This window comes from Bacillus sp. FSL K6-2865 (genome assembly GCF_040311405.1).
GTDB lineage: Bacteria > Bacillota > Bacilli > Bacillales > Bacillaceae > Bacillus > Bacillus velezensis.
In genome coordinates, this window is record NZ_CP152036.1 from 2,952,013 (window position 1) to 3,009,683 (window position 57,671).

The following is a 57,671-nucleotide window of genomic DNA, read 5'->3' on the forward strand; positions in this document are numbered from 1 at the left end:
CCGAGCGCGTTGCATTTTTTGATCATTTCTTTTTGCACGAGCGGCACTTCTTCGGCCGGAATCTCTACGCCGAGGTCTCCGCGCGCTACCATTAAGCCGTCAGATACTTCCAGGATCGCGTCCAGGTTGTCCACGCCTTCCTGGTTCTCGATCTTAGGAATGATTTGAATGTCAGACGCGTTATGCTCTTCAAGCAGTTCGCGGATTTCAAGGACATCCGTAGAACGGCGTACAAATGACGCAGCGATGAAATCAACGCCTTGCTCGATACCGAATACGATGTCTTTGGCGTCTTTTTCAGTAATTCCGGGAAGGTTGACGCTGACGCCGGGAACGTTTACGCCTTTTTTATTTTTCAGCGTGCCGCTGTTTAAGATTTTTGTTTTGATTTCGTGTTTTTCCGGATTTGATTCTAGCACTTCCAATCCGATTAAACCGTCATCCAACAGGATGATAGACCCTGCTGACACGTCGTCTGCCAGGCCTTCATAAGAAACTGAGAATTTTTCAAGCGTTCCCAGCACCTGTTTCGTAGAAACGATAATTTCATTTCCCGCCTGAAGCTCAAGCGCGCCGTTTTCCATATCGTGCGTGCGGATTTCCGGACCTTTCGTATCGAGGAGAATCCCCACGTTTTTGCCGAGCTTTTTGCTTGCTTCTCTGATGTTTTTGATTCTTGCGCCGTGCTCTTCGAAATCACCGTGTGAAAAATTCAGACGAGCAACGTTCATACCCGCTTCCATCAATTTTGTCAGCATTTCTACACTTTCACTGGCCGGACCGATTGTACAAACGATTTTTGTTTTTTTCAACTCGTTCACTTCCTTCTGAAATCTTCAGCTTCTTCCGCCTTAAATAGACAGTTCTTTTGAAAGCTGATACATGTTTGGTTCAACAGTATGTTTTGATTCTAAAATTTCTATAATATCATGGTCTACAAGCTTGTTGTTTTGTATACCTACGCAGCGTCCGCCTTTTCCTTTAAGCAGAAGCTCAACCGCGTAAGCGCCGAGGCGGCTTGCAAGAACCCGGTCAGAAGCGCTTGGAGATCCGCCGCGCTGGATGTGCCCTAAAACGGATACCCGTGTTTCAAGGTTCGTTTCTTCTTCGATGCGTTTTCCGAATTCAACTCCGCTGCCTACCCCTTCTGCAACGATGATGATACTGTGTTTTTTGCCGCGGTCGTGCCCTCTCTTCAAACGGCCGATAATTTCCTGCATATCGTAGTCCGCTTCAGGAATTAAAATTGATTCCGCTCCGCCTGCAAGACCTGCCCATAAAGCAATGTCGCCCGCATGGCGCCCCATCACTTCAATAACGTATGTACGCTCATGAGACGTAGCGGTGTCACGGATTTTATCAATCGCATCAATTACGGTGTTTAACGCCGTATCAAATCCGATCGTAAAATCAGTTCCCGGGATGTCATTATCTATCGTACCCGGTACACCTACACACGGAAACCCGTGTTCCGTTAATTTTTTCGCACCCATGTATGAACCGTCTCCGCCGATGACGACAAGACCTTCAATGCCGAGTTTCTTTAAATTTTCGATTCCTTTTTCACGGCCTTCAACTGTTTTGAATTCAGGACATCTGGCCGTATACAGCTTTGTTCCGCCGCGGTGGATGATGTCACCGACCGAACCAAGCTCCAGTTTCTCTATTTTTCCGCTGATTAATCCTGAATAACCGTTATAAATTCCGTACACTTCGACGTCGTGGTAGATAGCTTTCCGCACAACCGCGCGCACCGCAGCGTTCATACCCGGGGAATCCCCGCCGCTCGTTAAAACTCCTATACGCTTCATTTCCTATTCACCTCAGCAACATATATATGTTAAACATATCATGATCATTGCCCTAAAACAATGAAAAGGGACGCCTGAGCTCCCATGAAACCTTACCTATTATACAATTAAATAAATTGTTTTTAAATAAAATTTAAGGAATATCACAAAAATCACAAAAAATAAACGTGAGCCATAGGCTTCACGTCTATTCAGTTTACCCCGATATATTGATCCTCAACCGAAACTTTCCCGATTGCTTTATATTTTTCATAGCGCTGTGAGATCAATTCTTCGGCGTTCAATTGAAGAAGAGATTTTAACGTTTCTTTAAGAATACCGTCAATGTAGCCCGCCTGCTGCTTAATATCATGGTGAGCTCCGCCCTTCACTTCTTTAATCATATCATCAATAATTCCTAATTCTAATAAATCGGGCGCAGTAATCTTCATGGTTTCGGCCGCTTTTTTCGCAAGGCTGGAGTCTTTCCACAAAATGGATGCGGCTCCTTCAGGAGAAATAACGGAATACGTCGAGTTCTCAAGCATCAGCATGCGGTTGCCTACACCTAACGCAAGCGCGCCTCCGCTGCCGCCTTCCCCGATGACGATACAAACGACAGGCACTGTCAGGCCGGCCATCTCGAACAGGTTCTTGGCGATGGCTTCACTTTGTCCCCGCTCCTCCGCCGCTTTACCCGGGTACGCTCCCTTCGTGTCGATGAAGCAGATAATCGGGCGGTTGAACTTATCCGCCTGCTTCATGAGACGAAGCGCTTTGCGGTAGCCCTCAGGGTGAGGCATCCCGAAATTGCGGACAAGGTTTTCTTTCGTGTCTTTTCCGCGCTGATGTCCGATGACGGTGACTGGCATGCCGTGATATTTGGCGACTCCGCCGACAATCGCCGCATCATCTCCGTATGTTCTGTCTCCGTGGCACTCAAAAAAGTCGGTAAACAGGTATTGAATGTAATCAAGCGTCGTCGGCCGGTCGGGAAGGCGTGCGATCTGCACTCTGTCCCACGGCTTCAGGTTTTTATAAATCTCATCCTGAAGCTTGCTGAGCCGGTCTTCAAGCCTTGCGATTTCAGCGCTTAAATCCATCTCCGAATCTTGGGTGAATTTTTTCAGTTCGGCGATTTTCGTCTGCAGTTCAATCACTGGTTTTTCAAATTCTAATCTTGCAGCCACTCATGCTCACCTCCTGTTTGGTGCATGTCCAGCAGAAATGCGAGTTTGTCTTTCATGTCGTTTCGGTGAATCACCGCATCAAGCTGGCCGTGCTTTAATAAAAATTCCGCCGTCTGGAAATCTTCCGGCAGTTTTTCCCCAATCGTCTGTTCAATAATACGTCTTCCGGCAAATCCGATCAAGGCGCCCGGTTCAGCGAAATTATAATCACCGAGAGACGCGAAACTGGCTGATACACCGCCTGTCGTCGGATGGGTCATGACAGAAATAATCAATCCCTGCTCCTCACTGAACAGTTTTAATGCAGAGCTTGTCTTTGCCATTTGCATAAGACTTAAGACCCCCTCCTGCATACGTGCGCCGCCGGAAGCGGTAAAGATGATAAACGGGACTTTTTCCTCTTTTGCTTTTTCAATTGCAAGCGTGATTTTTTCGCCGACAACCGAACCCATGCTGCCCATTCGGAATGTTGAATCCATGATCGCGATCACGGCAGGGAATCCGCTGATGGTTCCTTTTCCGGTAACCACCGCTTCATTCAGCGATGTTTTCTCACGGTCTTTTTCGATTTTTTCTAAGTATTCCGGGAAACCGAGCGGGTTTTCAGATATCATTCCCTGGTTGAATTCTTCGAATGAATCTTCATCCAGGAGGCTTTCAATGCGCTGCTTTGCATTCATCGGGAAATGGTGCCCGCAGTTCATGCAGACGCGCAGGTTTTTATCTAACTCTTTTGTGAGCATGATTTTTTTACATTTGGAGCACTTTGTCATAATGCCTTCCGGAACATCATGTTTTGCCTGCTCAGACGGCACGGAAGCATATTTTTTCTTTTTTGTGAATATATCCTTTAACAAATGATTACCTCCCTTTTGTGAAGGGTTCTCTTCACTGCATGTCTTCCGATTAGATAGACTTAATAATAACTTTACCGAAACTATTGTACTTTTTTTGTCAAACGGTGTCATCCTCCATTCGACATTTTTTGCTGCAAAACAGACGGAAACGGACGGATTTCATACCGTGAAAAGCGTTGTTCAGCCTTATCTGTCAGCGTTTTCAAAAGAAATAAGGATTCTGCTGAAATTTTTTTAAGACCTGCCCTTAAAAAAATGCCAGCAGTCCGTATATTGAACAGCAGCGCGTTGTTTTTTTCCAACGCGCTGCCATTTCATTTTTGTGTTATTATTCGCCGATAACCGTGAGCTGTCTTGTTTTTTCAGCCACTTCCTCAGGATCGACCGTAATTCTGGCGACGCCCGTTTCCATCGCTGCTTTCGCAACAGCTTTCGCAACGGCAGGAGCCACACGTTTGTCAAATGGAGCCGGGATGACATAATCAGCGCTTAATTCTTCCTCTGAAACAAGGGAAGCAATCGCTTCAACCGCAGCAATTTTCATTTCTTCGTTGATGTGAGTCGCGCGAACGTCAAGCGCCCCGCGGAAAATTCCAGGGAATGCCAGAACATTGTTGACCTGGTTCGGGAAATCAGAACGGCCTGTTCCGATTACGCTTGCGCCGGCTGCGCGCGCGTCTTCAGGCATGATTTCCGGATTCGGGTTGGCCATTGCGAAGATAATCGGATCTTTCGCCATGCTTTCCACCATTTCTTTCGTCAGCGCGCCTTCGACTGATACGCCGATAAAGACGTCTGCATCTTTAATGACATCCTGCAGCGAACCATCGTTGCGGTCTTGGTTTGTAAACTTCGCCACTTCGTTTTTCACTGCGTTCATGCCGGCCGGACGCCCTTCGTAAATCGCCCCTTTAGAGTCGCACATTACGATGTTGCGTACGCCGAAATGGTAAAGAAGCTTGATGATCGCGATGCCTGCCGCTCCCGCTCCGTTTGCCACAACTTTAATGGATGACATGGATTTTCCTGATAATTTCAGCGCGTTTACAAGTCCGGCAACGGTTACGATGGCAGTGCCGTGCTGATCATCGTGGAAAACCGGAATGTTTGTTTCTTTTTTCAGGCGCTCTTCGATAATGAAGCAGTTCGGCGCCGCAATATCTTCAAGGTTGACACCGCCGAATGTCGGTGCAAGCAGCTTCACAGTGTCAATGATTTTGTCCACATCGTTTGTGTCAAGCGCGATCGGGAATGCATCCACGCCCGCGAAACTTTTGAACAGCACCGCTTTCCCTTCCATGACCGGAAGTGAAGCCTCAGGCCCGATATTACCGAGACCGAGAACGGCTGATCCGTCTGTTACGACTGCTACCATGTTCCCCTTCATTGTATAATCATATACTTTGTTTTTATCGTCATAAATCTCTTTACAAGGCTCAGCTACTCCGGGAGAGTAGGCAAGGCTTAAGTCGTCCGCGTTTCTGACTTCTACCTTTGCTTTTGATTCCAGCTTTCCTTGATTTACTTTGTGTAAATGTAACGCTTCTTCTCTTAATGACATTCTAAACACTCCTTTTAAGTACTTTGTTACATATTCTGCCGCATAGACTGGTACAATCGCTGGAGGTGAAAAATTTCAGAATCTTTAAATAAGATAGCACAATTGTTTCAATTGTATAACAAAACGATTATTGTTACCACTATTTTAACACGACGTTTTCGCGGCCCAGCAGCTCTTTTAAACGGTATAACGCCTGATGGTCCGCCTGAATATGAAAAGTATCCGGCAGCCTGATCGTCTGCTTGTCTTTTTCATAATAAAGATAAACGCCGGTTTCCCCTTTATGCTCCAGTAAAATACGCTTCATCTTTTCCAAAAACTCCTGATTGTGCCGGCTGCCTTCGATTTTGATGTAAACAGACGGCGCTCTGTCTGCCTCCGTCTGCTCAAGAAGAGAGGCGGATGACATGATGAATTGTGTCTTCTCCTGACGCTCTTCCATTTTTCCGGCGGCGAATAAAAGCGCGCCTTCTTCTAACAGCGGAGACAGCCTTCTATATTGGTCAGGAAACACGACGGCTTCCATTTCTCCCGTTTCATCGCTTAATGTGAGAAACGCCATATGCTGACCTGTCTTTGTCCGAATCGTTTTGATGCCCGCGAGCAAAGCGCCGATTGACAGCTGCCCCTTCGGCATCTGCCGCGCTGCTGTGATCGCTTGCGCCCCCCGTTTTTTCAGGAGATCCCTGAAAGCAGATAAAGGATGGCTTGAGAAATAAACACCGAGAGCTTCTTTTTCGAACCGAAGCTTGTCCACGAGCGGAAATTCCTCAGCCTCTACATATTTTGGCTTAATGGAGAACGATTCTTCCAAAAACAATCCCATTTGGTCATCGTCTGCACGAAAAAGTTCAGCGTGCTCTAAAGCCACATCAACGGAGGCCAGCAAGGCGGCGCGATTTTGATTGAATTCGTCCATGGCGCCAGAAAATATAAGGGCTTCGATGGTTTTCCGATTCACGCTTTTTGCAGGTACGCGAAAGCAGAAATCGAAAAGATCCTCGAACGGTTTATGTGTTCTTGCTTTATAAATATCTTTCACTGCCGAGACGCCTACGTTTTTAACGGCCCGCAAACTGTATCTGACGGCTCCGTTTTCCGGCGCAAACGGAAAACCGCTTTTGTTTATTGACGGCGGAAGGACTTGAATCCCGCTCCCCTTCGCTTCATGCAGATATTGCGATATTTTGTCCTCATTGCCGATGACGCTCGTCAACAGCCCGCACATAAAATATAACGGATAATGCGCTTTTAAATAGGCGAGCTGATAGCCGATCATGCTGTATGCGACAGCATGGCTTCTGTTGAATCCGTAGTTAGCGAATTTTACAATCAGATCGTAGACCTCGTTTGCAGTGACTACAGAATACTCCTTTTTTAAGCACCCTTCAACAAAATGGCTTCGCTCTCTGTCCAGAATGTCCTTTTGCTTTTTGCTGACAGCCCGTCTGAGCAGATCCGCTTCACCTAATGAAAACCCTGCCATGCGCGAGGCGATCATCATTATCTGCTCTTGATAGACGATGACGCCGTAAGTGTCACTGAGAATATTTCGTACGTCCTCGTGCGGCACTTCCACACGCGCCCGCCCGTGCTTCCGGTCGATAAATAACGGAATATTTTCCATCGGTCCCGGCCTGTAAAGCGCGTTAACCGCGACAATGTCTTCCAGTCTTGACGGCTTCAGGCGCTTCAGCACGTTTCTCATTCCTGATGATTCCAGCTGGAAAATACCCGTCGTATCACCGTTTGACAATAGCGAGAACGTTTTTTCATCCTGATAAGAAATCTCGGAAAAATCAATTTTCGTATTCGTCTCTTTTTCAATCATCGTTTTAATGGATTCAATAAGCGTAAGGTTGCGCAAACCTAAAAAGTCCATTTTTAAAAGACCGAGATCTTCCAAGTGATCCATCGCATACTGCGTTAAATACACGCCGTCATGCCCTTCTTGAAGAGGGACAACTTCCGAAAGCGGCTCTTTACTGAGAACGACCCCCGCCGCGTGTGTTGACGTGTGCCGCGGAAGACCTTCAATTTTCCTTGCGATCTGAAACACTTTATGAAGAACGGCGGATTCGGACAGCCTCCTGTTCAGCTGAGCGGACTGCCGCCTCGCTTCCTCAAGCGTCATTCCCGGTTTCGACGGAATCAGGCGGGCAAGCTGGTCGGCTTCTTTCGGGCTGATTCCGAACACTCTCCCGGTATCCCTTAACGCCGCCTTTGCGGCCAATGTCCCGAAGGTGATAATCTGGGCGACGTGCATGGCCCCGTACTTATTTTGTACATACTGAATGACCTCATCCCTTCTCGTGTCAGGGAAATCGATATCAATATCCGGCATGCTGATCCGCTCGGGATTAAGAAATCTCTCAAACAGCAGAGAATGTTTAAGCGGATCCACGTCGGTAATGAAAAGGGAGTAAGCGACAAGCGAGCCTGCCGCGGACCCCCTTCCCGGGCCTGTCACAATGCCCTTTTCATGCGCGTACTTCATAAAGTCCCATACGATGAGAAAATAATCACTGAATTTCATGCGCCTGATGACGTCCAGCTCATATTCAAGCCGGCGGACAGCGCGCTCATCAGGAGTGCCGAAACGGAGGCGCAGCCCCTCATGACAGATCTCCGCCAAATAGTCATCGGCTGATTTGCCGTCCGGCGCCGGAAAAGACGGAAGCTGTGTCTGTCCGAGGCTGACATCGACCCGGCATTGCCGGGCGATACGCGCGGCTGCTTCAATCGCTTCCGGATGCCGCGTGTAAAGCTCTGCCATTTCTTCAGGCGTCCTCAAGTATAAGTCCGGCAGATTCCCGCTCTGATCCTCCCACTTCTCTCCGGCTTTAATAGCGCACAGACAGCGGTACGCATCTTGATCTTCTTTCTTGATATAACGGACATCCCCCGCAGCGCAGACAGCGATTTCCGTCTCGGCTGACAGGCGGAGGATCTCTTCGGATAACGTCTCATGTCCTTTAAACGGCTGGTACCCTAAATAAAAACGGCCGTCTCCGAACAGCTCCCGGAATCCTTCGGCAGCCTGGACCGCTTCTTCAAACTTCCCGGCTTGAAGCAGGCTTTCAATGTACCCGTTTTCACCGGGCGTAATGGCGATCAGCCCCTCATGATAGCTCTTCATCCATTTTCGCTTCATGCCGCCCTTTGCCATGGATTGCAGCGCACTTGAGATTTTCACCAGGTTCTGATATCCGGTGTTTGTCTCTGCTAAAAGAATGAGCGGGTGTGCTTCAAGCTCCGTATCGTCCGTGTATATAGAAGCCGTCAGACCGATAATCGGCTTCATTCCGTTTGATTTGCATGCTTTATAAAACTCAATGGCGCCGTACATCACATTTTCGTCCGTCAGCGCCAATGATGAATATCCGAGTTCCTTCGCTTGTGTAACAAGCTCTTTTACAGAAGCGGCGCTGTTTAACAGACTGTAGCCGCTATGTACTTGCAGGTGAACAAAAGACAATGCCGCCACTCCTTTCCCATACGTTCATTTTGCCTTTCTACATTATAAGACGGGTTTTCTTAAGAAACAAATGTTCTTTTTTGACTCATCATCATACTTGTCCGTTTCGCTCAATATGATAGAAAAGTGAGGTGGTGTATATATGGATCAGGAAGCCGGATTTATGGCGAATTTCATCAGCAGTTATTTTATCGCCCTCGGTGTGTTGCTCGGCGGCGCGCTGATCGGCGGCCTCGGAGCTTATTTATCAGGCGAGCCTCCGCTGACGGCGATCACAAAATTGGCGAACAGGCTGAAGATCTGGGCGCTTGTCGCGGCCATCGGGGGAACATTTGACGCGGTATACAGTTTCGAGCGGGGGCTGTTCGAAGGCAACACGCGCGACATCTTCAAACAGCTTCTTTTAATTATTTCAGCAATGGGCGGCGCGCAGACCGGCTGGCTGATCATTTCATGGCTGACCCAGGAGAATATGTCATCATGAGAATTCCCGAGTATTATAAAAAACCGGGATGGCAGCGTTTTTTTGCGGGAATGATGTGCGGAGCCATCGTCAGCTGGGTGTTCTTTCTGTTTACATACGGAACGTTTCAGGAAGAACAAGTGACGTTAATTGAAAAGCAGCGTGAGCACGCGCGGGATTTAAAAAACCAAATCTCCATCTATCAGAAGGATCTTCATAAATTAAATGAGGATAATAAGCAAAGACTTCTCATCCAAAGTGTTGATGTGAAGCTGATCAATGGGGAAAAATACAGAATCGCCCAGCCTGACAAGATGAAATTTGAGGAACAAGTGAAAGATAATATTTCTGAAGTCATCACAAAGGATATTGAAAGCGTGTATAAAACAAAGGAGCTTTTAAAACGGACGATCGAAAACAAAATATACACCATAAATGAGAAGGAATTTAAAGCTGAAGTAAAGGAACTGACGATTTATACGAGATTGTCTGTCGAAATTCATATTTCTTTTGCGACGTAATTATGTCATTTTTAAAAATTTTCCATAGATCTGTCGCTTTTTTCTCCGCTTTTTTATAAACTGTAGATGAGACATTTTCAATGATTCTGAAGGGAGGAAGGGAAAATGGAGGTTTTTAGTGAACGACGCTTGGCAAAAGATCATGCAGCCCGAATCAGACAAGGCTATTCCGCATATGCAGAAACAGACACACTCGCTTCCCTCATAAAAAAAGAACTCCAAATCTGTAATCTCCGCGTCTACGAAGACCTGACTGATTTCGGCTGCTGGTTCATCCCCGTGACAGATGAACACTAAGAAAGAGGGTCTCCCCTCTACTTGTGTTCGTTACATACCTCTTCCAGATCAGCAAGAATCTGATCGGTTTCATCCCAGCTGAAGATGGATGCGCCGGCCGCAAGCGGATGTCCGCCGCCATTGTATTTCCGGGCAATTCCGTTGATGACCGGACCTTTTGAACGGAACCGGACTCTGATTTGATCGTCTTCTTCTACGAAAAACACCCAAGCGCGGATACCCGAAATATTTCCGAGTGTTCCGACAAGCTGCGACGCTTCAGAAGCGGTGGTTCCATATGTCTCCAAAATGTCTTTTTTAATGAACACGGAAGCGACGCCGTTTTCAGACAGTGACACATTTTGATAAATAAAGCCGTTAAGCTTCACCACATTTAATTTTGTTTCATACAATTGATTGAACAGCTCTGACGATGAAAATGGGAACTCAATGAGCTCTCCCGCGTATTTTAATGTCTTTTTTGTGGTGTTCGGGAATAAGAAGCGCCCCGTATCACCGACGATACCCGCGTAGATCAGCTCAGCTGCTTTCGTATTCAGTTTCCAGCCGTGCTGCTTTCCTTCCAGGTACAGCTCATAGATCATTTCGCTTACGGAGCTTGCATTCGTATCGACCCATAACAGATCGCCATACGGATCTTCATTTGGATGGTGGTCTATTTTCATGAGCTTTGCGCCGGAATGGTAGCGCTGATCGTCGACCCTGCCTTGGTTTGCGGTGTCGCACACGATGACAAGAGCATCTTTATAGGTTTCGTCATCCACCTCATCGAGGGAATATAAAAAAGACAAGGACGGCTCAGGCTGTCCGACGGCAAAAATATTTTTTTCGGGATACGTTTCCCGCAGGATTTCCGTAAGGCCGCACTGTGAACCGTAGGCGTCCGGGTCAGGCCTCACATGTCTATGTAAGATAATGGTGTCATATAATGATATGGTTCTGATCAGTTCGGATTTCATCGTTTTCTCCTTTTCGTTTTTATTCATTTAATCATACTCTTTATCCATGGAAAAGGAAAATCTTTCAGCAACGGTATAAACGGTTTTGCAAACTCATATAATGGAGGATTTCATTTATGCTGGTTTTTGTTTTTCTCATCGGGCTTTCTGCCTGCTTTTACGTGTATTACAAAGTAAAAGGAATCCAGACGAAACGGGCGCTGGAGAAGGAATGTTTTTCGGCTAAATCAAGTATGGCATTAGGCGCGCTGGTGCTTTTGTACGGAGTAAACCAAATGATTCTGTTTCACTCCGTCCTGACCCTGGTCATCGGCGGCGTCTTCATTTTAATCGGAGCAGGCAGCGCATGGGCCGGGTATAAAGCCTATAAGCATTATGAACCCATCCACGCAAAGGAAGCGGAGAGGGACCACGCATAATGAATGCCAAGGGACCCGGGTGCGTCCCTTAACTTCTCTCCATCAGCTGCACCATGAGCATCGCTTTTGAAACGATGCCGCTTTGGCTTGACACTTCCACTTCCATTTTCCCGAATTTCCGGCCCGCCTCTAAAATGCGCGGTTTCACTTCAATGACCGACTCCATCTGTACGGGCTTCAGGAAGAAAATCGTAATGCTTTCAATGACCAGCTCGCCGCGTTTACGGGAACGTAAAAATCGGCTGGCGGCCTGGGTTAAAATCGTCGTAAACACCCCGTAAGAAATCGTGCCGAGCTGATTGGTCATTTGCGGCGTGACTTCATATTGATAAACGGCCGGCGTTTTGTCATCTTCGTCTTCTTTAAATCCCCTTGAAACAATATCATCCAGCTTTTCCCCGACCTGAGGCTGCTTTTGAACCATTTGAAGCGCTTTTAAGACATCCTGGCGGCTGATCATTCCGATCAGTTTGTGATGCCCGTCTGTCACCGGAAGCACTTCAATTCCTTCCCAAACCATCATTTGAGCCGCTGAGGCGACAGATGTTTTCCCGATCACCGTGACAGGGTTTTTGGTCATTACTTTTTCAATCGGAACTGACCGGTCATGCCCCGCGATATCTTTCGATGTAAGGATTCCGTGGATTTTCATCTGCTGATCGATCACCGGGAAGCGGCCGTGTCCGGTTTCATAGTTTTTTTCGTACCATTTCTCCAGCTTATCCTTAGGGGACAGCGTCACTGTCCGATCTGCGGGCGTCAAAATGTCTTCCACGAGCACAATCTCTTTTTTTATGAGCTGATCATAGATCGCCCGGTTGATCATCGCGGCTACCGTAAAGGTATCGTAGCTCGTGGAGAGAATCGGAAGCTCAAGCATATCGGCCAGCTCGATAATGCTGTCGTCGGTATTAAACCCTCCCGTTACCAAAACAGCCGCGCCCGCTTCAAGCGCCTGGCGGTGGGCGTTGATTCGGTTCCCGACGATTAACAGGTTCCCCGCCGCCGTATAACGCATCATCGCGTCAAGCTCCATCGCGCCGATCACAAACTTATTCAACGTTTTATGCAGACCGGCTTTTCCGCCGAGCACCTGGCCGTCTATCACATTGACGACCTCGGCGTATGTCAGCTTTTCAATATTTTCTTTTTTCTTCTGTTCAATCCGGATGGTCCCCACACGTTCAATAGTGGAAACGAATCCTTTGTTTTCGGCTTCCTTAATGGCTCTGTAAGCCGTTCCTTCACTGACTTTCATTTCTTTCGCAATTCTTCTGACCGAAATTTTTTCACCGACAGGAAGCGAATCTATGTATGATAGGATTTGTTCATGCTTTGTTGCCAAGCGTTTCACCTCTAAGGACAGTCTTCTGCTTTTATTATAAGGGTACGGGGGATTCATTCGCAATGAGACGCCCGAAAAAAGGCGGCATCACAAAAAGACCTTCTGAATGCTTGATTCAGAAGGTCTTTGACACATATGTCAGGCAAGCTCAATGGTCTCGCCGACCGCCATGACTTTGCCGACGCCTCCGGGCAGACTTTCGGCGAAAGCGTCAGGGTCCTGTTCAATGACAGGAAATGTATTGTAATGAACGGGAACGACCTGTTTCGCTCTCAGCCATTCAGCCGCGAGTTTCGCATCTTCAGGGCCCATGGTAAAGTTATCACCGATCGGCAGAAACGCCAGGTCAATGTGATTCAGTTCCCCGATCAGTTTCATATCTGAGAACAGCGCCGTGTCCCCGGCGTGGAAAATCGTTTTGCCGTCAATCGTCAATAAAATCCCGGCCGGCATCCCCGTGTACGTAATGGTTTTGTTTTCTTCATCAGTGACCGCCGATCCGTGGAATGCCTGTGTCAGTTTCACTTTACCGAAATCAAATTGGCGCGCCCCGCCGATATGCATCGGGTGGACCTTTAAACCTTTAAAGCCGAGATAAACAGCCAGCTCATTCGGCGCAATGACGAGCGCATCGTTTTGTTTAGCGATCTGCTCTGTATCTCCGACATGGTCATTGTGTCCGTGAGTAAGCAGGATGACATCCGCTTTCACTTCTTCCGGTTTCAAATTTGTCAGACTGTTTCCGGTCAGAAACGGATCAAAAATAATGTTATGGGTTTTCGTTTCCACTTGAATGACAGAATGTCCGTGATAAGTCACTTTCATCGTTTTCACCTCATAAAAAATTAATATTTATCAAGTTCCCTTTTTGACAAACGAAAAAACTTATAGGGATTGATGCCTGTTAATCACATTCAGCCCGCCTGTTGCTTCAATGACCGTTCCGGTTACAAGATCGGAATCTTCTTCACATAAAAAGGCGATGATTCTCGCAATATCCTCTCCGGTTCCGGACCTGCCGATCGGCGTCTTTTCTTTGCCGATTTTCCGTCTTGCTTCCTCAATAGACGCTTCTTTCATATCTCCTACAATATCACCCGGGCAGACCATATTGGCCGTAATGCCTGATTCGGCTTCTTCAATCGCAATGGTTTTCGTTAACGAAGCCAATCCGACTTTAGCCGCTCCGAAAGCGGAACGGTGAAGCCAGCCGGGGGCATGGTCCGCTCCTTGAAAACCGTATGTAATAATCCGGCCGAACCGCTGCTGTCTCATGACCGGGATAACCGCTTTAAACAGATGGAAAACGGCGCTTAAATTCCCTTCAAGCATGCCATACCATTCGTCATCGGAGTAATCGGCAAGCTTTTTGCGCTCAAATATGTACGGCCCGGCATTGTTAATCAGTATGTCAATCCTTCCAAACCGCCGAAGGGCTGCATCGGCGATCCGCATGAGATCTTCTTTCCGGGTTACATCGCCCTTAACGAATTGCAATCTGTCATGGCACCCGGAATAATCCGCCTTCAGACAGGCGACCGCTTCTTCGTCTTGTCTGTAATTCACCGTGACAGAAAAGCCTTTTTCCAGAAGCATTTCAGTCACTTTTCGGCCCAATCCCTTTGTACCGGCAGTGATTAGAGCATGTCGCACATTGAATACCCTCCCCAGGCAACGTTGCCGCTTCAATAAAATCAAGACGTTTCTCCCTCTACTTTACTATAAACAAACGGCAATATCACTTTTTTGCACTTCGTCCGCACGAAAAAAAAGCCGTCTTTACAGACAGCTTAATTTTCTGAAGGAGCAGAGGCTTCCTCCATGCCGACATAACCGCTTTCGTATGCCTCTGAGATGAGCCTGGCCGTTTCTTCACTTTCTTTTTCATCATAGATGTAACGGTCTTGTTCTTTGCGCATTCCTTCTACCTCCCATCTTTATAGATGTAGGGTGTCTGATATGACGGGAAAATATGAAGGAAATTTCAGCAAATTAAATGCCGGCGCAGGCTTTTGCTTTTACGAGCGCCTGTTCTACCTGCTGAAAACCCGTTCCGCCGGCGCTCATTCTTTTTTCAACCGCATGATGCGGATCGAGCACGGTATAGATGTCTTCTTCAAAGAGACTGCTGGCTTGAAGGAATTCTTCAAATGCCATATCACTTAAATAGATTCCTTTTTCAATGCATCTGTACACAAGCTTGCCGACCACTTCATGCGCTTCTCTGAACGGCATGCCTTTTTTAGCTAAATAATCGGCAAGTTCCGTCGCGTTTGAAAAATCTTGTTTTGTCGCTTGTTTCATGATGTCTTTGTTTACTTTCATCGTTTCAATCATGCCCGTGAAAATCTGAAGGCTTCCTTCAACGGTTTTCACCGTGTCAAACATGCCTTCTTTATCTTCCTGCAGGTCTTTGTTGTAAGCGAGCGGGAGCCCTTTCATAATCGTGAAAAGCCCCATCATATCACCGTATACGCGTCCGGTTTTACCGCGGATCAGCTCCGCCATGTCGGGGTTTTTCTTCTGCGGCATCATGCTGCTTCCCGTCGCATACGTATCATCCAGTTCAATGAATCTGAATTCCTGCGAGCACCATAGAATGATTTCTTCTGATAAACGCGAAAGGTGCATCATCAGCATGCTGCTGCCGCTTAAAAACTCGAGAATAAAATCTCTGTCACTGACTCCGTCAAGACTGTTCTCATAAATGGAGTCAAAACCGAGCAGCTCCGCCGAATAGTTACGGTCTATCGGAAACGTGGTTCCGGCAAGCGCCCCGCATCCGAGCGGCGATATGTTAATCCGCTTCATAGCATCGCGAAAACGCTCTTTATCCCGTTCAAGCATCCAAAAATAAGCAAGCAGATGGTGGGCGAAAGAAATCGGCTGAGCCCGCTGTAAATGGGTGTACCCCGGCAGAATGGTCTCGACATTGGCCTCCGCTTTTTCGATCAGCGCTTTTTGGAACTGTTCAATCAGCACGATGATATGTGAGACATGATCTTTCAAATACAAATGCATGTCGGTCGCCACCTGGTCATTCCGGCTTCTGCCGGTATGGAGCTTGCCGCCTAGCGGTCCGATTTCTTCGATCAGCATTTTTTCAATATTCAAATGGATATCTTCATAATCAACAGAGAATTCAAGCGTTCCTTCATCTGCTTTTTGCAGGAGGGTCTGCAGCCCCTGTCGGATGGCGCCTTCTTCTTCTTCCGTCAGAATGCCGCATTTTTTCAGCATTGCCGCATGAGCGAGAGACCCTGTAATATCCTCTTTGACTAAGTTTTGGTCGAATGTGATGGATGCGCCGAACTCATCGACCCACTTTTCCGGTGTTTTTTGAAAACGGCCTCCCCAAAGCTTCTTCATGCTTCAATCTGCTCCTTCTTTTTCACAATGCTGTTTACTTTTGTCGGCAGCCCCCAAAGCTCAATGAAACCGATTGCCGCGTGATGGTCAAAAGCATCGTCTTTTGTATATGTCGCAAGTTTTTCGTCGTAGAGTGAATATTCCGACTTACGTCCTTCTACAATGGCATGGCCTTTAAACAGCTTGACGCGCACGACGCCGGTGACGTGTTTTTGGGTTTCTTTCAAGAATGCAAGCAGCGCGTCTTTTAACGGCGAGAACCATAAACCGTTATAGATGATTTCAGACAGTTTTTGTTCAATTGCCGGTTTGAAATGGGCCACTTCTTTCACTAAAGTCAGATCCTCAAGTTCTTTGTGAGCCGTAATCAAAGTCATGGCGCCCGGGCACTCATAAACTTCACGGGACTTAATGCCGACCAGGCGGTTTTCCACATGGTCAATCCGGCCGATGCCGTGTTTTCCGGCAGTCTCGTTCAGCTTGAGAATTAAATCAGCGAGCGGGTAGGTTACGCCGTCGATTGAAACCGGAACACCGGCTTCAAATGCGATTTCGATGATTTCCGGAACGTCCGGCGTGTTTTCAAGAGATGCTGTCAGGTCATATGCCCCTTCAGGCGGCGCCGCCCACGGATCTTCTAATATACCGCATTCGTTGGCACGTCCCCACAGGTTCTGGTCGATGGAATACGGGCTGTCAAGATTGATCGGAATCGGTATGCCGCGGCTTGCGGCATATTCAATTTCTTCTTCACGCGACCATTGCCACTCACGGACCGGAGCAATGACCTCCAGATCAGGATTTAATGATTTAATGGATACTTCGAAACGCACCTGATCGTTGCCTTTTCCCGTGCAGCCGTGCGCTACGGCCACCGCGTTTTCCTTTTCCGCGACTTCAACGAGTTTTTTCGCGATTAACGGACGAGATAATGCAGATACGAGCGGATACTTGCCTTCATACATTGTATGGGCCTGCATAGAAATGAGCGCGTACTCCCGGGCGAATTCTTCTTTCGCATCAATCACATAGGAATTTACGGCGCCTACTTCCAGCGCTTTTTGCTGAACGAATGCCAAATCCTTTCCTTCACCTACGTCTAAGCAGCAGGCAACAACATCGTATCCCTGTTCTTGCAGCCATTTTATCGCTACAGAAGTATCAAGACCTCCTGAGTATGCCAATACAACCTTTTTTTGTTCTGCCATGTTAAAAGCTCCCTTTTGTATAAAAATTAGTTTTAATTAATAAAAATGCATTTTGTATGTATACACTGTAACAAGTAAATTCTGTTTTTTCAAGCCTTTTATAAAAAAAAACCCCACCCAATTTTTTGAGCGGAGCAGAGCCTTTTTATACATTTATAAATCTTTTCGGATTTCCCGAAGCACATGGGGCAGTTCAGGAATAATCAGTTTACTCATTGCAAGCTTTACGGCGCCTGAGGAGCCGGGCGTGCAGAAGACTGCGGTATTTTGGATCACACCCGCTGCCGCTCTGGACAAAATGGCCGCGGAACCGATGTCCTCCGTATAGCTCAGCATGCGGAACAGCTCGCCGAATCCCGGGAGTTCTTTTGAAAACAGCGGCGTGACCGCTTCAATTGTGACATCCCTTTCGGCAATGCCCGTCCCTCCGTTTAACAGCACCGCATCTGTATATTCATCCATACAGCCGGATAAAACGGCTTTCTGCAATTCATCTTTTTCATCTTTAACAATGTCATAAGCGACCGTTTCAAATCCCGCTTCCCTGAGGAAGTCCATCATGACGCGCCCGCTTTTGTCGGTTTCTTTCGTTCTCGTGTCGCTGACTGTGATCACCTTGCAGCGCACGGCTGACGGGGCTTCTTGTTTATGTTCATGCACACTCATTGCTTCACCTCATCGTTTATGTATTAAACATATCGTAACGTTTGATCCTGGGGCATTCAATAAAAAAGCACACCCTAAAAGGATGTGCTTTTTTTGATCATTACTGTGCAAGGCGGACAACGTCGCGTGCGATCATGACCTCTTCGTCAGTCGGAATGATCATGACTTTGACAGGAGAGTGAGGGTAGCTGATAAACGCTTCCTCGCCGCGCACGTTGTTCAGCGCAGGATCCCAATATACACCCATGAATTCTAAGCCGCGAAGCACGCGTTCTCTGACTTCAACGCTGTTTTCACCGATACCCGCAGTGAAAATAATTGCGTCAACGCCGCTCATTCTCGCAGCGTAAGAACCGATGTATTTATGGATTCTGCTTGCAAACACTTCAAGAGCCGTTTCCGCTCTTTCGTTTCCTTCTTTTGAAGCTTCTACGATATCGCGAAGGTCGCTGGAGAAACCGGATACGCCAAGCAGTCCGCTCTTTTTATTTAACGTATTTAATACTTCATCTGCCGTCTGATCCGTTTTTTCCATAATGTACGGAATCAATGCAGGGTCGATGTTTCCTGAACGTGTTCCCATCGCAACACCCGCAAGCGGTGTGAAGCCCATTGACGTATCAATGGATTTTCCGCCTTCTACCGCCGCGATACTTGCGCCGTTACCGAGGTGGCAGGAAATCAGACGCAAATCTTCAAGCGGGCGGCCGAGAAGCTCAGCTGCGCGCTGTGTCACGTATTTATGAGATGTGCCGTGGAAACCGTATTTGCGAATGCCGTATTTCTCGTAGTATTCGTACGGTAGGCTGTACAGGTAAGATTGTTCAGGCATCGTTTGGTGGAACGCCGTATCAAACACTGCAACCGCAGGCACATTCGGAAGCACTTCTTTAAAGGCTTTAATGCCGACGATGTTAGCCGGGTTGTGAAGCGGCGCTAGTTCTGAAATCTCTTCAATCTCACGGATTGTTTCATCCGTAAGCAAAACAGAATCGCTGAATTTTTCTCCGCCGTGAACCACACGGTGGCCGATTCCGTCAATTTCATTTAAATCCTTTATAATACCGAATTCAGTCAGCTTGTGAAGCAGCATCTTCACCGCAACCGCATGATCCGGAATATCTGTCACTTCTGTATTTTTTTCGCCGTTAACAGAGATTGTGAAAACGCTGTCGGCGATACCGATCCGTTCTACTAAACCTTTTGTTAGCACCTTTTCTGAAGGCATTTCGAATAACTGAAATTTTAAAGATGAGCTTCCTGCGTTAATTGCAATAATTTTAGACATAAATGACGCTCCTATCAAAATTCTTCTTCGTTTGTTCGTTCTTTTTTCCCAGACCATAATTGCAGTCCAAAAAATATCTGACTTTTCCATTTAAACATTGTCAACTCAGCATTTCAAGTCAACATCCACATTGGTACCGCTTACAATATGAAGTCGATATTTTCTGATAAATTTCATTTGTGCCAAATGGACGGCACGGTCTTACGGAATGTTATTTTCTTTCCTTAATTTGTGTTATCGTCCTGATTTCCATTCATTTTAAAAAGCAAAAAGCAGCGCGGGATTTTGCATCTCACACTGCTTTTTCGCCATTATTTTTCTTTTTGAATCCATTGATCCAATTTTGCCATCATCTCCCGCATCGCCTGCTGGTTCGCAAAAGAAGGAAGATTCGCCAAAAGCGCTTGTTTCGGCGGCTTTGCGTCTTCGCCTTTTTTCTGCAAGATTAAAATGCTCTTTGCCTGCGCTTCGTCTTTAAACATAGTAGCCGGCAGCTGAAGAAGGGCGTTGATATACACTTTTTCCGCAAAAAACCGCTTCAGTTTATCGCTTTGCGCGCTGTCAAACAGATGGTTCGGAATCATAAAAAATAAGTATCCGCCCGGTTTTGTATGTTTGACGCTCTGCTCAATAAATAAGTGGTGAGCAAAAGAGTGGCCTTCATCCGCTTTCAGCTCAAACGCTTCAGCGCCTTCGTCATTCGGATAGTAGCCGACCGGCAAATCGCAGATGACCGCATCGGCCGGTTCGATAAATAACGGCTGAAGACTGTCCTGGCAGAACAGCTCCATTTCTTTTTCCTGCAGATTCGCCTGAGCATAAGCGATCTTCAGAAGGACATCGTCGATTTCAATGCCGAAGCTTTTTGCCGCTTTGTCCGAAAGCTGGTTTGCCGCGGTCAGCAGAAGATTTCCGGTGCCGCAGGCGGGGTCCAGCAATGTCAGGCCTTTTCGGCCGCCCGTAAATTTATTCACGAGGTAACTGATGAAAATGCCGATCGTATCAGGCGTCATCTGTCTGTTCGGATGGGACTTATCTTTCAGCCCTTTTAAAATGGCGAGCTGGAACGCCTTGCGGATCCATTCATGCTCCCATTTTCTGAAGTCTGCTTTCGCAAGCAGGCTGTTAAGCTCGCCGGTTTGCTTTTCCTGAAGCGGAAGCTGGTCGGCCTTTTCAAGAAAATACATTTCTCCCGCTTCCGCAAGCCCCTCAATATATGAAATCTGAAGGCCTTCTGCTATCACTTGGGCGGCTTCATCTAAAAGTTCATAAATCTGACCGACATGGTCGTGTTGCATGCTGTTTCCTCCTTGCCATGAAAAGAGCTCCGCGGCAGCACCCGGAGCTCTTTTTCTCTCTTTACTTGATTAACGCTTTTGCAGCTTCGATAGGCTTTTCATAATTCGGGTGGTTTGTCGCTTCGCTTACGTATTCCGCGTAAACGACTTTTCCGTCCTGATCAAGGACAAATACGGAACGTGCCAAAAGACGAAGTTCTTTGATGTGAACACCGAATGCTTCACCAAATGACATCTCTTTATGATCCGATAATGTTTCAACTTTATCAATTCCGTTCGCTCCGCACCAGCGCGCTTGTGCAAACGGAAGGTCGGCGCTGATTGTATAAACGTTCACATCACCGAGTTTTGCGGCTTCTTCGTTGAAGCGGCGTGTCTGCGCGTCACATACGCCTGTGTCAATGGAAGGAATAACGGATATGATCGTTACTTTCCCTTTCATATCTGCTAATGTCTTCTCTTCTAATCCGTTTGTCAGAACCGTGAAGTCAGGAGCTTGGTCACCCGGTTTCACTTCTTGTCCGATCAGCGTCACGGCTCCGCCTTTAAATGTAATTTCAGCCATTTTGATTCCTCCCTTTATCTATGTATAGCTCTATCATAGTCGAGTTTTATGCAAACTGCAAAGGTTATGCCGCATCGTAAAAAAAGCTAACTGCGGGCGGCAGTTAACTTTTCTGTTATAAATCGATATCCGTTCTTTTTTGGTTCCGGCCTTTTTCATTCTTTTTAAACATATGCTGGATGCGTTCAATCGTTTGAGGCGCGGAGTCTAACAGTTTATCAATCAGATGGGTGTTTTCGTCTAAATGAAGCATGCGCACGCCGTTTGTTCCGACAATCAGAAACGCAATCGGCGTAATGGATACTCCGCCGCCGCTTCCGCCGCCGAACGGGAGCTTCTGCTCTTTTCTTTCATCGTCCTCGGTTCTTTTTTCAGCCGGCTTTCCTCCAAACTCGCTTCCGCCCGCTGCAAATCCGAATCCGACCTTTGAAACCGTTAAGATTACGCTGCCGTCAGGCGTTTCAACAGGATCGCCGATGATTGTATTCACGTCAATCATTTCTTTTAAATTTTCCATAGCGGTTTTCATTAAACCTTGAATGGGATGGTCTGCCATATGCGCTCCTCCTTAAACTGATGAATCATTCTTTGAAGCAACCGGAACCGGCTGTTTCTTTCGTATGATAGAAAGTCCGTTCCGCCCGTATTTGAGCAATTTGAAAGCTGCACCTATAAGATGTCCAAAACGAAAAAAGAATATACACTGCAAATGCGTCTTGGATGCAGGCACTTGAAAAGACGGAATGACTTCGCACACCGGTTTATGTATGAAACGCAGATGATCATACAGCATCGCCGTAAGTCCTCCCTTTACGGCCCACAATCCGCCGGCGGCGATTCCAGTAACGGCGGCGTCCTTTATTCCGATAACCGTCACCCATTCGAACTTCGTAACACGGACTCCCGCAAGAAATGAAGCGACGATTTGGCGCATCTGAAAGACTTGGTGCAGAATCATTTCTATTCTGTGAATGCTCTGTTTGACATCTTCATATGTGATTTTTTTCTTCTCTTTTTTCTGACCTTTCATTTCTGATTTTGTGTCCTGTTTGACATCAATTGACGCGTCTTCGCTGTTTACTTTAATGACGGGCAGCGTTTTTTTAATACGGATCAGCCCGTATAAGGCCGAGATTTCAAACGTCAGTTTGTCGTTATCTTTATCGTGAAGATATTCGAAAGTCAGGTGGATTTTCATCCTCATGAGCAGCCAGGCTAAAATGAGAATGAGAATAACAGCTGCTGCGGCATATCCCATAAGCTTCACTTCCTTAGCAGCATTATCGCCAAAACCAAAAAAAATAAACCCGGACGTTTATTCCGGGTTTACTGCTTTTATTTGCGGTACAGCGCTTCGTGAATCACCGTTGTGTCGGCGATCAGATCATGAATGCCCTGCTTTTTGGGCGTAAACGCAATGACGATATAGAGAATCCAGATTTTATCGATATAACGCCCCACCGCTTCTCTGAAAATGACGGTGCTCCAAGTCAGCGGCTTTCCGGGCGTCAAAGAAGTGACCTTTAACCCGAAGACCATCTTGCCGAGTGTCTGATGAAACCATTTCGTCATGAACACAAAATAGGCGAGGTAGACGATCAGGGTTGTGACGGAATAAGCTGAGATTGTAAACATTCCGCTTGTTGCCGGGAGCTTCATCAGCGTGAAAATCGGTGAAACGATGAGATGGTTAAGTCCCCAGACCACCAGCCAATCAAGAAGAAACGCCCAAAACCTGATCCAAAAGCCCGCATATGCCTGCTCGGGCGCCCTCTGTTGTTCGGCTTCCTCTTCTTTGCCGTGAAAGCCTTCGTAAGTCGCGTCCATTCTTTCTTCCCCCCTACTTTGCATAGAGATACATCATCCGCGGCGAACCGGATTGCGAAATGAGTTCTTTCATATTCAGAAAATCAATTTCGCTTTTAAACATTTTCGCTGCGCTCATGGAAAAGAGCGAGCCTAATCCGAATCCTTCCTCGTATGTGATGACTGAAGCGTTTTTCATATTTTTATGGTCCTTTTTCATCGCGCTGATCGTATCATCGTAAAAACCGAGCTCATCAACGAGGCCGATTTTTTTCGCTTGTCTGCCGTCGTAAACACGGCCGTCGGCAATTTTTTTCACATCCGCTTTTGACATGTGCCGGCCTTTTGAAATGACATTGACAAATCCTTCATAAGAATCGTTGACCATTGTCTGCATGATCTTTCTTTCTTCCTTCGTCATGTCGCGGGTCGGGGACATGATGTCTTTATGCGCGCCGCTTTTAATGGTTTCAAACTTGATGCCGAGTTCATCGGCGAGCTTGGAATAATTGACGCTTTCCATGATGACGCCCAGTGAACCCGTGAGCGTTTCCGGTGAAGCATAGATTTTATCGGCGGCCGTTGAAATATAGTAGCCTCCCGATGCCGCCATGGAGCCCATGGATACATAAATCGGTTTCTTGGTTTCTTTCTTTAGTTCTTCCAGTTTTTTATGTATTTCCGCGCTTTCGTACACGCCTCCGCCAGGGGAATTGATTTTCAGCACAATTCCTTTGACGCTTTTGTCTTCTTTCGCACGCTCAACCTGTTTTAAAAATGATCTGTGATCATACCCGCCTGAGCTGAGCAGGCCAGCGGACCCGCCGTTATCCTCAATCGTGCCGTCCACTTCAAGCACGGCGATTTTACTGCCGGGGCTGCCCTTATCCAGCGTCACTTCCTCTGTGTCATCTGTCAGTGATGCAAAGTCAGACCCTGTATCTCCGATATTCTTCAGCACCCCGACGGTCACACTTGCAATGACTGATACGCCGAAAATGCCGAGCGCGATGACGAGCGCAATCCATCTTTTTGCATTCATTTGTTCTCCTCCTTTTCTGTCAATATTCGTACGTTCCCCCGTAAAAAAAGATTCATTTTTTTCATGAAGCGCTTTCCCTTAACGGATAAACAGGAAACATGTTACACTATTGCCACAGGTATTTTAACACAATACCTGCTGGGAGAAAAACGTAAATATGACAGCAAAGGGGAATGGGGATATGACCGATCTTCGCCGCAATGTTTATTTTTTTCACAAACAAAACAACGAAACAAAAGAACAAGTCAGCTCTTTGAAGCAGCTTGCTGAATCGCACGGTTTTACAGTTGCGGCTCAACCGGAGGATGCCGGAATTATCGCCAGCATCGGCAGCGACGGCTCATTTCTGCAAGCCGTCAGAAAAACCGGATTCCGTGATGACTGCCTGTATGTCGGCATCGCTAAAAAAGGGAAAGCCCATTTGTACTGTGATTTTCACAGCGATGAACCTGAAAAAATGGCGGCCAGCATGACCGCGGAACAGCTTGAGGTCAGAAAATACCCGCTCATTCACGTAACGGTGGACGGCAGCAATCATTTTCACTGTTTAAACGAGGTTTCCATCCGTTCCAGCATTATTAAAACGTTTGTGATGGATGTGTTAATTGATGATCTTCATTTTGAGACGTTCAGAGGAGACGGGATGATCATTTCCACCCCGACGGGCAGCACTGCCTACAATAAATCTGTTTCAGGCGCCGTTGTTGATCCTTTGATTTCCTGCATGCAGGTATCCGAACTGGCGTCGTTGAACAACAACACATACCGTACACTCGGATCTCCGTTTATTTTAAGCTCAGACCGGAAGCTGACACTGCAGGTGGTGCAAGACGGCAATGAGCATCCGATTATCGGGCTTGATAATGAAGCGCTCAGCACGCGGAATGTCAAAAAGGTTGAGATTAGACTATCCGATAAAAAAATAAAAACGGTGAAACTGAAAGACAACTCTTTCTGGGAAAAAGTAAAACGATCATTTTTATCATAAAAAAAGAGGACGGGCATCACTGCCTGTCCTCTTTTTCATATACGATACGGCCGCCGACGACGGTTTTGACAGCTTCCAATTCATGAAGCTTTTTCGGGTCCGTCCTGAACGGATCACCGCTGAGTACGGTAAAGTCGGCATCATAGCCGGGGGCGATCCGTCCGCGGCTATGTTCTTTATGGATGATGGCCGCGCTTCCCTCCGTGTAAAGCTGAATGGCTTCGTACACGGTCAGACACTCTTTTTCATAATAGGCCGGACCTTCCGGGTGCTGCTTGCTCGTACGGAGCACAGCCGATTGAATGCCCAGAAGCGGATCGGCCGGCTCAATCGGGGCATCTGAACCTCCGGCGCACAGCAGCCCTTTTGACAGCAGTGTTTTCCAGGCGAAAGCCGTTTTCATCCGCTCTTCTCCGAGCCTGTCAATCACCCACGGAAAATCACTGGCCACAAAATGCGGCTGAAGATCAAGTCCGATCGGCAGCCGGGCGGCTCTTTCAATCAATCCGTCATCTAATACTTGCGCATGAATGAGCCTGTCTAGCTGTCCGGGCTTTGCCGGGTATCTTTCGATAACATCCAGCACCTTTTCAAATGCAAGGTCGCCAATCGCGTGCACGGCGATCTCCATCCCTTTCTCTCTCGCTTTATAAACAAGAGCGGCAAGGGTTTCGTCATCATGCACCTGAACGCCGGAAACAGACGGATCATCATGGTAAGGCTTTTTCAATAGAGCGGTTCTGCCTCCGAGCGCACCGTCAGCAAAAATTTTCATCGCTCCGTATTCCAAATAAGGTCCGGTCGATTTATCCAGAGCGCTCCAGCTGTCGACGGCTTCGTGATGTACGAGCAGATGGGCGCGAAAAGGATAAAGGCCGCTGCCGGTTAATGACTCGTACGCGGCAACGGGAACGGACGCGTCTCCGTAGTATGCCAGATCTTCTGAATGCCCGCCGGTCAGGCCTTTTGACCAGCAGTCCGTAATCGCCGTTTGAAGCGCGCGTTTGACATAGTGAAGTGAGACGGGCGGCAGGGCCTGTGTCACAAGCTCTTGGGCTTTATCCAGCAGGAGGCCTGTCGGACCGGTGCCGTCCCGGACGATAATCCCGCCGTTTGGATCAGGTGTTTCGTTTGTAATTCCCGCCGCGCGCAATGCGGCCGAATTAACCGCCGCGGCGTGCCGGCATACCCGCTTCAGCAGGACGGGGCGGTCGGGAAAGAGCGGGTCAAGGTCATGCTTCGTGACGTAATCCGGCTGTTCAAACAGATTTTCATCCCAGCCTTCGCCGATCAGCCATTCGCCATCTTCCAATTCACGCTCTGCTTCTTTTGCGGCCCGCAGTATCGCTTCTTTTGACGTCAGCTGCGACAAATCGAGGCGAAGCTGTTTTTCCCCGTGTCCGATTAAATGCATATGACTGTCCGTAAACCCCGGGAACATGACAGCCCCATGTAAATCGATTTCCTCCGTATCAGGCGAACCGTATGTTCCTTGGAGCTCCCGGAAGCTGCCCGTCTGCCTGACGACGCCTTCTTCGGTATAAATGGCTTCAGTGACATGATTCTTGTCCAGCATTGTATAGATGGTGCCGCCGTGCCAAATCGCTTTCATCCCCGCTCACCCTTTATCCTGTATTATGCTTTTTTATCAGCCTTCAGCCGTTCTTCACGCTGTCTCAGCTCCACACGTCTGATTTTTGCGGACGCCGTTTTCGGCAGGCTTTCGACAAACTCAATTTCTCTCGGATATTTGTAAGGCGCCGTAATCGTTTTTACGTGGTTTTGCAGTTCTTTGACAAGTTCATCACTGCGCTTTTCATCATCTTGTAAAACGACATAGGCTTTTACGATTGAACCTCTGATTTCATCCGGGCTCGCCACGACGGCACATTCTTTCACTTCCGGATGCTTCACGAGCGCGTCCTCTACTTCAAAAGGCCCGATTGTATATCCGGAGCTGACGATGATGTCATCATTGCGGCTCTCAAACCAAAAGTAGCCGTCCTCGTCTTTTTTCGCGCGGTCTCCTGTAAGAAAGTAATCTCCGCGAATCTGCTTTTTCGTTCTTTCGGGATCTTTATAATATTCCTTGAATAAGGCCGGTGTGCTCAAATGCACGGCGATATCGCCCGTTTCGCCAGTTTCGCATATTTCGCCTTTATCGTTTATAATCTCCACTTGATTTCCAGGGGTCGGTTTGCCCATGCTTCCCGGCTTAATATCCATATCCTTCAGGACGCCGACTAACAGGGTGCTCTCCGTTTGGCCGTATCCGTCTCTCACTTTAATGCCGAAATGCTTTCGGAATACGTCAATGACTTCCCGGTTTAATGGCTCACCCGCAGAAACTGCGCTGTGAAGGCCAGAAAGGTCATATTTGTCTAACTCCTCCACTTTTGCCATCAGGCGGTATTCCGTCGGGGTACAGCAGAAGACATTTACTTGATGGCGCTCCAGCAGCTCTAAATACGTCTTGGCGTTGAATCTGCCGTGATAAATGACTCCTGTCGCGCCGCTTCCCAGAATTGCGAGCAGCGGGCTCCACACCCATTTCTGCCAGCCGGGCGCCGCGGTGGCCCACACTGTATCGTCTTCAGAAATATCCAGCCATGCACCGGCTGATGTTTTTAAATGGGCAAAGGCCCAGCCGTGTGTATGTACAACGCCTTTAGGCTGGCCGGTCGTGCCTGAAGTATAGGACAAAAACGCCATGTCTTCTCTTGTTGTATCAGCTGTTTGAAAACTGTCTCCATCCGCTTCAATCGTTAGGAGGTTTTTCCAGCCGGCATCATTTTCACCGATTGACAATGTCACCAGCTGTTCGGTATTCACCTCGTCAAACGCGTTTATAAATGAAGGATAAACGATAGCGCCTTTCACTTCGGCGTGTTTGATCCGGTATTCAAGGTCTTTGGCGCGCAGCATTTCCGAGCAAGGAATGACGACCATCCCCGCTTTTAAGATCGCTAAATAAACGGCATACGCTTCAAGCACTCTCGGAACCATGACAATCAGCTTATCGCCTTTTTCAAATCCGAGACCTTTCAGGCGGGCTCCGATTTTATTCGTTTCTTCCATCAATTTTTCATACGTCCAGACTTTCTTGCCGCCTGTTTGATCTTCCCAAATAAGCGCGTTCTTCTCTTTGGAACGGCTGAACTTTTCGATTTCATTTACAAGGTTATAGTTCTTTGGGGCGATTAAATCTTCTCGTTTTAACACGAACAACTCCTCACTTTCTTTCCCCATTATACATAAACATAGGCCATTACAATAAAAATATGCATAAATTGCTTCCCGCCTTCTATCTATACTCATGAAAAAAGAGCGGGGAATTCCCCGCTCTCTTAGCCATTATGTGAAGTTGTGATTAAAACTGCTGCTGGCTGCTTCCGCCCATGCTTTGCTGAGCAAAAGAGACAAGACGTTTTGTGATTTCTCCACCGACAGAACCGTTGGCGCGAGAAGTTGTTTCCGGTCCAAGGTTTACACCGAATTCAGAAGCGATTTCATACTTCATTTGGTCGATAGCTTGAGCAGCGCCTGGCACTAAAAGCTGGTTGCTGTTTCCGCTGTTTGATTGTTGTGACATGTGTATCACCTCCTTGTGAGTATAGAATGTGATAAAACACATGTCTTCATTCAAAAAAACTTTGGTAATTGTATACAGTTTTAAAACAGGCCGGCAAACTTATCGTGAGCTTCCTGCTCTGAGTAAACAGTGATGGTTTCGATGCCGGCGGCCGCCTCTGCAATCAGCGGTTCAAAATCAACGAAGCTTTCGAAGTGCTCGATTTTTTCTTTTTTCGGGCGTGTTTTCGGACTTGGCGGCGTAAAGATGGTGCAGCAGTCCTCAAACGGCTGAATGCTCGTTTCATAAGTGCCGATTTCTTTTGATTTTTCGATGATTTCTGTTTTGTCCATTCCGATTAAAGGGCGCAAAATCGGCGTTGCCGTCACCGCATTGATCGCATACATGCTTTCAAGCGTCTGGCTCGCTACCTGCCCGAGGCTTTCTCCCGTAATGATCGCGAGCGCTTTTCGTTCTTCTCTGATTCTATCCGCGATTTGCAGCATAAGACGCCGCGTCGCCGTCATCGTATAGTTCTCCGGGATTTGTTTTTGGATGAGTTCCTGCGTCTTTGTAAACGGCACGATATGAAGTGTCATACTGCCGCCGAACTTCGCGAGGCATCCCGCGAGATCCATGACTTTCTGCTTTGCCCGTTCACTCGTATACGGCGGACTGAAGAAATGTACGGCTTCAACTGATAATCCCCGTTTCATCGCGTAAAAACCGGCGACCGGACTGTCAAAACCGCCGGAAAGCATCAGCATCGCTTTACCCGCGGAACCGACAGGAAGGCCTCCGGCGCCTTTTTCGTTACGAATCGTCAGGAATGTCGCTTCCTCCCTGATTTCAATCCGAAGCGGAATATCGGGATGTTTCACATCGACGGTTAATCCATCCGTGTTTTTCAAAATATGGCCGCCGATTTCAGCGTTCATCGCATTCGTATCTAATTCAAACTGTTTGTAAGCCCGTTTGGTCTCGACCTTAAACGTATTCCCCGGTTTATATTCGCCTTCTATCGCGGCTAAAGCCGTTTTTTTAATGTCTTCCAGCTTGCTTTCGCATTTAATTGCGAGACTAAAGCTTTGAATGCCGAATATATTCTTTAATAAGGAACAAATTTCCTCCGGGTTTTCTCCATTAAGAGTAATCGACATCCGGTCCCGGTTTGAAAAGTATTTTACTTTTTTATAATCCTTTAATACCAGGCGGATATTCTGTTTTAATCTTTCAATAAAACTGCGTCTGTTTTTTCCTTTTGTGGATATTTCACCAAAACGGATTAAAATATGATCGTAATTCATATGCTACCTCATCATTTTTTTTAGTTTTTGAACAGCCGGCACCAGCGCGGCCATAAACGGCTCCGTGATGTCAGCTGTATGGCTGAAGTTCAGGCTGACTCTTATGCTGCTTGATGCAATCTGTTCGCCTTTATTCATTTGCAGAAGAACACGGCTCGGTTTGTGCTCTCTTGCCGAACATGCCGCGGTTGTGGAGACATATATTCCTTTTTCCTCAAGCATGTGCAGCAGCACTTCCGCCTTCACGCCCGGAACGGAAAAATTAATGATATGCGGCGCGCTGTTTTCAGCGGGGGTGTTGATGACGACCCCGTCCGTCCCGCTCAGCCTTTCCATGAGCGCATTCTTGGCAGCCTTCACGGAAGAAAGCCGCTCATTCATGTCACGCGCGGAAAGATTGATCGCTTTCGCAAGGGAAACGGCGCCTGCCGTGTGTTCCGTTCCGGCGCGGACGCCTTTTTGCTGCGAGCCGCCCGTGATAAGCGGAATGAGCCGCGTTCCTTTTTTGACGATAAGCGCTCCGGTCCCTTTTAAGCCGTGAAACTTATGCCCTGAAACGGTGCAAAGGTCAATGCCCGCTTCTTCTATAGACAGCGGAACTTTATGAATGCCCTGCACATGATCAACATGAAACAGAATATTCCGGTGCTGCTTCAAAAACCCGCCGATTTCCTTTACAGGCTGAATGGAGCCGACTTCGTTATTGACATGCATGACGCTGACGATTATCGTATCCGGCCTGATAGCCGATTTGACGTCTTTCAAAGAAACGAAGCCGTTTTGATCGGCCGGAAGATATGTGACTTCAAAGCCGAACAGCTCTGTCAGCTGATCAAGTGTCTCCGTCACAGAAGGATGCTCAATCGCCGAAGCAATGATATGTCTTCCTTTACTCATGTTTGCCCAGGCTGCTCCCTTTAACGCAGCGTTATTCGCTTCAGTCGCGCCCGATGTAAATACAATATCATAATTTTTTAAACGCAAGGTTTTTTTTATTTGCTGAGCGGCCGCTTCAAGGAGCTGTTCCGTCTCAGTTCCTAACTGGTGCAGAGACGAAGGATTGCCGAAATAACGGCTGCTCGTCTGTTTGTACACATCCAAAACCTCTTCATACGGCTCGGTCGTTGAGCTGTTGTCTAAATATATCATTTTTTTTACTCCTTTAATGAAAACGGTACATCGTATGATATTTATGCTACCATAACAAAAGTAAATATAAATTCGCAATAAATCGAGTATTGACTTCTCTGTACATTGCCATATAATAAGTAATGTTCGTTTTGTTATATTATCTGACAATTAATTGACAGAATATTTCAACATAGTATTTAGGAGGATTTTTATGAAACACTCACTACCTGTCAAAGATACCGTTATTATCGGTTTCATGCTTTTCGCACTTTTTTTCGGGGCAGGAAATATGATATATCCGCCGGAGCTCGGGCAAGCGGCGGGGCATAATGTCTGGAAAGCGATGGGCGGTTTCTTACTGACCGGCGTTGGTCTGCCGCTTTTGGGTATTATCGCCATCGCATTAACGGGCAAAGACGCGAAAGGGCTTGCCGATAAAGCTCATCCGGTATTTGGGACTATTTTCACCGTTGTGCTTTATTTATCAATCGGGCCGCTTTTCGCGATTCCGAGAACCGGAACCGTTTCATATGAAATCGGTGCAGTTCCGTTTTTAAGCGGCATTCCGGAAAGATTATCTTTATTTGTTTTCACGTTGATCTTTTTTTCTATTACGTATTATTTAGCTCTTAACCCTTCCAAAATAGTGGACAGAGTCGGAAAGATTTTGACTCCTATTAAATTCGGTATTATTTTAATCATCGTCGTAAAAGCCATTGTCACTCCGATGGGCGGGCTGGGCGCCGTACATCAGGCATATTCCGGAACGCCGGTGTTCAAAGGATTTTTGGAAGGCTATAAAACAATGGATGCGCTCGCCTCAATCGTCTTCGGCGTCGTTGTCGTCAACGCTGTTAAAAGCAGGGGCGTCACCCAGCGTAAAGCGCTCGCCGCCGCTTGTATTAAAGCGGGTCTGATTGCAGCGGCAGGTTTGACATTCATTTATTTATCTTTGGCCTATTTGGGAGCGACAAGCACGGACGCTGTGGGGCCGCTCGGCGAAGGCGCAAAGATTTTATCAGCTTCATCTGATTACCTGTTCGGTTCACTGGGAAACATCGTTCTCGGCGCCGCCATCACCGTTGCGTGTTTAACGACAAGCATCGGGCTTGTCACATCTTGCGGCGAATATTTTTCAAAATTGATTCCCGCTTTATCATACAAAATGGTGGTTACGATTGTCACGCTCTTCAGCCTGGCGATTTCAAATTTCGGACTTGCTGAAATTATTGCATTTTCAGTTCCTATTTTATCAGCCATTTACCCGCTGGCGATTGTCATTATCGTCCTTTCCTTTATTGATAAAATCTTTAAGGAAAGACGCGAAGTCTATATCGCCTGCCTGATCGGAACGGGGCTGTTCAGTATCCTGGACGGTTTGAAGGCAGCCGGCATTCCGCTCGGATCATTAGATTCATTCTTAAACGCAAATCTTCCGCTTTACAGCATGGGAATCGGCTGGGTGCTTCCGGGCATTGCCGGAGCGATCATCGGCTGCATTATCACGTTTTTTACCAGCCCGCCCATCGAATTAAATAAAGCAAAATCGTAACATTCAGCGCCTGCGGTTTGATGTAGATCAGCCGCAGGCGCTTTTTATATTCCGTGAGAAACTAAAAAACTGCACCTCTGATTTCCATCAGGGTGCAGTTTTTGCTTATGCGTCTATGAAGCAGATTGATCAGCTTTAATTTTTTTCACGGCGCCGGGAGCTGCTTTTTCAACAGCATCTGCCGCCATCTCATAAGCTTCATTATAGCTGTAAGCGTAAAACAGCCGTTCCGCTTCTTTCAGCTGTTCGGATAAAATATGATTCTGGCTTCGGAAGCGGTTGCCGTACTGGATGATCCGCTCAATCAGCTTCACCTGAATCACAAGATCTTCCGCCTCTTCGCTGACTTCCTCAACCACCTTTTCGGCTTCGGTCAGATGTTTGGCGGCTTCCTCCATGTTCAGCGGCAGCTCTTCCAATTGGCTGACGGTTTCTTCTATATGATGATTTGCCGTCTCGAGCTTGTCCTTGACTTGTTCAGGAATTCCCGGCACGTTGCTTTTTTGCAGCATTCGGGCCGTGTCAGAAATGGTTTTCCGAAGATTCATCAGCGTTTCCCGCGCCTGCAGTTCTTCTTTTCTGAGCGCCTGCAGATTTTCACGGTATTCGGCATGTTCTTTCTGAGCCTCTTCCATCTGCTTTTCGATGGCCTCGACTTCTTCAATCAGCAGCGAGTAAGCGACATGCTCACCGTCAAGCTTTTCTCTCGCCTGCTCAAGGAGCCGGCCGATCGTTTCCAGCTGTTTTTCGAAGGCATGCTGTCTGCCGATTTCTCCCGCCGTCAGCTGATAGCTTTCCTTGACGAGCTCCGTTTCGGTTTTTGTGCGGTCTTTTTCTTCCTCGAGCTTCTCATACGCGATGATCAGCTCAGGCATTTTGCTTAATACGGACTGTCCGGCTTCCACTTCGCCTTCCAGCTGTTCATACATCGATTGAATGGTTTCATCAATCAGCTGAAGGATGGCGGACGCTTCGTCGACATCTAATTCTTCCAAAAGCGCGTTTTCGGCCCGTTTCACTTGATTTGTGAGGGTCTCCAGCTCTTTTTCGATTTGAATATGCTCCAATTTGTAACCTTTTTCCGTCATTTCCCGGTAGCCGTCTTTCAGCTTGGCAATTTGGTTCGGCACGGTCTGTTTACAGTCCGCAAGCAGTTTCGGAACGTCATCTATGTATGTCTGAAGCTGATCCAGTCTGCGGTCCTGTTCAAGCAGCACTTTTCTCGCTTTGATGTAATTGCCGCTTTCCGTCTCTTCTTCGAACTCTTTTATGCCGCTCCAGATTTCGTCGAGATCCGTCTCCAGGCTGTTATATAGCTCTCCGTAGAGATGGCTGTACGCCAGAAGATTTTTTCGCGCTTTTGAATACCGCTCACGCACCTGTTCAATCTCTCCGCGGCTTTTTTCCTCGCTCGTCACAAGGTCGCTGATCTCACGCAGTATGCCTTCTATATTTGATTCGGCTGCAGTGAGGAGGTCGTCGATGTGGACAAGCACCTGATTCGCTTTTTTGAACCGGTATTTGTCGGCGTTCTCTTCGGCATCATAAAGGAGCTCTTCTACTTTCGGCAGATGGGCTGTGACAATTTCATCCCACTCTTCGCGCCATCTTTCAAAGAACTCTTCCGTCTCTCCGGTCATTTTCAGATGTTTGATCTTGGACATTTCTTCCACTATCGAACGGTTTAAAATTTCAATCTTCCATGACTCCAGCCGGTCAATTTCCGTATAAATTTTTTTCCTGAAAAAGTAGCCCGCCGCAAAGAGCGCGAGCAGTATAACCAATAATCCGATGACTAACTCCATAATGAGCCCCCTTGTTGTTCTCTTAATCTGTCAGGGTGTTTTATGTATTCAGAAAGATTTCAATATATGTATTGAGAAAATCTGTCGTTTTCATTGTTATTATGATACCATGTAACCAACATTTTTTGACCAGAAATCAAAAACTTTTTGCATAATTTCGGCAGGATTCTGCAATTTTTTAATGGAGTGACACAAATGGAAAAACGAGACGCTCATATCCACACGCCTTTTTGCCCTCACGGCTCGAAGGATGCGCTGAAACAATATGTCGAAAAGGCCCTGGAAAGAGGCTTTGACTCGATCACATTTACAGAGCACGCCCCCCTTCCTCCGTCATTTCAAGATCCCGTACCGCTTCAGGACAGCGCGATGGATCTCAGACAGATGGAGGTTTATTTGGAGCGGCTGTCACAGCTGAAAAAGGAATACGATGGACAAATCAGCATTCTGACTGGGCTAGAAACCGATTTTATCACAGGGTATGAAGAGGAAACCGCGGCGTTTCTGAACACGTACGGCCCCTCACTGGATGACGGCATTTTATCCGTTCATTTTTTGAAGACCGGCCCGTCTTATATATGCCTCGATTTTGACGAGCACGCGTTTCAGCAGCTTGCCGACCGCTTCGGAAGCGTTGAAGCCGTATATGAACAATACTATGAAACTGTGTATTCTTCCATTGTAACACCGCTCGGCCCCTTTAAGCCAAAACGGGTCGGCCATATCACGCTCGTCAAAAAATTCGCGCGCCTTTTCCCTTACAGCATGTCACCTCAAATAAGAGAGCTTGCGGCCCGCTGTCTTGACGCCGTGAAAGAACATGGAATGGAGCTGGATGTGAATACATCCGGGCTCAGAAAGAAGTTTGCCGGGGAAGTATACATGGAGGATTGGATGGCTGAGACGGCGAAGCAAAAAAAAATCCCGCTCATATTCGGGTCGGACGCCCATCAAGCGGAAGATGTCGGCAGTTCCTACGAAACGTACAAAAGCATCATTACTTCATAAGCGCCGCATCAGGCCGTCGGAACACGCTTTCGATCCAGATCTTCACCTCTTCAAAATACCTTTTATAAAAGTACGGTTCATGAGGCTGCATATAGAGCACCTCCGTAATATATTGAGGCTGAAGATACGGCATCATCAAGAGGGATTTCAATTGCAGAATAAAATGCGGCACGGGCAGCGTCAGCCGCCTGTGGCGTGACTGCCCTTCTTCAATCACCAGCTGGAAAATATATTTTTCTTTCATTAAGTAAGTAGACATAATTTCCCTGATAAGCACGGAATCAATCGTCACTTCCCGGTACACAAACCGCGTTAATTGACGGTTATCGTGCTGATAGGATAAAATATCGAAAATCACCCGCAGGATGCGTTCCTGCGCGTCTTCACCGTTTATACTGACGGCGGCTTTTTCCAGCGCTTCAGTATAGCCTTCGTAAAACTCGGAAACTAAATGTTCCATTAAACCGCCTTTCCCTTTAAAATAGTAGGAGATGTGCGCAACATTTACATCAGCTGACTTTGCGATTTCACGGACGGACGTGCCGGAATAACCTTTTTGGTTAAACAGCTGGACAGCGGCGTTAATAATTTTGTCTTTGGTGCTTACTTTCATACGGCTCACCCCTTTATGTGTAACAATTCAAGCAGAAAGGCGCCGTTCCTGTAAGAACTTCTCGACAAATGCCGGCAGAACGGCCGGAACTTTGTTTGATATTATAGAAAAAGTGAGGGTTTTCCATGTTTCATGTCGAAAAACAATCCGGAGATAAAGAAAAAAGCTATCAGCTTCTGCTTAAACAGCTCGAAGCCATGACAGAAGATGAAACGGATGCGATCGCAAATTACGCGAATGCGTCAGCGCTTTTATACCATTCATTACATGAAGTCAACTGGGCGGGGTTTTACTTCGCTAAAGAGGGCGAGCTCGTGCTCGGACCGTTTCAAGGACTTCCTGCCTGTGTGCGCATTCCGTTCGGCAGAGGCGTATGCGGCACTGCCTACTCTAATGGCTCGGTGCAGCGGATTGCCGATGTGAATGCGTTCCCGGGACATATCGCCTGTGACGCGGCTTCCCAGTCAGAAATCGTTCTCCCGATCCGCGTAAACGGTGAAGTGATCGGTGTGCTGGACATTGACAGCCCCGTGAAAAACCGTTTTGATGAAACGGACGAAACCTATTTAGCAAAGTTTGTTGAAACGCTTGAAAAACGATTAGGATAAAAAAAGGAGCCCGGCCGGCAGGCCGGCTCCTTTTTTATGTCGTCGTGCTGTTTTGATGGATGATCAGCCGGTTTTTGCCATTCCGTTTGGCGATATAAAGCGCCTCATCCGCTTGCTGAACGAGCAATTTCAACGGCATCGGGCCGGTCTTTGACCAGCAGGAAACGCCGCAGGAAATCGTCACGCGCGGCTCGGTATTTTCCCGGATGGCGCGAACCAGCCTTTTAGCGATGCGTTCTCCGGATGACACGTTGATATTCGGCAGATAGACAGCCAGCTCCTCGCCCCCCCACCTCGCAGCGACATCATGCTCACGAATATGGTTCTTCATAACGGAGGCCACCTGAATCAGGATCGAATCTCCCGTTTGATGACCGTATGTATCATTAATATTTTTGAAATTATCGATATCAACGAGGATGAATACACCTCGTTTATGAATTTTCATGCTGTATTGAATTTTCTCATCCAGATAGGTTCTTGAATACAGCTCCGTCAGCTGGTCTGTCTGAACAAGATGCTCAAGCCTGTCGCGCAGCATGGAGTTCGTGACCGCCAATGTCGCATGGTGAATGAGCGCTTGAAAAAGCTTATACATTTCAAACGTAAAAGCATACAAATCCTTTTTCAATAAAATCGCGAACCCGAAGACGGTGTCATTTTCGATCATCGGCACCGCCATCAGCGAGCCGAAACCGTTTTCGCCGAATACAGTCTTTCCGCTGCCGATAAACACGCCCTTTTCTCCCTCGAACAGCTTTTCTTTCACAATGCTGATATAGGGGTTCGCACGTTCTGTCTTAAAAAAAGCGGTATGTCCCGGAAGCAGATTTTGCGTCTCAAAATGATCAATATGAAAAAAAGCCACTTCTTCCGCATGAAACGATTGGGTCATAATGGCGGCGAGCTCCCGCATCGTATCAGTGAGTCTGAGGCGCTGATTCAGCTGGCGCGATGTTTCATTAATGAGCTCCAGATTCGCAATGCTTTTTTTCGATTGCTCATAGAGCTGCGCATTTTCAAATGCTTTTCCCGCTGCGCCCGCAAGCAGCAGCATTTCACTGAGAGTACTGCACGAAAGAACGGCATCCTGCAGCCCCTCCGTCTTCAGAACCCCGTAAGTCCCCTGCTGGCCTTTGATCGGCAGATAAGCAGATGACCTGCCTTTTCTGAGCAGTCTCCCCGATAAATAAACCTTCAGGGCAGACGGATCGGCATCTTTTCCGTCCATATGTAATTCTTTTGCGGGAAGCTGTCTTTCCGTATCCTGGTCCTGCGTGATAAACAGTGAAAAACGGAAAGACCGGAAAGCCGTACTCAAACTTGCCTGCAGTTTTTCCAAAACCTCATTTTGGTCCAAAAGCGAATGGAACATTTCTGTCATTCTGTGAATTTTCCGCTGATGCTTCGTTTTGTCAAACAGCCCGCTTTGTCTCACAGATTGATTGATAAACTGAGTAACGATCTCAGGCAATGATTCCGGGATCGGCAGCCCGCCTTCCGAGCACAGATAAAAGGATCTGCCGGAGGTCTGATTCCTGATCATAAAACGGCCGTCACTCTCTTTCAGCGGAGCATAATGCGGTTCATCTTCTGTTTTTATGGTGAAACGTGTTGATTCTGCCGGTGAAAGGGTCAATGAAAGAGATGTAAAGCAGGATTCTAGAGCTGAGGCCAGCCATAACAGCGAGTCGGATAATGAGACGGATTCAGATTTCGTTAAGAAAAAAGAAAGCATTTTCTGATGAAAGGCCGTCACTTCATCAATTGTTTGTTTTTTCATTTTTATCACCTAAACATGTACTACTCATTTTTGTACATTATATCATAAACCGGCACTCTTCATGGAGAAATGGTTGACGGCGGCGGGGAAAAATCATATAATGTTCTTTGTGTGAAATATTGCAGCCTTTTTGTTCAGCTTCTGTGTTTGCATTTTGTTCCTTAGCTGTAAGGTGTATCGTGTAACTCTCTGCTGCTGGAGCGAGGATACATGAAAACAAAATGTGCACGGTCGGATCGAACAGACGGTTTTTATTTTCCACAAAATAAAACCAAAGGAGGAGTCACATTATGGCTCGCTATACAGGTCCATCTTGGAAACTGTCTCGCCGTTTAGGAATCTCTCTTAGCGGTACAGGTAAAGAATTAGAAAAACGCCCTTATGCACCAGGCCCCCACGGTCCGGGACAGCGTAAAAAACTATCAGAATACGGTTTGCAATTGCAAGAAAAGCAAAAACTTCGTCACATGTACGGTGTAAACGAACGTCAATTCCGCACATTGTTTGACAAAGCTGCAAAAATGACTGGTAAACACGGCGAAAACTTCATGATTCTTTTAGATGCACGTCTTGATAACGTTGTGTACAAGCTCGGTCTTGCACGCACTCGCCGTCAAGCTCGCCAATTAGTTAACCACGGTCACATCCTTGTTGACGGAAGCCGCGTTGACATTCCGTCTTACCAAGTAAAACCTGGTCAAACAATCGGTGTTCGCGAAAAATCAAGAAACCTTTCTATCATCAAAGAATCTGTAGAAGTAAACAACTTCGTTCCTGAGTACCTTACTTTCGACGCTGAAAAGCTTGAAGGTACATTCACTCGTCTTCCAGAGCGCTCTGAGCTTGCTCCGGAAATTAACGAAGCGCTTATCGTTGAGTTCTACTCCCGTTAAGTAAAACGCTCTTTAAAGAGCATTGGATTAAACCCCGGACATGTTGTGATGACAATGTTTCCGGGGTTTTTCTTTTGGGCTGTCAGAATAATGGACAGATGCTCCCTCTCTTTATTAAAAAAAGCCCCGGACAGGGGCTTTTTTTATGTGCCAACTGGCTTTTCAGCTACATGTACATTAGAAAAACCCATTTGACAAGCAGAAGCGATTTTTTACATAATGAATCATCATACCTTACAAAAAAGGAGCGACTGAATGAACAGCATCCCCTCTATCGTCAGCAAACACAAAGCCTATTTTGCGGCGGGGCATACGAGACAGCTAGAATCGAGACTGAACATGCTGCAAAAGCTGAAACAAGCCATCAAAACACAAGAAGCCGATATAACAGCCGCTCTCTATCAGGATCTCCACAAATCCGAACAGGAGTCGTACACGACAGAAATCGGAATTGTACTGGAGGAAATCAGTTTTGTGATGAAGCGGCTGGGAAAATGGATCAAACCGAAACGAGTCAAAACGCCTCTGACTCACCTAGGCTCGAAAAGCATAATTATCCCTGAGCCATATGGAACCGTTTTGGTGATTGCGCCTTGGAACTATCCCTTGCAGCTGGCGCTTTCTCCGTTGATTGGAGCCATTGCGGCCGGAAACACGGTCGTTCTCAAACCGTCAGAATATACGCCGGCGGTTTCCGCTGTTCTTTCCAAACTCATCAGCAGCGTTTTTCCGAGTGACTATGTCGCTATGGCGGAGGGCGGGCCCGACGTCAGCACTGTGTTATTACAGCAGCCCTTTGACTATATTTTCTTCACAGGAAGCGTTGCCGTGGGAAAAATCGTCATGGAGGCCGCCGCCAAACAATTAATTCCCGTTACCTTGGAGCTCGGCGGCAAAAGTCCCTGCATTGTCCATAAGGATGCTGATATACAGCTTGCCGCCAAACGCATCGTCTTCGGGAAATTTACAAATGCAGGGCAAACCTGCATCGCACCGGATTATTTATTTGTCCACCAAGATATCAAAATGAAGCTCACAGAAGAAATGAAGCGTGCGATCAGCGAATTTTACGGCCCTCAGCCTGAACAAAATCCGCAGTACGGCAAAATCGTCAGTGAACGCCACTATCAGCGGCTGCTCAGTTTTCTGAATGATGGCGTCCCGCTTACAGGCGGACAATTTAATCCTGATCACCACAAAATAGCGCCGACGATTCTAGATCAAGTGAAGGATGACTCTCCAGTGATGCAGGAGGAGATTTTCGGGCCGATTCTTCCGCTGTTTACATACGGTGATATCGATGAAGTCATCGAGAAAGTCCAATCACGCCCAAAGCCGCTCGCTCTGTATGTCTTCACCACAAACAAAGAAACTGAGCGCGCTGTTTTAGAGAATCTGTCGTTTGGCGGAGGCTGTATCAATGATACGTTAATGCATGTTGCGACGCCGTATTTGCCATTCGGCGGCGTCGGGGAAAGCGGCATCGGCAGCTATCACGGATTTGACAGCTTTAACACGTTTACGCACAAAAAAAGCGTCGTCAAACAAACGAATCGCTTCGACTTCGCTTTCCGTTATCCTTCTTCCAAAAACGGGCTGCGAATGATTCGGAAAATACTTAAATAAAAAAGCGCAGAGTATCTGCGCTTTTTATAAATCCTCTATACACCAATTAATCGGTTCGTCTCCTAAATTAAACCTATTTTTAAAAGTTCAAATCGAAGTCTAATAGTAAAAATGAACCAACCCAACTGTAGGAAAGGTTAATCCTCATCACCCTGGTGAGTCCTATAATAATTCTCAGCAGTATAAATATTCCATTCCCAAAAAACTTGATCCCTGAGATAAAATATACCTATCTAAGAATATCTCAAAATTAAGTTTCATGGGTTCATACTCAACAAATCCGTGGAACCATAAATAGTTTGGGTCTGTGGACATTTTGGTTTTGTCAATTAACAAATAACATCCGTCTAACAGATGTGCGACGGGAATAAACTGAGGCTTTAAAAAACCATTTTGCATATACTTTTCAATCTCTTCTAAATTAAGAATATGCAAACCCCCACCTACATTCTCACCGTAAATCAACAAATCAAATATTCTGGCTCCGTTATGCAATTTTAAAAAGCTTTTATAATCTTCAGGAAGTGAGACTTTTATTTTCTTCTCAAAACTCTCAATCTCCAGATCTGTTGCACCTTTAGAGAAAGTACATTCTGTTTCTAAAAGAGTTCCTTCATTCCCTAAAATTTTTAAGCGGCCTTTTTCATCAATTAATTCTTTTAGACCTTGGAGCGTTTTTTCAACAAAAACTGCCATTGAAGCACCTCTTACTTATTAATATTTATCCCACCAAGGATTTAATAGGTTTTGGTGCATATCACGAGGGAGAGGGTACAAATTATTAAAATTATTCTTTCCCCCATACTTTAGCGGAAGCACATGGTGAATATCGAATGAACTCCAATTCCACTTTGGATCAACTTTGTCTTTTTAGGATAATACGACTTTGAATATGATTTACCTACTTTAATGTCTTTTCCTAAAAATTCTCTGTTATGGAGAAAAACCCTTCCGTATTTTCCGCTATAAGTGTTACTTTCATATAAATCGTTTCTGGCTTCAATGACTATAGGCTTTTCGCCAACTATGCTTGCTATTTTAATTGTGGTTGTGTGGATTTTTTGTTGGGGTCATATATTGTTGTGTAGGACATCGTAACTAAGCTAGCTGCTTTAGTGTGCGCTTTTCTTCTTTTTTCTCAACGTCTGGCACATTAACAATGTTGTTTTCTTCTTTGGCTAAGGGGTTCTTATAGGTTATCATTGTGGCTATCCTGTTTGGCAAGTTGTCGTGCCTCCTTAATGATGGAAGCCTGGCCATCATTATTGCTCTTAGCCACTCCATTCTTATCTACTGTTAAAGTTTCTTTTTCTTCAAAGGTTACTGGTTTTGCTAATCCAAACGGGTGCTCTTGTGTTGCTTTCGTTTGCGGCGAAAATCCAATAGCAATCAATAGAGTTGCGACAAGTAAACAGATTGAGTTTTTTAACAACCTCATACAAATCCTCCTTCATTTGTTTTCTGGTCTATCATACTATATTTTTACTTTTATTTAAACAATTTGAAAATTAACCCTGCTCCCTTTAATAGGAGTTCCTTTTTGAGAAGTCCTAAAGTAACTGTTTAGTAGAGATTCGCGCTTTGCTTTTGTTTTAACCCTAAATGCCGTCAGGAGTCATGGATTGCATATGCCGTTTGTGAGCCATATACGCCGTTAATAAGTTCTTTACCTTTTTATCTAGGCAATGATGGAGATCTGCTGACAAGCCTAAATCCGAACTGAATTCCTGTAGTTGCGCTGCCATGTCTTTTTTATGGATAATAACAGGGTTGAGATTTGGCACCCTTTCAGCCGCACACCTCCCATTCTTTCCTAATTCCTCTAAGGCTTGACTAATTATTTTATGTAATCCCTCCAATCATATTCTTTCTAAACTGCCCCCGTACTCAGTCGTTAACCGCCAATCGTTTATCCCGAGATTTACCGGACGCAGTTTACAGAGAACATAAAACTTTTTTCATTACTCGAGAGACGAATACTGCCATAACTTTCTGGGAATATTTGATTTGTAAGAGAATACTGCTGCTGTACCACCCATAGCCTCCTACTGTGTTGACTCGCTTAACAGTTGGAGGCTTTTGTCCTTAAATTTAAAGCACCCTCCCCTGCGGGAAAGCGCCTGCCTGTTTATTACCTATTACCATAATACCTTATATAAAAAAATTAGATGAGTTTGCTTATATTTTAAATTTCTTCATCCTTCTAAAGCTGTATATTAAGCTCTATAAGCTTTTTTAAGTCATTCGCATTTCTTGTTTAATATGGAGATTTAAACCACTTATCTAATTTAATTTTTTGAGAACAATAGAAGCGTTTACGTTTGTTTGCGTTCCCCCTGCTAAAGTTTGAAGAGTAACTGCTGCTGCAGAAGTATGATTTACAAGAGTAAGAATGTCACCTGCTGCTAGAGTAATTATGGCCTGACCATTGTTCTGTTGAGTACCAGCTCCTGAACCGTAAACTGTGTTCGTCACCGGCCCTCCATTTACAAATAAAGTGAATTGGTTAGGCTCTACACCCGAGACTGAAAAAGTGACCTCGTAATCTCCTGGAGTGGTTACTATAATTTGAGCTGTTCCAGGGGCATGTGTAATGCCAGCAGTAGTGATTCCAGTTGAGTCAAAAATTACCGGAGCCTCTATAGCTACCGTTTCTGCACTTAGATTGTACACATAAGCATATTCTGATAGCCCAGATCCTGTGGCTCCGGTTGCTCCGGTTGGACCGATATCTCCTGTGGCTCCGGTCACTCCAGTGACTCCCGCCGCTCCAGTTACCCCGGTCGCTCCCGTGGCTCCGGCTGGTCCGGCTGGTCCGGCTGCTCCGGTGACTCCGGCTGGTCCGGCTGCTCCGGTGGCTCCGGTGGCTCCGGTTGGACCGATATCTCCTGTGGCTCCGGTGGCTCCGGTGGCTCCGGTTGGACCGATATCTCCCGTGGCTCCGGCTGCTCCCGTGGCTCCGGCTGGTCCCGTGGCTCCTGTGACTCCGGTTGGACCGATATCTCCTGTGGCCCCGGTCACTCCTGTGGCTCCCGCCGCTCCAGTTACCCCGGTCGCTCCCGTGGCTCCGGCTGCTCCCGTGGCTCCGGCTGGTCCCGTGGCTCCTGTGACTCCGGTTGGACCGATAGCTCCTGTGGCCCCGGTCACTCCTGTGGCTCCGGCTGGTCCGGTTGGACCGATATCTCCTGTGGCCCCGGTCACTCCAGTGACTCCCGCCGCTCCAGTTACCCCGGTCGCTCCGGTGGCTCCCGCCGCTCCAGTTACCCCGGTCGCTCCAGTGACTCCCGCCGCTCCAGTTACCCCGGTTGCTCCTGTGGCTCCGGCTGGACCGATAGCTCCTGTGGCCCCGGTCGCTCCGGCTGGTCCGGCTGGTCCGGCTGGTCCGGCTGGTCCGGCTGGTCCTGTAACCCCTGGAATCCCTCGCAACCCTCGTAATCCTCGTTGTCCTACAATAACTTTTGTATAACAGATGGGACAGCAGTTACAGCAGTTTGGTTTCGGTAGTTTTTGTTTACATTTAGGGCATCTTCTATGCTGATCATAACCCATCAGCTGCTCATCTCCCTTAATGATTAATATATCATTATAATATGTTTAATTTATAAATAAGTGAGCACTAGTTTGATCCTCATTAAGTTTGTCAGCTGATCTTATATTATTTATCAATTTCTGTTTATAAATAACTCTTCACATTATTGTAATCCCTATTTGAAATCGATGGGGACGCAGAAATATTTTGCCTTCCAGTCTACACTGCGGATTTTATCTGTTTCAACAATAAAAATTACATATTTGGCAAAAGATCTTCTCTTTGATGCGTCTGACCGTTTCGCGGGAAACGCCAGAATGCAGAGCGATTTCACGATATTTCACCCCGTCTACTACAAAGACAGTCCTGTGTTTCTCGTCAACTATTTCTTCAGTAGCTCAATCAAGAAAATCAACAATAGATTCACATTTCCAGAGCCATTTTTCTCGGCGGTCCACTTGGCGTAATTCTGCCTGACGTTCGCCCTCTGATCCCCTCGGCATCCCCGCTTCATCTTAAATCGATTCTCAGATAAAAGAGCATCCCCCAACCTTTTGTTTAATATCAGTAAGCATAGATACACCCCCTCCCTATACTGCTATCACAAAACCCGAATATAAAAATCCCATTGTATCCTGAAACTTTCATTTCTATCAGTTCTTATTTTTAATTTTAAAATACCGATTCCTCTTTTTGCTTTTGCCGCTCGTAAACTAGCAAATAAGCGTTCATCCTGTCTTTAAACTTCTTTTACAAGTAAAAGGTCGGCGTCTCTTCCGGATTATGCAGCCGTACCGTTTTTTTCTCACACACCAAAAATCCGAGCAGCAGGATAAGTGAGCAATAAACTCGCGGGCCATGTGTTTTTAACATGCGGCACTTATTTCATTCGATAATTAAGCGAGTTGAGACAAAAAGTGGTTTTCCTCTACAGAGTGATTCCTCAGCAACCCTTCCTTGCAAGAGAATAAAAAAAGCACCCAGTCCGGATGCTTCATACATTAAAATCATCGGCCTTCCTTCTTCAATCACACCATACTCAGCTGCGGTTCAAATAATTCATAGTGAATGGATTCCGACGGTGTATTGAATTCAGAAATCAGCTTTTTCATTTCTTTAATGAATGACGGTGATCCGCACAGGTAAAAATCAGCATCTTTATCTGTCATCACTTCTTCTAACAGCTGTTTGTCAATCCGGCCTTCCCGAAAACGAATGTTTTCTGAACGGTCTTGTTCGGACGGCTCGCTGTAAATAAAGAGGGTGTCAACGGATGAGTGTTCCGCGGCTTCTTCAGCTTCATGCCGCAACGCATGATACTCTCCGCTCCTTGCCGCATGGATAAAGAGAACGTTTCGCTGCGGCTGGGTTTTGGCAACCGTCTTTAACATGCTGATCATCGGGGTAATTCCGACACCGGCACTGATGAGAACCAGATTCTTTTTGGAATCAGGGTCTAATACGAAATCCCCGGCCGGAGCGCTGATCTCAATTGAATCCTTTTCGTGTAATTGGTCATGCAGATATGAAGAAACAATTCCGTCTTTTTTCACGGAAATCCTGTAATAATCCTTACCGGATACATCCGACAAACTGTACTGGCGGATATGCGTATAACCCGTGTCCGGAATGTATACTTTTACACTGATATACTGTCCCGCTTTGAACTCGGGGAGAACTTGTCCGTCTTCCGGTTTTAAATAAAACGACGTTATCTCCTTGCTTTCTTTTACCTTTTTATCAATTTTAAACGCCTTATAGTCTTTCCAGCCGCCTTTTTGCGTTTCCGCTTGTTCATACATGTCCTTCTCAATTCCGATAAAAGCGTCTGCAATGACGCCGTATGCTTTTTCCCATGCCTGAATGACCTCAGGAGCAGCCCCGTCTTTTAGCACATCCTTTATCGCGATTAACAAGTACTTTCCAACGATTGGGTAATGCTCGGGTTTAACACCGATACTCCGGTGTTTATGGCTGATTTGTTTGACGACGGGAACGATGTTTTCCAGCCGGTCAATATTGGCTGCGGCTGCAATCACAGCATTCGACAAGGCCGTACGCTGTGTTTTTTTCTTTTGATTCGTCTGATTAAAGATATTCAGCAGCTCAGGGTGATGCTGAAACAGCAGGTCATAAAATCGGCCTGTGATTTCTTCACCATGCTCTTCTAAGACCGGCACTGTGCTTTTAATGATTTCAATCGTTTTTTCATCGAGCATTCTGAAATCCCCCTAAAGATGTATGCATCTCGATTGACCTGAGAAAAGAATCGTTTTTGAATTCTTTTTTATAGATTTCCCCGTTCAAAAAGGGTTAGCCATTCCAATATGAGGCGGATTCAGGAAAAACCAGAAAAACGAAATTGTATATGAAAAATTGTGGACTTGCCATGGTGTACTTGTCCGATGCAAAATCCTCCTTTTCAGCATTTAATAAAGTACGGGAGGTGAGATGAATGGGTAAAAAATCGAAAGTGTATTACTGTGACCCTAAGTATATTGTGACTGACAAGTATACTGACAAAGAAGTGGTTTACGTCCATCCCATCAAACACATTAACAGAGAGCATATCCGTTATGTTCCCCGCCACGTTTATAAGGAAGAAACAATTCACGAAGTCATTGATCCGGGCGATCCGGGGAAATGCGGGTGTAAAAAGCAGAAAAAAAGACGCAAAAAGTAATTGGTTCGATTTCTTGCCTTATCTCAGGTTAAACACGTAAGTTTAAACAGACCTCCGTACCTTTTGGCTCCTCTTTTTCAGAGGGGTCTTTTTTCATAAGCAAATACGTTGTGAGGCGGGAATCTGCCTGATATTCTTGTCATATACAAATTCACAGGAGGCATGATGTATGAGCAAAAAAATCGCAGTTCTGATGACAGATCAATTTGAGGATATTGAATATACAAGCCCGGCGGAAGCATTTAAAGAAGCGGGCCACAGTGTGGTGACAATAGATTTGGAAGCTGGGAAAGAAGTGACGGGCAAGCACGGTGAGAAAGTAAAGATCGATCAAGCGATCTCAGACGCAGACGCCAAGGAATTCGATGCGTTATTGATTCCCGGAGGCTTTTCACCGGATCTTCTGCGCGGAGATGACCGCCCGGGTGAATTCACTAAAGCATTCGTGGAAAATCAGAAACCCGTTTTCGCGATCTGCCACGGCCCGCAGCTGCTGATTGATACCGACCTTCTTAAAGGAAAAGATATCACGGGATTCCGCAGCATCCGCAAAGATTTAATCAATGCCGGCGCACATTATAAAGATGAGGAAGTCGTCGTGAGCCATAACATCGTAACAAGCAGAACACCTGACGATTTGGAAGCCTTTAATCGTGAATCATTGAACCTGCTGAAATAAGAGAAAAAAAGCACAGACCCGTTCAGTCTGTGCTTTTTTTATGGACTTTTCACCGGCTCTCAAAAAACACCATCAGTTAGACTATTCTCCGGCCCATCCATCATAAGTAAAATAAAAAGAGAATGTTTTAAAACCCGACAGGAGGTTCGCTATGTGGATGATCATTTTGCTGCTTATCATTTTAATCGGTTTTACCGGTAATATCGTCTCGCTTTTGAGAGCGCAAAAACACGCATCTCAAAGAATAATTGAGCTTTTAGAAAAGCAAAGCCGAAAATAATCTGTTAGCGCTGTGTTACCCATAATAGTAATAATAATTCCGGCAGATTTCCTGAAATATGATTTGATGCCCTTTCTCGTTCGGATGAAGACCTTCTGACATGCACATGCTGCGGAAAGCGGGATTATATGGGTCGATGAGATCAGTATCAAATAGATCGGCATATGGTACAGAGAGGAGTGTGCAGGCTTCTTTTTGGGCTTTCACATAGTCAGCCAGCTTCAGGCCCAGTTTATTTTTATCAGTATCACGGCGGACGATTTTTCCTTTTGACATTTTTGCTTGTCTCGTTGGGGTCACCACAATGATGCTCGCGCCTTTATTTCCGCTTCGCAGCTGCTGAATCACTTGGCAGAAGCCTCCGTAAAATGTGGTGATATCCTTTTCATCTGTGCCGATGGGAATGTGGTTGCACCAATCATCATCTGTTCCCTGGACAATGATGACATCATGTCCCTTTGTTTTAAGCGCTTGCTGATAAATGTTATCGCTTCCGTTGTTGCTCATATTAACGCCGCTGACAGACAGATTGGTTATTTCAGCGTTTGTCCGGTCTTTGAGAATGTCACCAAAGCCGTATTCCGCACGCAGCCCCCGGGCGACGCTGTCACCTAAGATCGCGATTTTCGAAGCCTTCCGCAGCCTGCTTATGCTGATAAAGTCAACGCTGATATGCCCGCTGTCCGTGATATGCAAAAGCTTGCTGCTGATGTTTGGCAAAGAGACTGTCTTTCCTTCAGAGTTATAAAAATCCTCATTCAGCTTCATTCGGCGTCATCCCTTCCTTTTTATTCTCCGGCATCTTTTTTGACATAAAAAACGGACACGAACAAACAGCGCCATGTTGTCAGTTCAGTGTCCGCAGATGATGATACTGGATCTTTTATGCAGTTCTCTTGCCATTATAGCAGATCCCCGTTACTTGTAATAGAGTCTGCAGTCAGCATTTAAAACAGCGTTTGCGGCTACGTTTTTGATGAGACCGTCTGCTGCGGGAACGGTGTGTCCGGCGATGCGTCCGTCTTCTGCTGCGGGAACGGTGTGTCCGGTGATGCGTCCGTCTTCTGCTGCGGGAACGGTGTGTCCGGTGATGCGTCCGTCTTCTGCTGCGGGAACGGTGTGTCCGATGATGCGTCCGTCTTCTGCTGCGAGAACGGTGTGTCCGTTTTCTGCTGCGGGAACGGCGCGAACATTTTTTAGAAACCGGTTCTTGGTATAAATACTCCCCTAAACCTTCTCTTTCCGCAACGGCAACTCCATGTTCAATTTCTTTAACAGAAATAGCGTTCAATTCTGTTCACCTCCCTTTTTCTTTACAACATAACGTATGAAATGAACCCCTCACGTGTATAAGCTTATCTCTCATATGAGCGAGAAATAGTCATTTATACAACAAAAAGACCCGTGGGAACGGGCCTTTTGCAGGCATTTTGCCGGGAACAAACGCAAACTTAAGATCGATTTATTTCTTCCTCTCGCTCTCCGGCTCGGGGTGAATCATTACCTGTGCTTGTTTGAATTCATTCGTAATATCTCTTTCAATGCGGTCACACAGGTCATGCACGTCTTTAATCGTCACGTGAGAGGCTACGACCAGGTGAAAATCAATATACTCCTGCGGGCCGGAGCGTCTTGTACGAAAATCGTGAATTTCAATAAATTCCTGTTGAAATGTTTCAATAATCTTTAAAATTGTTTTTTCTTCCTCTTCCGACAAACGGGTATCAATCAGCGGCGGGAATGCTTCTTTCATTAACTTAAACGCTTCATATATGATATACACCGCCAGCACCATACCTATAATGGGATCAAGTATGTACCACTCCGTTACGGTAACGACCAAAAGGCTTGCCGCTACGCCTAATGATGTGTACACGTCAGTCAGTAAATGCAGGGCATTTGATTTCATTGCCACGGAATTAACCTTTTCGGCTTCTCTTTTTACGAACTTCGAAACGATCAAATTAATGAGAGCCCCCGCAAGCATCACAACAATTCCCAATACAGGCAGATGAACCGGCGCCGGGTTCACCAGTTTTTGAACGCATTCATATATCATCCAAATCCCTGCCGCAAAAATCAGAATCGTCTCGATAGTCCCCGACAGATTCTCGACTTTTCCATGACCGTACGGATGCCCTGTATCAGCCGGCTTTTTTGAAATCCTGACGGAGATAAAGGCAATGAAGGCGGCGATCAAATCTAAAAAAGAATGAATGGCTTCAGAAAGTATCGCGACAGATCCGGTTATGATCCCCACCACTATTTTGAGCATGACGACCAGGGAATTGCTTATAACCGATAAAAAAGCGATTTTAGAGGTGTTTTCCACCGTGATCCTCCTCTTTTTAACTTCTTGAATTTATCGTATCAAACGGCATTCGTGTGGGTCTACGGCAACGTTTTTCACAAAAGCCATACATGTAACTCACCATAAACTAAGTTGGAAAGCGACAAAACAGGCGCACCTTTCTTTCAGCACTCAAGTCCCATTGACAAGATATAACCGCTTACATTATAGTAGTTTCATGAATAACCACTACGGAGGATGTTTATGGAGGATGTTCTGAAAGAATTACAGAAGTTTGGATTTTCTCAATATGAATGTAAAGCATATATCGGCTTGTTGAAACACTCGCCTGTTACCGGATATGAAATCAGCAAAAGGTCAGGCGTCCCCCGCTCAATGATCTATGAAGTATTGGGGAAATTAGTTGATAAAGGCGCTGTCCATATTGTGCCGTCTGATCCGGTTACATATGCTCCGCTTGCCGGAAAGGAATTAATCGACCGGCTCCGGCACGATTTCGAGAGCTCATTCGGCTACCTTGAGGAAAAGTTATTGGCACTGGAAAGCGAGCAGGAGATGAATGTCATCCGCCGCATCAGCACGAATGATCATGTCATCAATGAGATGAAGGATATGATTGAAAAAGCCGAGGAAGAGTTGTGGCTGTCTGTCTGGGAACAGCAGATTCCCTTTATTCAAGAAGCCGCTAACAAACGCGCCGCCGAACAATTGCCCGTCTTTTCGATTGTGTTCGGCCCTCCGGAAGTGAAGCTCGGAAATACGACAAATCATAATATGTCTCCTGAAGTGGCGGAGAAACGGATGGGCGGAAGATTAACGATAGCTGCCCGCGATAATAAAGAAGTCTTAATCGCCAATTTTTCTCCGCAGACGAATGCCTGGGCCATTAAATCAGAAGATCCCGCTCTCGTTCTCGTGGCCATGGAATATATGAGGCACGATCTGATGTTCGCGGAGCTTGTGAAAGAAGTCGGGGCTGAGAAAGTTGAAGGCCTGATGAAACAAAACCATTCGTTATTTCATGTCGTCACCGGAAATCGGTTCATATAAATGTGAACCGTATTTTCTTTGATTTTTTCATTAGTCGTTATCATTATAATCTCTATGAAAGGAGTATAAAAAATGATTAACACAGAAGTGCAAAAAACCGCCGTTTCCCGGGAAATGAACGATACGTTTTTACAGGGGGTGCGGGATTGTGTGCCTACGCTGCTGGGCTATATGAGCATCGGTTTTGCTTTCGGCATCGTTGGCGTTGCCTCTCATCTAAGCATTCTTGAAATTTGTTTGTTATCTTTGTGTGTCTATGCCGGCGCCGCCCAATTTATTATTTGCTCGCTCCTTGTTTCCGGGAGTCCGATTTCCGCCATTATTTTAACGACGTTTATCGTCAATCTGCGGCACCTTCTGCTGAGCCTGACCATCGCGCCGTATTTCACGAAATACTCTTTGGCGAAAAATATCGGCTTCGGGGCTTTGCTTACTGACGAATCTTTCGGAGTAGCGGTGAACAAAGCGGCTCAGAACGGCAGGTTATACGATAAGTGGATGAACGGCCTCAATATAACCGCTTACATGTGCTGGGTTATTTCCTGCGTGATGGGCGGGCTTCTCGGACAATGGATATCTGATCCTTACGCGCTCGGCCTGGACTTTGCTTTGCCCGCTATGTTTGCGGCGCTGCTTGTGCTGCAATTGCAATCGTCCGCTTCGGAAAAGCTGAAGCACAGCCTCTCCTTAATTCTCTATATGATCATTTTTATGGTCTTGTTATCGTATTTCGTCCCGTCACACATCGCGGTCATCGTCTCAACCGTGATTGTGGCAACGATCGGGGTGGTGACGGACAAATGAGCATCAGCACACAAATGATCTGGATTATACTCGGCTGCATGATTGTTACACTTGTGCCGCGCATTGTTCCGTTTATATTTGTCCGGAACATTCAGATGCCTGAGTTGGCTTTAAAATGGCTCTCCTTTATTCCGCTTTGCATTTTGACGGCTCTGGTAACGGAAAGCATGATTGTGAAAACAAACAGCGCTTTGACCTTTGATTGGAAAGCAATGATCGTTCTCATCCCGACATTGCTTTGCGCGATGCGGACAAAAAGCTTATCCATCACGGTCATCACAGGAGTCGTGCTGATGGCCGCCGTCAGGCTGATATGGTGACAATCAAAAGCCTCCATTCCGCAGAATGGAGGCTTTCCCTTTATGATGTCGGATTTTCTTCTTCCGTCTCTGATTCCTCGGCTTTGGCTTCGGCGTTTATGCTTTGCTGCTGTTCCCAATGATCCCGCTGCAATCTTTCTTTTGCGATGGTAAACATGAAATTCACGGCGCAGCACCCCTTCCCTGTTTTGCTTATACTATGTACTGTACTCATTTCCCCGTGCAGTATTCACAAAACATAAAAAAGCAGCCTGCCGCATTGAGCGGCCGGACTGCTTTTTATTTTCAGTACGTGATCAGGAAGTATTTTTTCTTTCCGCGGCGCAGTACGGTAAATTGATCTTCAATGCGGTCTTCCGCAGTCAGAAGATGCCCGATGTCCGTCTGGCGCTCGCCGTTAATGTAAACAGCTCCGTTTTGAATGTCTTCGCGGGCCTGCCGTTTTGAAGGCGACAATTTAGATTCCACAAGCACGTCTACTAAAGACAGTTCTTCAGAGCGGTCTTTTTCAAACGAAGGTACATCTTTAAATCCTACCTTGACGTCTTGAGCGGAAAGCTCTTTAATATTGCCGCTGAACAGCGCCTGGGAGATATGAACGGCCTGCTCAAGCGCTTCGCGGCCGTGTACAAGAACAGTCACCTCTTCAGCGAGACGTTTCTGCGCTTCTCTTTTCTCAGGAGCCGTCTCCGTTTTTTCAGCATAAGCTTCAATTTCCTCTTTTGATAAGAAAGTAAAGTATTTTAAGTATTTGACGACGTCACGGTCATCTGTATTGATCCAGAACTGGTAGAATTCGTACGGCGATGTTTTTTCTTTATCAAGCCAAATGGCGCCGCCTTCCGTTTTGCCGAATTTCGTGCCGTCAGCTTTTGTGACGAGCGGAATGGTAAGACCGAAAGCTTTCGCCCCTTCTTCTTCTGATTTTCTGATCAGTTCAAGACCGGCCGTGATGTTGCCCCACTGGTCACTGCCTCCGATTTGGAGTTTGCAGTTCTTTTCTCTGTACAGATTCAGAAAATCGTAGGATTGCAGGATCATGTAGCTGAATTCCGTGTAAGAAATTCCGGTTTCAATTCTTGAGCTTACAGTATCTTTCGCAAGCATGTAGTTAATTCCGAAGTTCTTTCCGACGTCACGGAGAAATTCAATAATGCTCAGCTTTCCGATCCAATCAAAGTTGTTCGCTATGACAGCGGGGTTTTCTCCGGCCTCGAAATCTAAAAATCGGGAAAGCTGATTTTTAATTTTTTGCGACCATTCGACAACGATATCCTGAGTATTTAACGTACGTTCCGCTTTTTTGCCGCTCGGATCGCCGATCAGTCCCGTCGCGCCGCCTACAAGCGCAATCGGATGGTGGCCTGCAAGCTGGAAACGGCGCAGTGTCAATATCGGCAGAAGGTGTCCGATGTGCAGGCTGTCAGCCGTCGGGTCAAACCCTGAGTATAAACGGATTTTTTCCTCGTTCAGCTGTTTATTCAGTCCTTCTTCATCCGTCATTTGCTGGATTAAGCCGCGGAATGATAAATCCTCTAATAAGTTAGTCATTTTGTCTGCTCCTTTGTTTATGAAAATAAAAAACGCCCCTTCGTTTAAAACGAAGGGACGATATAATCGCGGTACCACCCTACTAATAAAAGCATAAAAAAGCTTTTATCACTCTTTTTGATAACGGACCGTGTCCGTTCTTTCACTACTGAAAGCCTTGGAATGGCTTTGTTCGCAAAAGCGGTTCATGAGTGTATTCGGCATATCTTATGTGCTGATTTTCACCGGCCATCAGCTCTCTTGAACAATCAGATACCCTACTTGTCTCAATCAAAACCTTTTCGTATGAAGCTTACTCATTTTTAACATAAATAAGATACGATGTCAACGTCGGCTTTAATCTTCCATTGTGGACAGGTCGCCTGCCGGCAGATTCAGCTCCCACGCCTTCAGCACACGTCTCATGATTTTTCCGCTCCGTGTTTTCGGAAGTTTATCTTTGAATTCAATTTCCCGCGGTGCGGCATGCGCGGCAAGCCCCTGTTTTACAAAGAGGCGAATGTCCTCCTTCAGCTGATCGGATGGCTCATGCCCTTCTCTGAGCGCGATAAACGCTTTAATAATTTCTCCCCGGACAGGGTCCGGCTTTCCGATGACGCCGGCTTCGGCAATCGCCGGATGTTCAACAAGTTTGCTTTCGACTTCAAACGGGCCGACGCGCTCGCCGGATGTCATGATGACATCATCGACTCTGCCTTGGAACCAGAAATAACCATCTTCATCCATATAAGCAGAATCTCCGGAAACATACCAGCCGCCCGGCATGAAATAAGAATCATATTTCTCTTTGTTGTTCCAAATGGAATCCATCATCGACGGCCAGCCCTTTTTAATGGCGAGATTTCCCATTCGGTACGGCGGAAGCTCATTTCCCTGATTGTCAACGATCGCCGCTTCCACTCCCGGAATCGGTTTCCCCATTGAACCCGGCTTGATCTCCATGCAAGGATAATTGCAGATGAGCTGTCCGCCCGTTTCTGTCATCCACCACGTGTCGTGGATGCGCTTGCCGAATACTTTATGTCCCCACTTGATGACCTCGGGGTTCAAAGGTTCTCCGACACTCAGGACGTGACGAAGTGAAGTAAGGTCAAATCTGGATGCCATTTCATCTCCGGCGCCCATAAGCATTCTGAAAGCCGTCGGAGCGCTGTACCAGACGCTGACACCGAGCTTCTCAATCGTGCCGTACCAGTTTTCCGGACTGAATCTGCCGCCGACGATCACATTCGCCGCTCCGTTCAGCCACGGCGCAAATATCCCGTACACCGTCCCGGTCACCCAGCCCGGGTCCGCAGTGCACCAGTAAATATCGTCTTCTTTAAGATCAAGCACCCACTTGCCGGTCTGGTATTGCTGAATCATGGCTTCATGAACGTGGAGCACACCTTTAGGCGTTCCGGTAGATCCTGATGTGTAGTGAAGCAGGTAGCCGTCTCTTCTGTCCATCCATTCGATATCAAGTCTCGTGCTTTCTCCCTCAGCCGCTTTATCATAATGAATGATTTTATCTCCCGCTTCTTTGCTGCCGCCGACAATGAAAATATGCTCGAGGTCGGGCAGGCTGTCCGCCGGAATCCGTTCGGCCAGTTCAGGTGTCGTCACGACAACCTTTGCCTGGCTGTTCAACAGGCGGTCTTTGACGGCGCCTTCCATAAACGCTTCAAATAAAGGACCGGCGATCGCACCGATTTTAATTGCGCCGAGCATGATAAAGTAAAGCTCCGGCGAACGCGGCATGAAAATAAAAACGCGGTCCCCTTTTTCCACGTTTCCATACCGTCTCAGTACATTTCCCGCCCGGTTCGATTCCTCCATCATTTCTTTAAATGTGTATTTTTCATCCCGGTTTGCGTCCTTGTAATACAGCGCTACTTTGTTTTTTCGAAATGATTCGGCATGACGGTCAATCGCTTCGTACGCCGCATTCAGCTTCCCCGTCTGATGCCAGGAAAATGCCGCTTCGACCTCTTTCCAATCGAAGCTGCGGTACGTTTCCTCATAATTTCGCAGATGATAATTCCCCTTTTCCGCCGGCAGCGCTTTCAAATTCATGCAACATCCCCCTTTGCTTATCTATAGACTAATTATAGTAGATGTTCACAGTTTTCTCAATTTTTAAAATATAAATTACAACACTATTGAAAACGCTTTATATTTTGTTATGCTTAAAAGAGATGTGTTTTTATTAAGAACCGACAGGCGGTGAATCAGTGAAACATCATAAAACGTACCATTCTTCATCAATTCAGACAGCAGCCGGCCCTCTTTTAGTAGAAGGGCCCGTTCCTCCAGAGGACCTAGCACAGTATGAGTTTCATGAAGGCCTGACAGCCTTTCGCCTTCCTCATGAACAGCACAAAGCGTTAATCGAGATCGCCGGGCTTCCTGAAGGGCGGATCATTATTGCCAGGGACGGACAGACGATTATCGGCTATGTGACGTATTTATATCCTGATCCGCTTGAACGGTGGTCTGACGGAAATATGGAAGACCTCCTTGAACTCGGGGCGATCGAGGTCGCTCCCGGCTACAGGGGCTGTTCTGTCGGAAAAACTTTGCTGACAGTCAGCATGATGGATGAACAGATGGAACGGTACATCATCATGACGACGGAATATTACTGGCATTGGGATTTAAAAGGAATGAAAAAAGATGTGTGGGAATACAGAAAGATCATGGAAAAGATGATGAATGCCGGGGGTCTTGTCTGGTTCGCAACGGATGAACCGGAAATCAGCTCTCATCCGGCCAATTGTCTGATGGCCCGCATCGGCAGGCACGTCAGTCAGGAGTCAATTGAACAGTTCGACAGGCTTCGTTTTTATCAGCGATTTATGTATTGACTGACATACAAAGGGGATAAAAAGATGATTGCAGAACAAATCATGAAACGGGACGTCATCACCGTCTCAAAACACGACTCCATTGAAACAGCCGTCCGTAAAATGAAGATATATCATATCCGCCATCTCCCTGTCATCGACGACGAGCTGCACGTCATCGGTATTGTCACAGATAGAGACATTAAACAGGCCGGCCCCGGCAGCTTTGAACAAAAGGAACGCGGCGCATTTCTGACAAACAAAGTGGAGACCACTATGAAGCGGAATGTCATCTGCGCTCATCCGCTTGACTTTGTGGAAGAAATATCCGCTTCCTTTTATGAGCACGGCATCGGCTGTCTGCCGATTACGGTAAACCATAAGCTGACGGGCATTTTAACGAAAACCGACGTGCTCCGGACTTTCGTCAGCCTGACAGGCGCGGCCCAGCCGGGATCACAGGTGGAAATCCTGGTGACGGATATGACAAAAAGCCTTGCTGATCTCAGCTGCATGTGCCGTGATCTTCAGCTGCAAATCCTGAGTGTGCTCGTCTATCCTCATGATTCCGCCGGGTCGAACATTCTCGTCTTCCGGGTGAAGACGATGAATCCGCTCCCTTTTATCCGTGC

Annotated in this window: 56 protein-coding genes, 1 pseudogene and 1 other annotated feature (2 of these 58 only partly in view); of the genes and pseudogenes, 18 read left to right on the forward strand and 39 right to left on the reverse strand. The window is 46.6% G+C overall.

Annotation, left to right across the window (positions count from 1 at the left end):
- The 6 genes from pyk to dnaE form a co-directional block, all read right to left on the reverse strand.
- Positions 1–812, reverse strand: partial view of a pyruvate kinase gene (pyk, locus tag NYE42_RS14500; protein ID WP_007408069.1) — the 5' portion only. It extends 946 nt beyond the left edge of the window; only the first 812 of its 1,758 coding nucleotides appear in the window; it begins with the start codon at positions 810–812; the stop codon falls past the left edge of the window.
- Between the two features lie 39 nt (positions 813–851).
- Positions 852–1,811 carry a 6-phosphofructokinase gene (gene pfkA, locus NYE42_RS14505; RefSeq protein ID WP_007408068.1) on the reverse strand — a complete coding sequence of 320 codons (960 nt, stop codon included), beginning with the start codon at positions 1,809–1,811 and terminating at the stop codon, positions 852–854.
- A gap of 191 nt (positions 1,812–2,002) precedes the next feature.
- A complete protein-coding gene (gene accA / locus NYE42_RS14510) occupies positions 2,003–2,980 on the reverse strand; it encodes an acetyl-CoA carboxylase carboxyl transferase subunit alpha (RefSeq protein WP_007408067.1) in 978 nt (325 codons plus the stop codon).
- On the reverse strand, positions 2,965–3,837 hold the full coding sequence (gene accD / locus NYE42_RS14515) for an acetyl-CoA carboxylase, carboxyltransferase subunit beta (protein ID WP_007613077.1): 873 nt from the start codon (positions 3,835–3,837) through the stop codon (positions 2,965–2,967). Before accD ends, accA begins: the two co-directional genes overlap by 16 nt.
- Positions 3,838–4,165: 328 nt before the next feature.
- Positions 4,166–5,398, reverse strand: coding sequence for a malic enzyme-like NAD(P)-binding protein (locus NYE42_RS14520; RefSeq protein WP_007408064.1), 1,233 nt, complete (start codon positions 5,396–5,398; stop codon positions 4,166–4,168).
- A 139-nt stretch (positions 5,399–5,537) separates the two neighbouring features.
- Positions 5,538–8,876, reverse strand: a complete 3,339-nt coding sequence (dnaE, locus tag NYE42_RS14525) for a DNA polymerase III subunit alpha (protein WP_352426554.1) — start codon at positions 8,874–8,876, stop codon at positions 5,538–5,540.
- A gap of 142 nt (positions 8,877–9,018) precedes the next feature.
- Between dnaE and NYE42_RS14530 the strand changes: the two genes are divergently transcribed.
- The 3 genes from NYE42_RS14530 to NYE42_RS14540 all read left to right on the forward strand — a co-directional run bounded on the left by NYE42_RS14530 (position 9,019) and on the right by NYE42_RS14540 (position 10,157).
- Positions 9,019–9,360 carry a YtrH family sporulation protein gene (locus NYE42_RS14530; RefSeq protein ID WP_003152438.1) on the forward strand — a complete coding sequence of 114 codons (342 nt, stop codon included), beginning with the start codon at positions 9,019–9,021 and terminating at the stop codon, positions 9,358–9,360.
- Entirely contained in the window at positions 9,357–9,860 is a 504-nt protein-coding gene (gene ytrI, locus NYE42_RS14535; RefSeq protein WP_053573121.1) for a sporulation membrane protein YtrI, read from the forward strand. The genes NYE42_RS14530 and ytrI overlap by 4 nt, the downstream gene beginning before the upstream one ends.
- Before the next feature lie 105 nt (positions 9,861–9,965).
- On the forward strand, positions 9,966–10,157 hold the full coding sequence (locus NYE42_RS14540; RefSeq protein ID WP_007408061.1) for a hypothetical protein: 192 nt from the start codon (positions 9,966–9,968) through the stop codon (positions 10,155–10,157).
- A 17-nt stretch (positions 10,158–10,174) separates the two neighbouring features.
- Here the strand turns inward: NYE42_RS14540 and NYE42_RS14545 are convergent, their stop codons facing one another.
- Positions 10,175–11,116 (reverse strand): bifunctional oligoribonuclease/PAP phosphatase NrnA, encoded by a 942-nt coding sequence (locus NYE42_RS14545; protein WP_003152435.1) that lies wholly within the window; start codon positions 11,114–11,116, stop codon positions 10,175–10,177.
- A 116-nt stretch (positions 11,117–11,232) separates the two neighbouring features.
- On the opposite strand from NYE42_RS14545, the gene NYE42_RS14550 reads away from it, so the two are divergent.
- The gene (locus tag NYE42_RS14550; protein WP_003152434.1) at positions 11,233–11,535 is read left to right on the forward strand and encodes a YtpI family protein; all 303 of its coding nucleotides are present in this window, start codon (positions 11,233–11,235) and stop codon (positions 11,533–11,535) included.
- Between the two features lie 28 nt (positions 11,536–11,563).
- Here the strand turns inward: NYE42_RS14550 and NYE42_RS14555 are convergent, their stop codons facing one another.
- The 14 genes from NYE42_RS14555 to sppA form a co-directional block, all read right to left on the reverse strand.
- Positions 11,564–12,880: a CBS domain-containing protein gene (locus NYE42_RS14555; protein ID WP_012118175.1), complete on the reverse strand. Its 1,317-nt coding sequence runs from the start codon at positions 12,878–12,880 to the stop codon at positions 11,564–11,566.
- Positions 12,881–13,018: 138 nt separating this feature from the next.
- Complete coding sequence (locus NYE42_RS14560; RefSeq protein WP_007408057.1) at positions 13,019–13,705, reverse strand: metal-dependent hydrolase; 687 nt, start codon at positions 13,703–13,705, stop codon at positions 13,019–13,021.
- Between the two features lie 60 nt (positions 13,706–13,765).
- A complete protein-coding gene (locus NYE42_RS14565; protein WP_352426555.1) occupies positions 13,766–14,533 on the reverse strand; it encodes an SDR family oxidoreductase in 768 nt (255 codons plus the stop codon).
- Positions 14,534–14,670: 137 nt separating this feature from the next.
- Positions 14,671–14,799: a hypothetical protein gene (locus tag NYE42_RS14570; RefSeq protein WP_007408056.1), complete on the reverse strand. Its 129-nt coding sequence runs from the start codon at positions 14,797–14,799 to the stop codon at positions 14,671–14,673.
- 73 nt (positions 14,800–14,872) lie between these two features.
- Positions 14,873–16,249: an argininosuccinate lyase gene (argH, locus tag NYE42_RS14575; protein ID WP_015417995.1), complete on the reverse strand. Its 1,377-nt coding sequence runs from the start codon at positions 16,247–16,249 to the stop codon at positions 14,873–14,875.
- Positions 16,246–17,457, reverse strand: coding sequence for an argininosuccinate synthase (locus NYE42_RS14580; RefSeq protein WP_003152428.1), 1,212 nt, complete (start codon positions 17,455–17,457; stop codon positions 16,246–16,248). The genes argH and NYE42_RS14580 overlap by 4 nt, the downstream gene beginning before the upstream one ends.
- A gap of 153 nt (positions 17,458–17,610) precedes the next feature.
- A complete protein-coding gene (locus tag NYE42_RS14585) occupies positions 17,611–18,123 on the reverse strand; it encodes a molybdenum cofactor biosynthesis protein B (protein WP_007408054.1) in 513 nt (170 codons plus the stop codon).
- Positions 18,124–18,223: 100 nt separating this feature from the next.
- Positions 18,224–19,411, reverse strand: coding sequence for an acetate kinase (locus tag NYE42_RS14590; RefSeq protein WP_007408053.1), 1,188 nt, complete (start codon positions 19,409–19,411; stop codon positions 18,224–18,226).
- A gap of 311 nt (positions 19,412–19,722) precedes the next feature.
- Positions 19,723–20,709 carry a class I SAM-dependent methyltransferase gene (locus tag NYE42_RS14595; protein WP_015240376.1) on the reverse strand — a complete coding sequence of 329 codons (987 nt, stop codon included), beginning with the start codon at positions 20,707–20,709 and terminating at the stop codon, positions 19,723–19,725.
- A gap of 61 nt (positions 20,710–20,770) precedes the next feature.
- On the reverse strand, positions 20,771–21,274 hold the full coding sequence (tpx, locus tag NYE42_RS14600) for a thiol peroxidase (protein ID WP_007613091.1): 504 nt from the start codon (positions 21,272–21,274) through the stop codon (positions 20,771–20,773).
- A 115-nt stretch (positions 21,275–21,389) separates the two neighbouring features.
- Positions 21,390–21,830, reverse strand: coding sequence for a GerW family sporulation protein (gene ytfJ / locus NYE42_RS14605; protein ID WP_013353179.1), 441 nt, complete (start codon positions 21,828–21,830; stop codon positions 21,390–21,392).
- Between the two features lie 12 nt (positions 21,831–21,842).
- A complete protein-coding gene (locus NYE42_RS14610; protein WP_144663882.1) occupies positions 21,843–22,532 on the reverse strand; it encodes a DUF2953 domain-containing protein in 690 nt (229 codons plus the stop codon).
- Between the two features lie 77 nt (positions 22,533–22,609).
- A complete protein-coding gene (locus NYE42_RS14615; protein WP_007408048.1) occupies positions 22,610–23,101 on the reverse strand; it encodes an RDD family protein in 492 nt (163 codons plus the stop codon).
- Between the two features lie 13 nt (positions 23,102–23,114).
- Complete coding sequence (gene sppA / locus NYE42_RS14620) at positions 23,115–24,122, reverse strand: signal peptide peptidase SppA (RefSeq protein WP_003152419.1); 1,008 nt, start codon at positions 24,120–24,122, stop codon at positions 23,115–23,117.
- Between the two features lie 181 nt (positions 24,123–24,303).
- Between sppA and NYE42_RS14625 the strand changes: the two genes are divergently transcribed.
- On the forward strand, positions 24,304–25,110 hold the full coding sequence (locus NYE42_RS14625) for an NAD kinase (RefSeq protein ID WP_017418362.1): 807 nt from the start codon (positions 24,304–24,306) through the stop codon (positions 25,108–25,110).
- Positions 25,111–25,126: 16 nt separating this feature from the next.
- Here the strand turns inward: NYE42_RS14625 and NYE42_RS14630 are convergent, their stop codons facing one another.
- The 5 genes from NYE42_RS14630 to NYE42_RS14650 form a co-directional block, all read right to left on the reverse strand.
- A complete protein-coding gene (locus tag NYE42_RS14630; RefSeq protein WP_012118181.1) occupies positions 25,127–26,722 on the reverse strand; it encodes an amidohydrolase in 1,596 nt (531 codons plus the stop codon).
- A 23-nt stretch (positions 26,723–26,745) separates the two neighbouring features.
- A complete protein-coding gene (locus tag NYE42_RS14635; protein WP_047936026.1) occupies positions 26,746–28,332 on the reverse strand; it encodes an acyl--CoA ligase in 1,587 nt (528 codons plus the stop codon).
- A gap of 148 nt (positions 28,333–28,480) precedes the next feature.
- Positions 28,481–28,702 (reverse strand): alpha/beta-type small acid-soluble spore protein, encoded by a 222-nt coding sequence (locus NYE42_RS14640; protein ID WP_007408043.1) that lies wholly within the window; start codon positions 28,700–28,702, stop codon positions 28,481–28,483.
- Between the two features lie 80 nt (positions 28,703–28,782).
- Positions 28,783–29,988 carry a tRNA uracil 4-sulfurtransferase ThiI gene (gene thiI / locus NYE42_RS14645; RefSeq protein WP_007408042.1) on the reverse strand — a complete coding sequence of 402 codons (1,206 nt, stop codon included), beginning with the start codon at positions 29,986–29,988 and terminating at the stop codon, positions 28,783–28,785.
- 3 nt (positions 29,989–29,991) lie between these two features.
- The gene (locus tag NYE42_RS14650) at positions 29,992–31,137 is read right to left on the reverse strand and encodes a cysteine desulfurase family protein (RefSeq protein ID WP_144663878.1); all 1,146 of its coding nucleotides are present in this window, start codon (positions 31,135–31,137) and stop codon (positions 29,992–29,994) included.
- 193 nt (positions 31,138–31,330) lie between these two features.
- Between NYE42_RS14650 and brnQ the strand changes: the two genes are divergently transcribed.
- On the forward strand, positions 31,331–32,671 hold the full coding sequence (gene brnQ / locus NYE42_RS14655; RefSeq protein ID WP_015240382.1) for a branched-chain amino acid transport system II carrier protein: 1,341 nt from the start codon (positions 31,331–31,333) through the stop codon (positions 32,669–32,671).
- 113 nt (positions 32,672–32,784) lie between these two features.
- On the opposite strand, the gene ezrA is transcribed toward brnQ, so the two are convergent.
- Positions 32,785–34,476, reverse strand: coding sequence for a septation ring formation regulator EzrA (gene ezrA, locus NYE42_RS14660; RefSeq protein WP_199022095.1), 1,692 nt, complete (start codon positions 34,474–34,476; stop codon positions 32,785–32,787).
- 195 nt (positions 34,477–34,671) lie between these two features.
- On the opposite strand from ezrA, the gene hisJ reads away from it, so the two are divergent.
- Positions 34,672–35,484 carry a histidinol-phosphatase HisJ gene (hisJ, locus tag NYE42_RS14665; RefSeq protein ID WP_032871696.1) on the forward strand — a complete coding sequence of 271 codons (813 nt, stop codon included), beginning with the start codon at positions 34,672–34,674 and terminating at the stop codon, positions 35,482–35,484.
- On the opposite strand, the gene refZ is transcribed toward hisJ, so the two are convergent.
- A complete protein-coding gene (gene refZ / locus NYE42_RS14670; RefSeq protein WP_352426556.1) occupies positions 35,474–36,097 on the reverse strand; it encodes a forespore capture DNA-binding protein RefZ in 624 nt (207 codons plus the stop codon). The genes hisJ and refZ overlap by 11 nt on opposite strands.
- 125 nt (positions 36,098–36,222) lie before the next feature.
- On the opposite strand from refZ, the gene NYE42_RS14675 reads away from it, so the two are divergent.
- Positions 36,223–36,705 carry a GAF domain-containing protein gene (locus tag NYE42_RS14675; protein ID WP_007613120.1) on the forward strand — a complete coding sequence of 161 codons (483 nt, stop codon included), beginning with the start codon at positions 36,223–36,225 and terminating at the stop codon, positions 36,703–36,705.
- Positions 36,706–36,739: 34 nt separating this feature from the next.
- Here NYE42_RS14675 and NYE42_RS14680 read toward each other — a convergent pair whose 3' ends face one another.
- Entirely contained in the window at positions 36,740–38,488 is a 1,749-nt protein-coding gene (locus NYE42_RS14680; RefSeq protein ID WP_352426557.1) for a diguanylate cyclase, read from the reverse strand.
- A gap of 290 nt (positions 38,489–38,778) precedes the next feature.
- Here NYE42_RS14680 and rpsD point away from each other — a divergent pair, with 290 nt between their 5' ends.
- Together rpsD and NYE42_RS14690 are read left to right on the forward strand one after the other, a co-directional pair.
- Positions 38,779–39,381: a 30S ribosomal protein S4 gene (gene rpsD / locus NYE42_RS14685; RefSeq protein ID WP_003152406.1), complete on the forward strand. Its 603-nt coding sequence runs from the start codon at positions 38,779–38,781 to the stop codon at positions 39,379–39,381.
- A 255-nt stretch (positions 39,382–39,636) separates the two neighbouring features.
- On the forward strand, positions 39,637–41,007 hold the full coding sequence (locus NYE42_RS14690; protein ID WP_063094550.1) for an aldehyde dehydrogenase: 1,371 nt from the start codon (positions 39,637–39,639) through the stop codon (positions 41,005–41,007).
- Positions 41,008–41,144: 137 nt separating this feature from the next.
- Here the strand turns inward: NYE42_RS14690 and NYE42_RS14695 are convergent.
- The 4 genes and pseudogenes from NYE42_RS14695 to hmpA all read right to left on the reverse strand — a co-directional run bounded on the left by NYE42_RS14695 (position 41,145) and on the right by hmpA (position 46,755).
- Positions 41,145–41,703, reverse strand: a pseudogene (locus NYE42_RS14695) (SMI1/KNR4 family protein).
- A 493-nt stretch (positions 41,704–42,196) separates the two neighbouring features.
- The gene (locus tag NYE42_RS14700; protein WP_352426558.1) at positions 42,197–42,445 is read right to left on the reverse strand and encodes a hypothetical protein; all 249 of its coding nucleotides are present in this window, start codon (positions 42,443–42,445) and stop codon (positions 42,197–42,199) included.
- A gap of 845 nt (positions 42,446–43,290) precedes the next feature.
- Positions 43,291–44,433, reverse strand: a complete 1,143-nt coding sequence (locus NYE42_RS14705; protein ID WP_352426559.1) for a collagen-like protein — start codon at positions 44,431–44,433, stop codon at positions 43,291–43,293.
- A gap of 1,131 nt (positions 44,434–45,564) precedes the next feature.
- Entirely contained in the window at positions 45,565–46,755 is a 1,191-nt protein-coding gene (gene hmpA, locus NYE42_RS14710) for an NO-inducible flavohemoprotein (RefSeq protein WP_352426560.1), read from the reverse strand.
- Between the two features lie 236 nt (positions 46,756–46,991).
- Between hmpA and NYE42_RS14715 the strand changes: the two genes are divergently transcribed.
- The 3 genes from NYE42_RS14715 to NYE42_RS14725 all read left to right on the forward strand — a co-directional run bounded on the left by NYE42_RS14715 (position 46,992) and on the right by NYE42_RS14725 (position 48,178).
- Positions 46,992–47,219, forward strand: a complete 228-nt coding sequence (locus NYE42_RS14715; protein ID WP_007408759.1) for a hypothetical protein — start codon at positions 46,992–46,994, stop codon at positions 47,217–47,219.
- Between the two features lie 169 nt (positions 47,220–47,388).
- Positions 47,389–47,898, forward strand: a complete 510-nt coding sequence (locus NYE42_RS14720) for a type 1 glutamine amidotransferase domain-containing protein (protein ID WP_007408760.1) — start codon at positions 47,389–47,391, stop codon at positions 47,896–47,898.
- Between the two features lie 151 nt (positions 47,899–48,049).
- Positions 48,050–48,178 carry a hypothetical protein gene (locus tag NYE42_RS14725; RefSeq protein ID WP_007408761.1) on the forward strand — a complete coding sequence of 43 codons (129 nt, stop codon included), beginning with the start codon at positions 48,050–48,052 and terminating at the stop codon, positions 48,176–48,178.
- A 15-nt stretch (positions 48,179–48,193) separates the two neighbouring features.
- Here NYE42_RS14725 and NYE42_RS14730 read toward each other — a convergent pair whose 3' ends face one another.
- The 3 genes from NYE42_RS14730 to NYE42_RS14740 all read right to left on the reverse strand — a co-directional run bounded on the left by NYE42_RS14730 (position 48,194) and on the right by NYE42_RS14740 (position 50,510).
- The gene (locus tag NYE42_RS14730; RefSeq protein WP_007408762.1) at positions 48,194–48,946 is read right to left on the reverse strand and encodes an SGNH/GDSL hydrolase family protein; all 753 of its coding nucleotides are present in this window, start codon (positions 48,944–48,946) and stop codon (positions 48,194–48,196) included.
- Between the two features lie 197 nt (positions 48,947–49,143).
- A complete protein-coding gene (locus NYE42_RS14735; protein WP_144464219.1) occupies positions 49,144–49,371 on the reverse strand; it encodes a hypothetical protein in 228 nt (75 codons plus the stop codon).
- A 269-nt stretch (positions 49,372–49,640) separates the two neighbouring features.
- Positions 49,641–50,510 (reverse strand): cation diffusion facilitator family transporter, encoded by an 870-nt coding sequence (locus NYE42_RS14740; protein WP_014418648.1) that lies wholly within the window; start codon positions 50,508–50,510, stop codon positions 49,641–49,643.
- Between the two features lie 222 nt (positions 50,511–50,732).
- Between NYE42_RS14740 and NYE42_RS14745 the strand changes: the two genes are divergently transcribed.
- The 3 genes from NYE42_RS14745 (at position 50,733) to NYE42_RS14755 (ending at position 52,663) form a co-directional block, all read left to right on the forward strand.
- Complete coding sequence (locus NYE42_RS14745) at positions 50,733–51,539, forward strand: helix-turn-helix domain-containing protein (RefSeq protein ID WP_007408765.1); 807 nt, start codon at positions 50,733–50,735, stop codon at positions 51,537–51,539.
- A 72-nt stretch (positions 51,540–51,611) separates the two neighbouring features.
- Positions 51,612–52,343 carry an AzlC family ABC transporter permease gene (locus tag NYE42_RS14750; protein ID WP_003152395.1) on the forward strand — a complete coding sequence of 244 codons (732 nt, stop codon included), beginning with the start codon at positions 51,612–51,614 and terminating at the stop codon, positions 52,341–52,343.
- Positions 52,340–52,663 (forward strand): AzlD domain-containing protein, encoded by a 324-nt coding sequence (locus NYE42_RS14755; RefSeq protein ID WP_007408767.1) that lies wholly within the window; start codon positions 52,340–52,342, stop codon positions 52,661–52,663. Before NYE42_RS14750 ends, NYE42_RS14755 begins: the two co-directional genes overlap by 4 nt.
- Positions 52,664–52,703: 40 nt before the next feature.
- Here NYE42_RS14755 and NYE42_RS14760 read toward each other — a convergent pair whose 3' ends face one another.
- From NYE42_RS14760 to acsA, 3 genes are all read right to left on the reverse strand, one after another.
- Entirely contained in the window at positions 52,704–52,829 is a 126-nt protein-coding gene (locus tag NYE42_RS14760; RefSeq protein WP_007408768.1) for a hypothetical protein, read from the reverse strand.
- A gap of 119 nt (positions 52,830–52,948) precedes the next feature.
- A complete protein-coding gene (gene tyrS, locus NYE42_RS14765; RefSeq protein WP_007613147.1) occupies positions 52,949–54,214 on the reverse strand; it encodes a tyrosine--tRNA ligase in 1,266 nt (421 codons plus the stop codon).
- A 50-nt stretch (positions 54,215–54,264) separates the two neighbouring features.
- Positions 54,265–54,497 (reverse strand) — a binding site (T-box leader).
- A gap of 53 nt (positions 54,498–54,550) precedes the next feature.
- Positions 54,551–56,269: an acetate--CoA ligase gene (gene acsA, locus NYE42_RS14770; RefSeq protein ID WP_031379294.1), complete on the reverse strand. Its 1,719-nt coding sequence runs from the start codon at positions 56,267–56,269 to the stop codon at positions 54,551–54,553.
- Between the two features lie 158 nt (positions 56,270–56,427).
- Between acsA and NYE42_RS14775 the strand changes: the two genes are divergently transcribed.
- A complete protein-coding gene (locus NYE42_RS14775) occupies positions 56,428–57,060 on the forward strand; it encodes a GNAT family N-acetyltransferase (protein WP_015240397.1) in 633 nt (210 codons plus the stop codon).
- Positions 57,061–57,084: 24 nt separating this feature from the next.
- Positions 57,085–57,671: the 5' portion of an acetoin utilization AcuB family protein gene (locus NYE42_RS14780; RefSeq protein ID WP_256683611.1), read on the forward strand. It continues 58 nt past the right edge of the window; the window shows 587 of its 645 coding nt (coding positions 1–587); the start codon lies at positions 57,085–57,087; its stop codon lies off the right edge, out of view.

Excerpts from the sequence above, each read along its gene's own strand:
- NYE42_RS14755 (WP_007408767.1), top strand. The coding sequence starts at position 52,340 with ATGAGCATCAGCACACAAATGATCTGGATTATACTCGGCTGCATGATT.
- NYE42_RS14735 (WP_144464219.1), bottom strand. The coding sequence starts at position 49,371 with ATGTTCGCGCCGTTCCCGCAGCAGAAAACGGACACACCGTTCTCGCAG.
- ytfJ (WP_013353179.1), bottom strand. The coding sequence starts at position 21,830 with ATGGCAGACCATCCCATTCAAGGTTTAATGAAAACCGCTATGGAAAAT.
- NYE42_RS14590 (WP_007408053.1), bottom strand. The coding sequence starts at position 19,411 with ATGTCTAAAATTATTGCAATTAACGCAGGAAGCTCATCTTTAAAATTT.
- rpsD (WP_003152406.1), top strand. The coding sequence starts at position 38,779 with ATGGCTCGCTATACAGGTCCATCTTGGAAACTGTCTCGCCGTTTAGGA.
- pfkA (WP_007408068.1), bottom strand. The coding sequence starts at position 1,811 with ATGAAGCGTATAGGAGTTTTAACGAGCGGCGGGGATTCCCCGGGTATG.
- acsA (WP_031379294.1), bottom strand. The coding sequence starts at position 56,269 with ATGAATTTGAAAGCGCTGCCGGCGGAAAAGGGGAATTATCATCTGCGA.
- NYE42_RS14530 (WP_003152438.1), top strand. The coding sequence starts at position 9,019 with ATGGATCAGGAAGCCGGATTTATGGCGAATTTCATCAGCAGTTATTTT.
- ezrA (WP_199022095.1), bottom strand. The coding sequence starts at position 34,476 with ATGGAGTTAGTCATCGGATTATTGGTTATACTGCTCGCGCTCTTTGCG.
- NYE42_RS14570 (WP_007408056.1), bottom strand. The coding sequence starts at position 14,799 with ATGCGCAAAGAACAAGACCGTTACATCTATGATGAAAAAGAAAGTGAA.
- NYE42_RS14610 (WP_144663882.1), bottom strand. The coding sequence starts at position 22,532 with ATGGGATATGCCGCAGCAGCTGTTATTCTCATTCTCATTTTAGCCTGG.
- hisJ (WP_032871696.1), top strand. The coding sequence starts at position 34,672 with ATGGAAAAACGAGACGCTCATATCCACACGCCTTTTTGCCCTCACGGC.
- NYE42_RS14720 (WP_007408760.1), top strand. The coding sequence starts at position 47,389 with ATGAGCAAAAAAATCGCAGTTCTGATGACAGATCAATTTGAGGATATT.
- NYE42_RS14745 (WP_007408765.1), top strand. The coding sequence starts at position 50,733 with ATGGAGGATGTTCTGAAAGAATTACAGAAGTTTGGATTTTCTCAATAT.
- hmpA (WP_352426560.1), bottom strand. The coding sequence starts at position 46,755 with ATGCTCGATGAAAAAACGATTGAAATCATTAAAAGCACAGTGCCGGTC.
- NYE42_RS14690 (WP_063094550.1), top strand. The coding sequence starts at position 39,637 with ATGAACAGCATCCCCTCTATCGTCAGCAAACACAAAGCCTATTTTGCG.
- NYE42_RS14550 (WP_003152434.1), top strand. The coding sequence starts at position 11,233 with ATGCTGGTTTTTGTTTTTCTCATCGGGCTTTCTGCCTGCTTTTACGTG.
- argH (WP_015417995.1), bottom strand. The coding sequence starts at position 16,249 with ATGAAGAAGCTTTGGGGAGGCCGTTTTCAAAAAACACCGGAAAAGTGG.
- NYE42_RS14680 (WP_352426557.1), bottom strand. The coding sequence starts at position 38,488 with ATGAAAAAACAAACAATTGATGAAGTGACGGCCTTTCATCAGAAAATG.
- NYE42_RS14585 (WP_007408054.1), bottom strand. The coding sequence starts at position 18,123 with ATGAGTGTGCATGAACATAAACAAGAAGCCCCGTCAGCCGTGCGCTGC.
- NYE42_RS14580 (WP_003152428.1), bottom strand. The coding sequence starts at position 17,457 with ATGGCAGAACAAAAAAAGGTTGTATTGGCATACTCAGGAGGTCTTGAT.
- NYE42_RS14520 (WP_007408064.1), bottom strand. The coding sequence starts at position 5,398 with ATGTCATTAAGAGAAGAAGCGTTACATTTACACAAAGTAAATCAAGGA.
- sppA (WP_003152419.1), bottom strand. The coding sequence starts at position 24,122 with ATGAATGCAAAAAGATGGATTGCGCTCGTCATCGCGCTCGGCATTTTC.
- NYE42_RS14545 (WP_003152435.1), bottom strand. The coding sequence starts at position 11,116 with ATGAAATCCGAACTGATCAGAACCATATCATTATATGACACCATTATC.
- thiI (WP_007408042.1), bottom strand. The coding sequence starts at position 29,988 with ATGAATTACGATCATATTTTAATCCGTTTTGGTGAAATATCCACAAAA.
- NYE42_RS14750 (WP_003152395.1), top strand. The coding sequence starts at position 51,612 with ATGATTAACACAGAAGTGCAAAAAACCGCCGTTTCCCGGGAAATGAAC.
- brnQ (WP_015240382.1), top strand. The coding sequence starts at position 31,331 with ATGAAACACTCACTACCTGTCAAAGATACCGTTATTATCGGTTTCATG.
- NYE42_RS14675 (WP_007613120.1), top strand. The coding sequence starts at position 36,223 with ATGTTTCATGTCGAAAAACAATCCGGAGATAAAGAAAAAAGCTATCAG.
- NYE42_RS14630 (WP_012118181.1), bottom strand. The coding sequence starts at position 26,722 with ATGAAAGCGATTTGGCACGGCGGCACCATCTATACAATGCTGGACAAG.
- NYE42_RS14715 (WP_007408759.1), top strand. The coding sequence starts at position 46,992 with ATGGGTAAAAAATCGAAAGTGTATTACTGTGACCCTAAGTATATTGTG.
- NYE42_RS14650 (WP_144663878.1), bottom strand. The coding sequence starts at position 31,137 with ATGATATATTTAGACAACAGCTCAACGACCGAGCCGTATGAAGAGGTT.
- NYE42_RS14700 (WP_352426558.1), bottom strand. The coding sequence starts at position 42,445 with ATGAGGTTGTTAAAAAACTCAATCTGTTTACTTGTCGCAACTCTATTG.
- NYE42_RS14560 (WP_007408057.1), bottom strand. The coding sequence starts at position 13,705 with ATGAAAGTGACTTATCACGGACATTCTGTCATTCAAGTGGAAACGAAA.
- NYE42_RS14615 (WP_007408048.1), bottom strand. The coding sequence starts at position 23,101 with ATGGACGCGACTTACGAAGGCTTTCACGGCAAAGAAGAGGAAGCCGAA.
- NYE42_RS14625 (WP_017418362.1), top strand. The coding sequence starts at position 24,304 with ATGACCGATCTTCGCCGCAATGTTTATTTTTTTCACAAACAAAACAAC.
- tyrS (WP_007613147.1), bottom strand. The coding sequence starts at position 54,214 with ATGACTAACTTATTAGAGGATTTATCATTCCGCGGCTTAATCCAGCAA.
- NYE42_RS14540 (WP_007408061.1), top strand. The coding sequence starts at position 9,966 with ATGGAGGTTTTTAGTGAACGACGCTTGGCAAAAGATCATGCAGCCCGA.
- refZ (WP_352426556.1), bottom strand. The coding sequence starts at position 36,097 with ATGAAAGTAAGCACCAAAGACAAAATTATTAACGCCGCTGTCCAGCTG.
- NYE42_RS14730 (WP_007408762.1), bottom strand. The coding sequence starts at position 48,946 with ATGAAGCTGAATGAGGATTTTTATAACTCTGAAGGAAAGACAGTCTCT.
- tpx (WP_007613091.1), bottom strand. The coding sequence starts at position 21,274 with ATGGCTGAAATTACATTTAAAGGCGGAGCCGTGACGCTGATCGGACAA.
- NYE42_RS14640 (WP_007408043.1), bottom strand. The coding sequence starts at position 28,702 with ATGTCACAACAATCAAACAGCGGAAACAGCAACCAGCTTTTAGTGCCA.
- ytrI (WP_053573121.1), top strand. The coding sequence starts at position 9,357 with ATGAGAATTCCCGAGTATTATAAAAAACCGGGATGGCAGCGTTTTTTT.
- NYE42_RS14595 (WP_015240376.1), bottom strand. The coding sequence starts at position 20,709 with ATGCAACACGACCATGTCGGTCAGATTTATGAACTTTTAGATGAAGCC.
- NYE42_RS14725 (WP_007408761.1), top strand. The coding sequence starts at position 48,050 with ATGTGGATGATCATTTTGCTGCTTATCATTTTAATCGGTTTTACCGGT.